General features: G+C 71.5%; 48 protein-coding genes and 3 pseudogenes (1 of these 51 cut by a window edge). 19 read left to right on the top strand and 32 right to left on the bottom strand.

Annotated features, from left to right (window positions below; all coding sequences use genetic code 11):
* Positions 1–257: 257 nt before the first annotated feature.
* Both GPA10_RS13905 and GPA10_RS13900 read left to right on the top strand, forming a co-directional pair.
* Positions 258–1,313 carry an acyl-CoA desaturase gene (locus GPA10_RS13905; protein WP_157165760.1) on the top strand — a complete coding sequence of 352 codons (1,056 nt, stop codon included), beginning with the start codon at positions 258–260 and terminating at the stop codon, positions 1,311–1,313.
* Between the two features lie 121 nt (positions 1,314–1,434).
* Positions 1,435–1,617 carry a hypothetical protein gene (locus tag GPA10_RS13900; protein WP_058850551.1) on the top strand — a complete coding sequence of 61 codons (183 nt, stop codon included), beginning with the start codon at positions 1,435–1,437 and terminating at the stop codon, positions 1,615–1,617.
* Positions 1,618–1,826: 209 nt separating this feature from the next.
* On the opposite strand, the gene GPA10_RS13895 is transcribed toward GPA10_RS13900, so the two are convergent.
* A complete protein-coding gene (locus GPA10_RS13895) occupies positions 1,827–2,666 on the bottom strand; it encodes a hypothetical protein (RefSeq protein ID WP_157165841.1) in 840 nt (279 codons plus the stop codon).
* A 479-nt stretch (positions 2,667–3,145) separates the two neighbouring features.
* Positions 3,146–3,445 (bottom strand): hypothetical protein, encoded by a 300-nt coding sequence (locus tag GPA10_RS13890; protein ID WP_058850553.1) that lies wholly within the window; start codon positions 3,443–3,445, stop codon positions 3,146–3,148.
* A gap of 94 nt (positions 3,446–3,539) precedes the next feature.
* Between GPA10_RS13890 and GPA10_RS13885 the strand changes: the two genes are divergently transcribed.
* A complete protein-coding gene (locus GPA10_RS13885; RefSeq protein WP_343040795.1) occupies positions 3,540–4,448 on the top strand; it encodes an oxygenase MpaB family protein in 909 nt (302 codons plus the stop codon).
* A 128-nt stretch (positions 4,449–4,576) separates the two neighbouring features.
* Here the strand turns inward: GPA10_RS13885 and GPA10_RS13880 are convergent, their stop codons facing one another.
* Entirely contained in the window at positions 4,577–5,098 is a 522-nt protein-coding gene (locus tag GPA10_RS13880; RefSeq protein ID WP_157165759.1) for a PadR family transcriptional regulator, read from the bottom strand.
* Positions 5,099–5,224: 126 nt separating this feature from the next.
* Between GPA10_RS13880 and GPA10_RS13875 the strand changes: the two genes are divergently transcribed.
* Positions 5,225–5,980 (top strand): alpha/beta fold hydrolase, encoded by a 756-nt coding sequence (locus tag GPA10_RS13875; RefSeq protein WP_343040806.1) that lies wholly within the window; start codon positions 5,225–5,227, stop codon positions 5,978–5,980.
* Between the two features lie 55 nt (positions 5,981–6,035).
* Here GPA10_RS13875 and GPA10_RS13870 read toward each other — a convergent pair whose 3' ends face one another.
* Positions 6,036–6,635, bottom strand: a complete 600-nt coding sequence (locus tag GPA10_RS13870) for a class I SAM-dependent methyltransferase (RefSeq protein ID WP_157165757.1) — start codon at positions 6,633–6,635, stop codon at positions 6,036–6,038.
* Between the two features lie 309 nt (positions 6,636–6,944).
* On the opposite strand from GPA10_RS13870, the gene GPA10_RS13865 reads away from it, so the two are divergent.
* A complete protein-coding gene (locus tag GPA10_RS13865) occupies positions 6,945–7,643 on the top strand; it encodes a GTP-binding protein (RefSeq protein WP_343040794.1) in 699 nt (232 codons plus the stop codon).
* A 67-nt stretch (positions 7,644–7,710) separates the two neighbouring features.
* On the opposite strand, the gene GPA10_RS13860 is transcribed toward GPA10_RS13865, so the two are convergent.
* A complete protein-coding gene (locus tag GPA10_RS13860) occupies positions 7,711–8,139 on the bottom strand; it encodes a PPOX class F420-dependent oxidoreductase (RefSeq protein WP_058850558.1) in 429 nt (142 codons plus the stop codon).
* A gap of 93 nt (positions 8,140–8,232) precedes the next feature.
* Between GPA10_RS13860 and GPA10_RS13855 the strand changes: the two genes are divergently transcribed.
* Positions 8,233–8,646, top strand: a complete 414-nt coding sequence (locus tag GPA10_RS13855; protein ID WP_058850559.1) for a roadblock/LC7 domain-containing protein — start codon at positions 8,233–8,235, stop codon at positions 8,644–8,646.
* A 101-nt stretch (positions 8,647–8,747) separates the two neighbouring features.
* Here the strand turns inward: GPA10_RS13855 and GPA10_RS13850 are convergent, their stop codons facing one another.
* Positions 8,748–8,912 carry a hypothetical protein gene (locus GPA10_RS13850; protein ID WP_157165755.1) on the bottom strand — a complete coding sequence of 55 codons (165 nt, stop codon included), beginning with the start codon at positions 8,910–8,912 and terminating at the stop codon, positions 8,748–8,750.
* Positions 8,913–9,003: 91 nt separating this feature from the next.
* Here GPA10_RS13850 and GPA10_RS13845 point away from each other — a divergent pair, with 91 nt between their 5' ends.
* A complete protein-coding gene (locus GPA10_RS13845; protein WP_246259067.1) occupies positions 9,004–10,074 on the top strand; it encodes a DUF6397 family protein in 1,071 nt (356 codons plus the stop codon).
* Positions 10,075–10,213: 139 nt separating this feature from the next.
* On the opposite strand, the gene GPA10_RS13840 is transcribed toward GPA10_RS13845, so the two are convergent.
* The 3 genes from GPA10_RS13840 to GPA10_RS13830 all read right to left on the bottom strand — a co-directional run bounded on the left by GPA10_RS13840 (position 10,214) and on the right by GPA10_RS13830 (position 14,504).
* Positions 10,214–10,813, bottom strand: a complete 600-nt coding sequence (locus tag GPA10_RS13840; protein WP_157165754.1) for a tetratricopeptide repeat protein — start codon at positions 10,811–10,813, stop codon at positions 10,214–10,216.
* A gap of 231 nt (positions 10,814–11,044) precedes the next feature.
* Positions 11,045–11,923, bottom strand: a complete 879-nt coding sequence (locus tag GPA10_RS13835) for an acyl-CoA thioesterase (protein ID WP_157165753.1) — start codon at positions 11,921–11,923, stop codon at positions 11,045–11,047.
* 37 nt (positions 11,924–11,960) lie between these two features.
* Positions 11,961–14,504 carry a DEAD/DEAH box helicase gene (locus tag GPA10_RS13830; RefSeq protein ID WP_425505739.1) on the bottom strand — a complete coding sequence of 848 codons (2,544 nt, stop codon included), beginning with the start codon at positions 14,502–14,504 and terminating at the stop codon, positions 11,961–11,963.
* Positions 14,505–14,595: 91 nt separating this feature from the next.
* On the opposite strand from GPA10_RS13830, the gene GPA10_RS13825 reads away from it, so the two are divergent.
* Entirely contained in the window at positions 14,596–15,390 is a 795-nt protein-coding gene (locus GPA10_RS13825) for a metal-dependent hydrolase (RefSeq protein WP_058850563.1), read from the top strand.
* A gap of 98 nt (positions 15,391–15,488) precedes the next feature.
* On the opposite strand, the pseudogene GPA10_RS44040 reads toward GPA10_RS13825, so the two are convergent.
* The 6 genes and pseudogenes from GPA10_RS44040 to GPA10_RS13800 form a co-directional block, all read right to left on the bottom strand.
* Positions 15,489–15,839: pseudogene (locus GPA10_RS44040) on the bottom strand (cation:dicarboxylate symporter family transporter); the annotation flags it as partial.
* A 15-nt stretch (positions 15,840–15,854) separates the two neighbouring features.
* Positions 15,855–16,091: pseudogene (locus GPA10_RS44035) on the bottom strand (cation:dicarboxylate symporter family transporter); the annotation flags it as partial.
* Between the two features lie 105 nt (positions 16,092–16,196).
* Positions 16,197–17,252 (bottom strand): annotated as a pseudogene (locus GPA10_RS13815) (tartrate dehydrogenase).
* 162 nt (positions 17,253–17,414) lie between these two features.
* On the bottom strand, positions 17,415–18,299 hold the full coding sequence (locus GPA10_RS13810; protein WP_157165751.1) for a LysR family transcriptional regulator: 885 nt from the start codon (positions 18,297–18,299) through the stop codon (positions 17,415–17,417).
* 165 nt (positions 18,300–18,464) lie between these two features.
* Entirely contained in the window at positions 18,465–20,246 is a 1,782-nt protein-coding gene (locus GPA10_RS13805; RefSeq protein WP_157165750.1) for an ABC transporter ATP-binding protein, read from the bottom strand.
* Complete coding sequence (locus GPA10_RS13800; protein ID WP_157165749.1) at positions 20,243–22,150, bottom strand: ABC transporter transmembrane domain-containing protein; 1,908 nt, start codon at positions 22,148–22,150, stop codon at positions 20,243–20,245. The genes GPA10_RS13805 and GPA10_RS13800 overlap by 4 nt, the downstream gene beginning before the upstream one ends.
* Positions 22,151–22,329: 179 nt before the next feature.
* On the opposite strand from GPA10_RS13800, the gene GPA10_RS13795 reads away from it, so the two are divergent.
* The gene (locus tag GPA10_RS13795; protein WP_157165748.1) at positions 22,330–23,124 is read left to right on the top strand and encodes a L,D-transpeptidase family protein; all 795 of its coding nucleotides are present in this window, start codon (positions 22,330–22,332) and stop codon (positions 23,122–23,124) included.
* Between the two features lie 125 nt (positions 23,125–23,249).
* Here the strand turns inward: GPA10_RS13795 and GPA10_RS13790 are convergent, their stop codons facing one another.
* The 3 genes from GPA10_RS13790 to GPA10_RS13775 form a co-directional block, all read right to left on the bottom strand.
* Entirely contained in the window at positions 23,250–24,710 is a 1,461-nt protein-coding gene (locus tag GPA10_RS13790; RefSeq protein WP_157165747.1) for a Gfo/Idh/MocA family protein, read from the bottom strand.
* Between the two features lie 103 nt (positions 24,711–24,813).
* Positions 24,814–28,035, bottom strand: a complete 3,222-nt coding sequence (locus tag GPA10_RS13785; protein WP_246259066.1) for an FAD-binding and (Fe-S)-binding domain-containing protein — start codon at positions 28,033–28,035, stop codon at positions 24,814–24,816.
* 148 nt (positions 28,036–28,183) lie between these two features.
* Complete coding sequence (locus GPA10_RS13775; RefSeq protein ID WP_058850570.1) at positions 28,184–28,627, bottom strand: MarR family winged helix-turn-helix transcriptional regulator; 444 nt, start codon at positions 28,625–28,627, stop codon at positions 28,184–28,186.
* A gap of 114 nt (positions 28,628–28,741) precedes the next feature.
* Between GPA10_RS13775 and GPA10_RS13770 the strand changes: the two genes are divergently transcribed.
* From GPA10_RS13770 to GPA10_RS13750, 5 genes are all read left to right on the top strand, one after another.
* Entirely contained in the window at positions 28,742–30,544 is a 1,803-nt protein-coding gene (locus tag GPA10_RS13770) for an ABC transporter ATP-binding protein (RefSeq protein WP_157165746.1), read from the top strand.
* 76 nt (positions 30,545–30,620) lie between these two features.
* The gene (mltG, locus tag GPA10_RS13765; RefSeq protein ID WP_058850572.1) at positions 30,621–31,463 is read left to right on the top strand and encodes an endolytic transglycosylase MltG; all 843 of its coding nucleotides are present in this window, start codon (positions 30,621–30,623) and stop codon (positions 31,461–31,463) included.
* 136 nt (positions 31,464–31,599) lie between these two features.
* A complete protein-coding gene (locus GPA10_RS13760) occupies positions 31,600–33,006 on the top strand; it encodes a S8 family peptidase (protein ID WP_157165745.1) in 1,407 nt (468 codons plus the stop codon).
* Between the two features lie 300 nt (positions 33,007–33,306).
* Positions 33,307–34,221, top strand: a complete 915-nt coding sequence (locus GPA10_RS13755) for a sigma factor-like helix-turn-helix DNA-binding protein (protein ID WP_343040792.1) — start codon at positions 33,307–33,309, stop codon at positions 34,219–34,221.
* Positions 34,205–35,338, top strand: coding sequence for a hypothetical protein (locus tag GPA10_RS13750; protein WP_157165744.1), 1,134 nt, complete (start codon positions 34,205–34,207; stop codon positions 35,336–35,338). Before GPA10_RS13755 ends, GPA10_RS13750 begins: the two co-directional genes overlap by 17 nt.
* Before the next feature lie 9 nt (positions 35,339–35,347).
* Here GPA10_RS13750 and GPA10_RS13745 read toward each other — a convergent pair whose 3' ends face one another.
* From GPA10_RS13745 to GPA10_RS44030, 6 genes are all read right to left on the bottom strand, one after another.
* Positions 35,348–36,445: an FAD-dependent oxidoreductase gene (locus GPA10_RS13745; protein WP_343040790.1), complete on the bottom strand. Its 1,098-nt coding sequence runs from the start codon at positions 36,443–36,445 to the stop codon at positions 35,348–35,350.
* A gap of 89 nt (positions 36,446–36,534) precedes the next feature.
* Positions 36,535–37,743: an LLM class flavin-dependent oxidoreductase gene (locus GPA10_RS13740; protein WP_058850577.1), complete on the bottom strand. Its 1,209-nt coding sequence runs from the start codon at positions 37,741–37,743 to the stop codon at positions 36,535–36,537.
* A gap of 2 nt (positions 37,744–37,745) precedes the next feature.
* Positions 37,746–38,798, bottom strand: a complete 1,053-nt coding sequence (locus GPA10_RS13735; RefSeq protein ID WP_157165743.1) for an ABC transporter substrate-binding protein — start codon at positions 38,796–38,798, stop codon at positions 37,746–37,748.
* Between the two features lie 91 nt (positions 38,799–38,889).
* Positions 38,890–39,696 carry an ABC transporter ATP-binding protein gene (locus GPA10_RS13730; RefSeq protein WP_157165742.1) on the bottom strand — a complete coding sequence of 269 codons (807 nt, stop codon included), beginning with the start codon at positions 39,694–39,696 and terminating at the stop codon, positions 38,890–38,892.
* Positions 39,669–40,556, bottom strand: coding sequence for an ABC transporter permease (locus GPA10_RS13725; RefSeq protein ID WP_157165741.1), 888 nt, complete (start codon positions 40,554–40,556; stop codon positions 39,669–39,671). Before GPA10_RS13725 ends, GPA10_RS13730 begins: the two co-directional genes overlap by 28 nt.
* 246 nt (positions 40,557–40,802) lie before the next feature.
* Positions 40,803–40,886 carry a putative leader peptide gene (locus tag GPA10_RS44030; protein ID WP_350892797.1) on the bottom strand — a complete coding sequence of 28 codons (84 nt, stop codon included), beginning with the start codon at positions 40,884–40,886 and terminating at the stop codon, positions 40,803–40,805.
* A 276-nt stretch (positions 40,887–41,162) separates the two neighbouring features.
* Here GPA10_RS44030 and GPA10_RS13720 point away from each other — a divergent pair, with 276 nt between their 5' ends.
* Positions 41,163–41,594 carry a YjbQ family protein gene (locus GPA10_RS13720; RefSeq protein ID WP_058850581.1) on the top strand — a complete coding sequence of 144 codons (432 nt, stop codon included), beginning with the start codon at positions 41,163–41,165 and terminating at the stop codon, positions 41,592–41,594.
* Here the strand turns inward: GPA10_RS13720 and GPA10_RS13715 are convergent.
* Positions 41,578–43,509 (bottom strand): FAD/NAD(P)-binding protein, encoded by a 1,932-nt coding sequence (locus tag GPA10_RS13715; protein WP_157165740.1) that lies wholly within the window; start codon positions 43,507–43,509, stop codon positions 41,578–41,580. The two genes, GPA10_RS13720 and GPA10_RS13715, sit on opposite strands and share 17 nt — an antisense overlap.
* A 204-nt stretch (positions 43,510–43,713) precedes the next feature.
* Here GPA10_RS13715 and GPA10_RS13710 point away from each other — a divergent pair, with 204 nt between their 5' ends.
* Both GPA10_RS13710 and GPA10_RS13705 read left to right on the top strand, forming a co-directional pair.
* A complete protein-coding gene (locus GPA10_RS13710) occupies positions 43,714–44,328 on the top strand; it encodes an LmbU family transcriptional regulator (protein ID WP_058850583.1) in 615 nt (204 codons plus the stop codon).
* 37 nt (positions 44,329–44,365) lie between these two features.
* Positions 44,366–45,592, top strand: coding sequence for a class I SAM-dependent methyltransferase (locus GPA10_RS13705; RefSeq protein WP_157165739.1), 1,227 nt, complete (start codon positions 44,366–44,368; stop codon positions 45,590–45,592).
* A gap of 41 nt (positions 45,593–45,633) precedes the next feature.
* On the opposite strand, the gene GPA10_RS13700 is transcribed toward GPA10_RS13705, so the two are convergent.
* The 5 genes from GPA10_RS13700 to rfbA all read right to left on the bottom strand — a co-directional run bounded on the left by GPA10_RS13700 (position 45,634) and on the right by rfbA (position 50,527).
* Positions 45,634–46,908: a beta-ketoacyl-ACP synthase II gene (locus GPA10_RS13700; RefSeq protein WP_198351592.1), complete on the bottom strand. Its 1,275-nt coding sequence runs from the start codon at positions 46,906–46,908 to the stop codon at positions 45,634–45,636.
* 98 nt (positions 46,909–47,006) lie between these two features.
* Entirely contained in the window at positions 47,007–48,326 is a 1,320-nt protein-coding gene (locus GPA10_RS13695) for an activator-dependent family glycosyltransferase (RefSeq protein ID WP_198351591.1), read from the bottom strand.
* Positions 48,323–48,574, bottom strand: a complete 252-nt coding sequence (locus tag GPA10_RS41705) for a hypothetical protein (protein ID WP_058850588.1) — start codon at positions 48,572–48,574, stop codon at positions 48,323–48,325. Before GPA10_RS41705 ends, GPA10_RS13695 begins: the two co-directional genes overlap by 4 nt.
* 45 nt (positions 48,575–48,619) lie before the next feature.
* A complete protein-coding gene (gene rfbB / locus GPA10_RS13690; protein WP_157165737.1) occupies positions 48,620–49,633 on the bottom strand; it encodes a dTDP-glucose 4,6-dehydratase in 1,014 nt (337 codons plus the stop codon).
* Positions 49,634–49,654: 21 nt separating this feature from the next.
* Complete coding sequence (gene rfbA, locus GPA10_RS13685; protein WP_343040787.1) at positions 49,655–50,527, bottom strand: glucose-1-phosphate thymidylyltransferase RfbA; 873 nt, start codon at positions 50,525–50,527, stop codon at positions 49,655–49,657.
* Positions 50,528–50,620: 93 nt separating this feature from the next.
* Here rfbA and GPA10_RS13680 point away from each other — a divergent pair, with 93 nt between their 5' ends.
* Positions 50,621–51,919: an activator-dependent family glycosyltransferase gene (locus GPA10_RS13680; RefSeq protein ID WP_157165736.1), complete on the top strand. Its 1,299-nt coding sequence runs from the start codon at positions 50,621–50,623 to the stop codon at positions 51,917–51,919.
* Positions 51,920–52,400: 481 nt separating this feature from the next.
* Here the strand turns inward: GPA10_RS13680 and lanKC are convergent, their stop codons facing one another.
* Both lanKC and GPA10_RS13670 read right to left on the bottom strand, forming a co-directional pair.
* Positions 52,401–55,238 carry a class III lanthionine synthetase LanKC gene (gene lanKC / locus GPA10_RS13675; protein WP_157165735.1) on the bottom strand — a complete coding sequence of 946 codons (2,838 nt, stop codon included), beginning with the start codon at positions 55,236–55,238 and terminating at the stop codon, positions 52,401–52,403.
* A 210-nt stretch (positions 55,239–55,448) separates the two neighbouring features.
* Positions 55,449–56,153 carry a GNAT family N-acetyltransferase gene (locus tag GPA10_RS13670; RefSeq protein ID WP_157165734.1) on the bottom strand — a complete coding sequence of 235 codons (705 nt, stop codon included), beginning with the start codon at positions 56,151–56,153 and terminating at the stop codon, positions 55,449–55,451.
* Positions 56,154–56,408: 255 nt separating this feature from the next.
* On the opposite strand from GPA10_RS13670, the gene GPA10_RS13665 reads away from it, so the two are divergent.
* Positions 56,409–56,727, top strand: the 5' portion of a protein-coding gene (locus tag GPA10_RS13665) for a TylF/MycF family methyltransferase (protein ID WP_343040786.1). 461 nt of this gene lie beyond the right edge of the window; only the first 319 of its 780 coding nucleotides appear in the window; it begins with the start codon at positions 56,409–56,411; the stop codon falls past the right edge of the window.

The raw sequence follows: 56,727 nt of genomic DNA, 5'->3' as shown, positions 1-56,727 counted from the left end.
GACGCATTCCTCAAACTTGACTAATGGAGTCGAGCGGCTGAGAGTACCTCATCAATAGCAAGAATGTGGCGTCAGTCGGCGCGTGATCCCCGTCACTTCCCCTACGGGTGTATTCAGCACCCCTATGACCGGGCGCTGGCACCCGGGGAAACGCGGGGGGTGGCGTCATGGTCGCCGAAGGTGGTCGATCCGTACGTTTCCTGAGGTCAGAGAACCCTCGAGGCCAGAGAACCCTCATGGAGACCGGAGACCCTGTCATGCCCCAGGCTGCCACAGCCGTCGCGGTACGCCCCACCGACGTCAGCGCACGGCATTCCTCCGGAAGCGACTTCGCCCCGCTTCTGCGCGCCGTCCGCGCGCGAGGGCTCCTGGAGCAGCGCACCGGCTGGTACGTGCGCAGCATCGCCGCCAACGCCGCCGCCCTCGCTGCCGTCGGCGCGGGACTCTTCGCCATCGGGCACTCCTGGTGGGTCCTGCTCCTCGCGCCGGTGCTCTCCGTGTTCTGTGCCCGCACCGCCTTCATCGGGCACGACGCCGGGCACTCCCAGATCACGAGCAACCGCACTGTCGCCCGCCTCATAGGCCTCTTCCACGGCAACCTGCTCCTGGGAATGAGCGTCGGCTGGTGGAACGACAAGCACAACCGCCACCACGCCAACCCCAACCACACCGGCAAGGATCCCGACGTCGCAGCCGACGTCCTGGTGTTCACGGCACGGCAGGCCAGGTTCCGCCTCGGCTTCCGGCGCTGGCTCACCCGCAATCAGGCATGGCTCTTCTTCCCGCTGACGCTGCTGCAGGGCATCGCCATGAAGGTCTACGGTTTCCGCGACCTGCGCCGCCAGAGCCGCCGCGAGCGAGCCGTCGAGGGGCCGCTGCTGGTGATCCACCTCTTGGGGTACGTGACGCTGCTGCTCACGGCGATGCCCCTCGGGCACGCCCTCGCCTTCGCCGCCCTGCACCAGGCACTCTTCGGGCTGCACCTGGGGATGGCCTTCGCCCCCAACCACAAGGGCATGGAGATGCCCGACCCGCACGGCGAGCGCTGGGGCCACCTGAAGCGACAGGTCCTCACCTCGCGGAACATCCGCGGCGGCGCTCTCACCGACTGGTTCCTCGGAGGTCTGAACTACCAGATCGAACACCATCTGTTCCCGAGCATGCCCCGCCCGCATCTGCGCCTTGCCCAGCCCATGGTCCGCGCGCACTGTCATGCTGTGGGCATGTCCTACGCACAGACCGGGCTCGTCGACTCCTACCGGCAAGTGCTGCGTCACATGTACGAGGTCGGCGAACCGCTCAGGGTCGAGTAGGGGGCGCACATCAGGGATCGGTCAGGGTCGCGCTCCGGAACCGGACGCGGTCCCGACCCGTTTTTCATAGCAGAGCGGCACAGCAGAGAGCGGCGGCGCAGCCGCGAAGGAGGCGACGGACATGTCGAAGAAGGCGAAGATCGCCGCGGGGGGCGTTGCGGCAGGGATCATCCTGCTGATCTGGCTGCCCTGGTGGGCAGCATTCCTGATCGTGCTCGGTGTCCCGGCGGCGGCCTACCTGACGCTCGACACCGAGCAGCGACGCAGGCTGCGCCGCGTCACACGCAAGGAGCTCGGCCGCTGAGCGGCTCGGACGACCGTCACGGCAGACCCCGAGAGCGTCAGGCCAGGCGGCGGAAACACCGGGCTTGTGACCACTTCGCCCCGTATCGCGGGCGGAACCGCTCCAGCACTGGCATCGACAGGTGGATCGTCCAGGCAGACAGCCGCGCATTTGACTGTCTGAATGCGGCTGGACGCTGTGAACCGCAGCGGGACGACACGGATCCGGTCTCAGACGGGGCGAACCGCCATCTTGTCGAGCGCGTCGAGCAGTTCGGGGAGTTCCGCTCCACGCCCGACGGGCAGCACTTCACCGGGCTCCTCGTCCATCAACACGAACGCGATGTCGTCGGTCCTGGCGACCATGGACCAGCCGGGGCCGTCGGCACGCAGCGTGCGTGCCTCACCGGAGGCGAAGGACGACCGCACCCGCCCGAGCGGCGGAGGCGTCTCCACGTAGGTGCGCGCCTCCGCGAGGACGCGCCGTACACCCGTCAGCGACTCGGACCGCGGACTCGCCGCACCGCCCGGCTCGGGGCCCTCCGCGTCATCCTCCGCGACGGTGAAGTCCGCGTCGTCGATCTGCTCACGCCACACGGCCCACTGGAGGGCTATCTCGTCGGCTCCGAGGCGACGCTGGGCGGGGCCCCACGTGTCCGTCGGGGGTGGAGCGAGGGGGAGCAGGTCCGGCTGGTCGGGGTCCGGTTCAGGATCGTGAGGGGCGGGCACTCCGGGGGCGGCCACCGCCACCGCGAGCGGCCAGCCGGGCAGCCCGGTGACCACGGTACGTTCGCCGGGCGACAGGTCGTACTCCATGCCGCAGTCCCAGGCGGCGATGGCGACGGCGACGAGCGACACGTCGTCCGTGACGACGGTCCAGCGCGCGCCGGCACCGTCCTGACCCAGGACCAAGCCGTACCCGGCGGCAAGAGGAGGCAGCCCCAGGGCCGCGCACGCCTCCGGGTAGTCGTCGCCCAGCACGCTGGGGAACTTCGCGGGCGTGAGCAGTACCGCCGTCAGCACGTACAGCGCGTCGTCGTCGGTGGCGGCAGCGTCGTCCGTCCCGGCCATGTCGGCCTCCCCATCACTGGCCACTTCATCCTCCGTCGGCGCACCCTAACCACTGGCCATCGGTGCCGTCGAGGGTGGATGACCGGGAAAATCCGCTCGTGCGTTGCTGGAGGCGCCACCTAGGGTGGCTGACATGCCCAGGGCCAGTTCACACTTCGTCTGCCTGCCGTGCCGTGCGTCCTTCAAGAAACCGGCGGACTACGCGCGCGTGCGCCGCGACGTCTGCCCGCAGTGCGGAGATCAGCTCCTCAACGCCGGCTCCGCCCTGGCGGTGCCCAAGCGCCGGGACACCGCCGCATGGCGTGCCCTCACGGTGCTCCTGAACGCCGGAGTGCGCTTCCGGCAGGACTGCTGCGGCTGGGGCCCCGGTTACCGCCCCCGGACGCCGCGTGAGGTACGTGAACGCCTCGCTCTCGCCGACGCCATGGGAATCCCGGCCGGTGCGGCACTCGTATGCCCCGACCCCACCCACACCGACGTCAGGCGGACGGCAGGCCGAGGAGTGTACGCGCCACGACGCGCGGCGACTCGTCGCGCTCCCGGGCCAGGGCGATGACGGCACGGCAGGCGAGCTCGTTGACTCCGAAGGACAGCGCCTCCGGCGACACCCAGCTCGCGGCCTCGTCGAGCCGGTCCTGATCGTCCTCGGCAGCCGCCGCCACGTAGACGGCGGCTGCCTCGAAGAGGTTGTGCGGGCGCGCCTTGTCACCGCTCGCCACCTCGGTCGAGGGAGCCGAAGGCTTGCGCCCGTGCCGGAGTCTGCGCAGTTTGTCGAACATGTGGACCACCTTACTCGCATGGATCTCGCCCATGAGCGGCTCAACTGTCGGTTTCCACCGTAGAGTTGGAGATCGGTGACGGAAGGGTGGTCCAGTGCAGAGGCGTTACGCGCGGCTGCGGCAGATCCGGAGCCTCGACCCGGAGAAGGACTTCCTGGCCATCTACCGGCTTTCCGCCGTGTACGAGTTCCCCTGGGACTTCACCCGGGCCCTCGAACTCGCCCTCTACCGCACGTACGCCGTGCCGAGCATCGGCCGACTCCTGTCACAGACGGCGGAGCTGACGGAACGTACACAGAAGCGGTACGACGACACGGCCCTGCTGCTGGACGCGATCGTCGAGCACGGCTTCGACAGCGACACCGGGCGCGCGGCCGTACGACGCATCAACCACATGCATCGCAGCTACGACATCAGCAACGACGACATGCGGTACGTGCTGTGCACGTTCGTGGTGACACCCAAGCGCTGGATCGACGCCTACGGGTGGCGCAGGTTCTCACGTCACGAGGCCGAGGCGTCGGCCGTGTACTACCGCACCCTGGGGCGGCATTTGGGCATCAGGGACATCCCCGGTTGCTACGAAGAGTTCGCCGAGTGCCTCGACTCCTACGAAGACGCTCACTTCGGATGGGACGAGGGCGCGCGCGCCGTTTCCGACGCGACCATCGACCTTATGGCCTCCTGGTACCCGCGCCCCCTGGCGCCGACCCTGCGCGCGGTCACCGTGGCCCTGCTCGACCCCGCACTCCTGAAAGCCTTCCGCTACGAAGAACCCCATCCCCTCTCCAAGGCCCTGGTCCGGCGCGCGGTGTGGCTGCGCGGCCGCGCCGTACGTCTGCTGCCGCCGCGCACCGCCCCGCACTACGCACGCCAGAACCCTGAGATCAAGGGCTATCCGGACGGCTACCGCGTGGACGAACTCGGCACGCACCCGGTCCCCGGTGTGCGTGGCTGCCCGGTGCGCCACATGGATCTGCCTGCGGCGCGACGACAGGACTGACGGGGGCGGCGGCCCGGTGGTCGAAACCGGCCCGGGGCGGCTGGTCTGGCCTGGTCTGGTCTGAGCTGGTTCAGTTCGGCCGGAACCCGTCTTAGTCGGTCTGACTGAGTCGTCCGGAGCGTTCGGCGTCAGCCCAGGGCCGCCAGTGTCCTGCGCAGCCAGGTGAGTTCGGCGCGGCTCGTGGCGCGGGCGATGGTCAGGATGCCCTGCCGAAAAGGATCCTTGAGCTCCTCGGCGCGCAACGGGCGGTCGCCTTCGTAGAAGAAGCTCGCCGGTTCCTGGAGGAAGTCGAGACGGCGCCGCAGCACAGCGGACTGGGCTGCCGGATCGTCCAGATGGCGCAGGAAGGCGAGCACGGTGAACCACCGGTTCTCGTCGGTGATGTCTGTCCGTGCGGGATCCGCCAGGCGACGGCGCAGTTCGCGTCTGCCTGTGGCGGTGAGGCTCAGCACGTGGCGCGGCGCGGCAACGGCACCGGGCTGGGTCTCACGGACGAGCAGGCCGGCCCTCTCCAGACGTTTGATGGCCGGATAGAGGGTGCTCTCCGCGACCGGGCGGACGTGACCGGTGAGAGCCGTGATGCGCTTGCGCAGCTCGTAGCCGTGCAGCGAGTGGTCGTACAGGAAGCCGAGGATGGCGAGCTCCAGCATGCCTGCATTCTGCCCCATCCCCGGTGTACATCGCCTCCGTAGTACTTCGTAGACGATGTATAGTCTCCGAGCCTGAACGCGGAAGCGCGTGAGTGCGGGAACGACGACTAGGAGACGGGCATGTCCATACGGGAAGCGCGCTTCGACAAGAAGGGGAGCTTGATCCGTTGGACCGAGAGCGCGGGCCACAGCCCCGCGCGGGTGTACGTTCACGGTCTGGGCGCGGCGTCGGCGCCCTATCACGCGCACATCGCCGCCAGGCCCGAACTGGCCGGGCGCAAGTCACTGTTCCTGGATCTGCCGGGCCACGGCCTGAGCGACCGGCCCGCCGACTTCGGCTATGCCCTCGAGGACCACGCGGATGCCGTGGCGGCCGCCCTGGACGCCGCCGCCGTACAGCAGGCAGACCTCGTCGCCCACAGCATGGGTGGCTCCGTCGCCATCGTCCTCGCCGACCGGCGCCCCGACCTGGTGGCACGCTTGGTCCTCACGGAGGCCAACCTGGACGCGCACCCGCCCGGGACGGCGGGCAGCAGCCGTATCGCTGCCTACGAAGAAGAGCATTTCGTAGGGGAGGGGCACGCGCGCGTGCTGGAGCAGGCGGGGCCACTGTGGGCCGCGACCATGCGGCTGGCCGACCCGGTGGCTCTCCACCGAAGTGCGACCGGGCTCGTCCGAGGCACCGACCCCACCCTGCGCGCGACCTTGATGCGGCTCCCGATGGACCGCGTCTATCTCCAGGGCGGGCTCAGTGGCGACCTGGCGGGACATGACGCATTGGTGGCGTCCGGGGTGCGGGTCGTCGTCGTACCCGAAGCGGGGCACAACGTCATGCTGGACAACCCGGCAGCCTTCGCCGAGGCGGTCGCCGGGAAGAGCTGACCGGAGGGTGCCGTGGGCTCGCGGCCGACCGTGACCGTCCGTCGCACCCCGGTCGTCAGTACTCCCGCACGGCGAGGGCGAGGAACCGGGCGTCCTCGTCCACGTACGACGTGAGACGCCAGCCCGAACCGGAGAGCAGTGGCCGGAGGTTGTTCTCCGCGCGCAGATCGTCCGGTGTGATCTGCCGCCCCTGCCGGGCGGCGAGCGCCGCCCGGCCGATGGGGTGGAACAGCGCGAGTTGCCCACCGGCGCGCACCACTCGCCTCAGTTCCCGGAGATTCACGGCCGGGTCGGGCAGATGCGCGATCAATCCCGCGGCGAACACGGCGTCCAGGGACCCCGTGCGCAGCGGCAGCCGGGCCACGTCGGCCAGCAGCAGCCGACCGTGCGCGGTCCTGCCTGCCCGCACCGCGGCCTCGAGCATCGCGGGGGTGAGATCGGCCGCCAGCACGGTGCCCCTCGGCCCCACGGCGTCCCGCAGCGCCGACAGCGCCCGCCCGGTGCCGCACCCTGCGTCGAGGACGCGATCACCCGGGCCCAGGCCGAGCTCGGCCACCGCCGCGCGATACGCCGGGCCGTCGTCGGAGAAGCGGCTGTCCCAGTCGGCGGCGCGCGCCGTGAAGAACTCCTGGACGCGCGTGTGGTCGTCGGTCATGCGCCTCATGATTCCGCATGCGCCGGGCAACGCCGTGATGCGCGTCCAGGGGAGGTCCGATCGTCCGAGGACAACGGAGGACGCATCTCGGCAACATTCGAAATTTCCGTACCAGCTTTCGCAATGCGCCTCCGTCGTGCGCCCCGCGCGGGACTAGCGTCCCTGGGCCATGGGACACCTGGACCACGCCGCCTTCGGTTGGCTCACCCTCGTGCTGTCGTACGCGCCGCAAGCGGCTTCTCACCGCTGCCTCTGCGTTCGGCATCGGCATTGGCATCCGGACGATGCTCCTCAGAGTGCGTGGTCGCAGTGACCGCCGCGTCCCACGAGCCTGGGGGCACCGTGACGGCGTTGAAAATCCTGGTCGCCGGGGGATGCGGCGTCGGCAAGACCACCCTGGTCGGTGCTGTCAGTGACATCCGGCCGTTGCGTACCGAGGAACACCTCAGTGAGGCTGGTCAGTCGACCGAACACCTCAGTGAGGTGGGGCAGCCGACCGAACACCTCAGTGAGGAGGGCCAGCCGATCGAACACCTCAGTGGGCAGGGTCAGCCGATCGACGGCGCCGGGCGAACCGAGAGAACCGAAGGAGCCGACAGGAAGGTGACCACGACGGTGGCCTTGGACTTCGGGCGCATCGCCATCAGGTCCCGTCTGTCGCTGTATCTCTTCGGAATGCCCGGCCAGGACCGGTTCTGGTTCCTGTGGGACGAACTGTCAAAGGGAGCCCTCGGCGCAGTCGTCCTTGCGGACCCCCGACGCCTTGAGGCCTGCTTCCCTGCCGTGGACTACTTCGAGCACCGCCGCATCCCGTTCGTCGTGGCCGTCAACTGCTTCTCGCTGGGGTGCACGGACGGCCACGACGTGTCCCGGTCGCTCGACCTCGGCCTGGTGACACCAGTGGTGCTGTGCGACGCACGCGACCGCGACTCGGGAAAGGAAGTGCTCATACGCCTCGTCGAGTACGCCGGGCGGATGCACACCGCCCGGCTGCTCGACTCGCTATGACGGCGTGACCGGCCCCGCGGAACGAGGTGCGGTCGAGAGGCGGCGCCCCGTCGACCGGGGCGGATCCTCAGTCCGCGACGGCGTCGTACGCGAGCACCTTGGAGATCCGGACGCGGACGAGCAGTTCGCCGGGCACGCCGTTGCGCGCGCCGAACTCCTCGGCCCGGTCCTCACCCATGTAGCGAGCACCGATGCGGGCGGCCCAATGCCGTACCTGCTCGAGGTCCTCGACCAGCTCGGCGTTCCCCTGCACGACGACGAAGGCGAACGGGGGCCGGTCGTCGTCCACGCACAGGGCCACGCGCCCGTCGCGCGCCAGATTGCGCCCCTTGACTGTGTCCTTTCCGGTGTTGAAGACCAGGTCGTCGCCGTCCAGGAGGAACCAGATCGGTGCCACGTGCGGGCTTCCGTCCGCTCGGACGGTCGACAGCTTGCCGGTGCGGGTTCCGTCAGAGAGGAAGCCTCGCCATTGTTCGTCGGTCATCTTCTGTGCCATGTCCCCATCATGCTTGCCGGGAGGCTGGAGGTGGGGAAGGCTGGCAGGTCGGATCCTCCAGCCAGGGGGAGCGACATACGGGGAGAAGGGACCATGGCGGAGAATACGGGGCTCGGCTGGCTGCTCGACGATCTGACGAGGCGTGTGGAGCACGTGCGGCACGCGCTGGTGCTGTCCAACGACGGCCTGGTGACGGCGGCGAGCGCGGAACTCCAGCGTGAGGACGCCGAACACCTGGCCGCGGTGTCGTCCGGCCTGCACAGCCTGGCCAAGGGATCGGGCCGGCACTTCCACGCGGGCAACGTCCGGCAGACCATGATCGAGTTCGACGACGCCGTCCTGTTCGTGACCGCGGCGGGCGAAGGCAGCTGTCTGTGCGTGCTCAGTTCGGCGCAGGCCGACATCGGACAGGTCGCATACGAGATGACGCTGCTGGTGAACCGCGTCGGCGAACACCTGGGCGTGGGCGCACGCCACCCGGAGCGGACCCAGGTCGTGGACCTCTGACCCACCGCTCTGGCCTGCTGGCCGTTTATCCGCTCCGACCTGCTGAAACGCGGCAAGATTCAGAGTTATCCACAGGCCCAGCGGGATGAGGGCCGGGCGGGCTACGGTTTTTCCACGAGCAATGACCACGCACGGGGGAGAACCGACATGACCGGCGAGATCAGGACCATCGCGCCCGCATCCGCATCCACATCCGCATCCGCATCCGTGGCGCCCGCATCCGCATCCATGACGCCTGCATCCACATTCATCGCGTCGGCACCCACGTCCGCAGCGGCATTCGTGACCCCGCCCGTGGCCGCCCGTGTCCCCCGGGCGGTTGCCGCCCCCGCGCCGGCGCCAACGACGCCGGACCCTTTGAACCGCCCTCCCACCTCATCGGGCAGTTGGCCGCCCTCCGTCGCCCGCAGTCGGGCAGCACGCGAACTGGGACTGAAGCGAGGCGAGTTCGACCTCGCCGTGATGCTGGGCCGGGTACGCACCGTGGCGGACCCCGAGGGCGGCAGGCGCCGGGTGCGGCTCGACGAGATCGACCGTGTGCGGGACACACCGGGCTACCCGGAGTCCTTGCGCAAGCACATCAAGACGGTGGGAACCGCAGCGGGCGCGGCGCTCATGGAAATCACTCCCGCACGCTTCTCACGCCTGGCCCGCGCCGGCGTTCTGACGCCCGTCAAGTGGTACGTCAATCGTTATCGGGCGGTCGTCTGGCTCTATCTCGCGGAGGAACTGGAACAGTTCGCGGCCTCGGCGGCGAACGCCGCACTGCTCACCGGCCGCGCGCCGCATACGGTGCGCGACCGGCTGGAGGACGGGGGCGACCTGCGGGCACGGAACTGGCGGGGCCGACACGCGGGGTTCCTGCTGCGGCAGTCGGAGGACCCGTGGGAACGCGCCGCCGCCAGCGCGTCCCTGCTCGACCCGGTGCAGCTTGCCGAGGTGGTGAGGGATCCCTACGAACGCGCCTATCTGAACCGGCTCGGCCCTGAGCCATTCACGCAGACAGCTGCGGAATCCCCCACGGGGCGCCTCGTCGAACGGATCACGACAGCCGACGATCCCGACGAGATCAGCTGGGTGCGGGCGAACCTGATCCTCACGCTGGAGGAGGCCCGCAGGCTGCGACCCGCACCCCGGCCAGGCAGGCCGCCCATCCTGGCCTCACCTCGTCGTCCACGCTTGGTGCCCGACGCGTCCCCGGCGCCCGACCCGCGCTCGATGCTCGCCCCGCACCTGGCCCCCGTCCATGAGCCGATGCCCGCCCCACCACCATGGCCCGCCCTGCCGCCGTGGTTTGCCACACCCGCTGACGGCGCCATCTCGACACAACGCACGCAGGACGACGTGGAGCCCCTGGGGCAGGTACGAGGCACGGATCCGGGCGAACCACGCGGGTTGCGGAAGTGGTTCCGCCGCTGGCGGAACTGAACCCGGCCGGAGGAACTCGACGCGGCACGCGGGCCTGCACGTGGCGGGGCACCACCACCGCCCCACCGCCGTCTACGGCGACCGCGACGGGCGACCGCGCCCGCGCTGAGACCGCGCCGCGCCCGCACAGGCTCGTCGCCTACACCGTCTCGTCGAGGTCCTTCGCATAGTGCTTGATGGCGGGGCTGTAGGCGGTGATGCCAGGGTCCTGGCTCGTCGTGGCGAGCAGGTGCAGCAAGATGCCCATCGCCTCGTGGGGTTGGCCCGTGTTGTAGAGCGCCATGGCCAGGAACGTCTTCAAGGCGCCGTCGTCCGGATATTCGGCGGACGCGTCGCGCAGGGAAGCGACGGCCTCTTCGTACCGGCCAAGGACGCGGTACGTGCTGCCGAGACCGAGGAGCGCGCCGCGACGGTCGTCGTCCGACAGACCGGGCTGCTGGATCGCGCGCAGGTAGTACGGCAGAGCCTCGGCTTCGAGGCCAAGGGTGTCATGTACCCACGCGGTCTGGTAGGCGACCTCGGCGTCGTCCGGGAAGCGTTCGCTGAGCGGTACGAGAAGGCCTCGTGCTTCCTCGCGGTCGCCGTTCTCACGCAGGCGTACGGCCTCCGCGAGTATCCGGCCGCACTCGTCCTCGGCGACCGTGACCGCATCCGCTGCCGCGGGCAAGTCCCTCTGTCCGCCCGAGTCCCTGTCCGAGTCCTTGCCCGAGCCCGAGCCCGTCGTGTCGCTGTCCTGCATGTGGCGCTCCCATCACCTCCGACCTCCCCGGATCGAGGAAGCCGCTCCCATACGTCCTGGGCACCGCGCCGGTCCCGGCTGGTGCACCCGTCCCGACCCCCGAGGCAGCCATGTCCTGTCGACCGAACCTTCCATTCAGCCCGCCCACACCGTCCGCCCCCTTCACTCCGTCGACTGCGGAAAGTCGCCCTCCGCTCGTGAGGCCGGCCGTGCGCTCGGAGCGGGAGTCTCCTAGGTGCGAGGAGTATGCGGGCGGAAGAGCCCCTCCTGGACGACCGAGACGAGGAGCTGTCCCTCGACGTCGTAGATGCGCCCTCGCGCGAGACCGCGGCCGCCCGTGGCGATCGGGGACTCCTGGTCGTACAGGAACCACTCGTCGGCGCGGAAGGGCCGGTGGAACCACATGGCGTGGTCCAGAGAGGCCATGTCGTAACCGCGAGGGCCCCACAGCGGCTCGACCGGGATGCGGACGGCGTCGAGGAGAGTCATGTCGCTGGCGTAGGTGAGCGCGCAGGTGTGCACCAGCGGATCGTCGCCGAGCGGGCCGACGGCGCGCATCCACACCGCGCTGCGCGGCTCGGCGTTCTCGACCTCCTCGGCTGTCCACCGCAGCCGGTCCACGTAGCGGATGTCGAACGGCTGCCGCCTGGCCATCCGCTCCCACTGCTCGGGGAGAGCGCCCAGGTGGTCCTTGATCTCCTCGGCGACCGTCGGCAGCGACTCCGGGTCGGGCGCGTCGATGCGCGGCGGCAGCTGGTGTTCGAAAGCGCCCTCTTCGGGCTGATGGAAGGAAGCGGTGAGGTTGAAGATGGTGCGACCCTGCTGGACCGCCGTGACACGGCGCGTGGTGAAGGAACGACCGTCGCGCACCCGCTCCACCTGGTACACGATGGGCACACCCGGCCGGCCGGGCCGCAAGAAATACGCGTGCAGCGAGTGGACCGGCCGGTCACCCTCCGTGGTGCGCCCGGCCGCGACCAGTGCCTGCCCGGCGACCTGCCCGCCGAAGACACGCTGGAGGGACTCCTGCGGGCTGCGGCCGCGGAAGATGTTGACCTCGATCTGTTCCAGGTCCAGCAGGTCGACCAAGCGGTCGGCGGGATTGTTCATGGCGGTCCTTCGACTCCTGTCCAGGGGATCGGCAAGCTCAGAGCTGGCCGACGTCCGTGACCCGGACGACGGCGCGGCCTTCTTCGTCCGAGGCCGCGAGGTCGACCTCGGCGCTGATGCCCCAGTCATGGTCGCCGTTCGGGTCGGCGAAAGTCTGCCGGACGCGCCACAGACCGTGCTCCGCGTCCTCCTCGATCCGCAGCAGCTTGGGGCCGCGCGCGTCGGGGCCGGTGCCCAGGTCCTCGTACTCGTCCCAGTACTTGTCCATGGCGGTACCCCAGGCGTCCGCGTCCCACCCGGACTCGGCGTCCAGCTCGCCGAGTTCCTCGACGTGGTCCAGGGCGGCGAGTTCGACGCGGCGGAAGAGCGCGTTGCGGACCAGGACGCGGAAGGCGCGGGCGTTTGCCGTGACCGGCTTGACCTGATCGGCCTTCTCCTGCGCTTCCTCGGCCGTCATGACCTCGGGGTTGGCAAGCTGCTCCCACTCGTCCAGAAGGCTGGAGTCGACCTGGCGGACCATCTCACCGAGCCAGGCGATGAGGTCCACGAGATCCTCGGACTTCAGGTCGTCCGGGATGGTGTGCTCCAGCGCCTTGTACGCGCTCGCGAGGTAGCGCAGGACGATGCCCTCGGTGCGGGCCAGCTCGTAGAACGACGTGAACTCCGTAAAGGACAGCGCTCGTTCGTACATGTCCCGGATCACGGACTTCGGGGACAGCGGGTGGTCGCCGACCCACGGGTGGCTGGTGCGGTAGGTGTTGTAGGCGTGGAAGAGGACCTCTTCCAGGGGCTTCGGGTACGTGATGTCCTGAAGTCGCTCCATCCGGTCCTCGTACTCGACGCCGTCGGCCTTCATCAGCGCCACGGCCTCGCCGCGCGCCTTGTTCTGTTGGGCTGCGAGGATCTGGCGCGGGTCGTCGAGGGTGGACTCGACGACGGAGACCATGTCGAGGGCGTACGAGGGCGACTCGGGGTCGAGCAGTTCGAACGCGGCGAGGGCGAAGGTCGACAGTGGCTGGTTGAGAGCGAAGTCCTGCTGGAGGTCGACGGTCAGGCGCACGATGCGGCCGGTGGCGTCCGGCTCGTCGAGCTTCTCGACGACGCCCCCGTCGAGCAGCGAGCGGTAGATCGCGATGGCGCGACGGATGTGGCGCAGTTGCTGCTTGCGCGGCTCGTGGTTGTCCTCAAGGAGGCGGCGCATCGCCTCGAAGGCGTTGCCGGGCCGGGCGATCACCGAGAGCAGCATCGTGTGCGTGACGCGGAAACGCGACGTGAGCGGCTCGGGATCGGAGGCGATGAGCTTCTCGAAGGTGGTCTCGGTCCAGCCCACGAAGCCTTCGGGAGCCTTCTTGCGCACCACCTTGCGGCGCTTCTTCGCGTCGTCGCCGGCCTTGGCCAGCGCCTTCTCGTTCTCGATGACGTGTTCGGGCGCCTGGGCGACGACGAAGCCAGCCGTGTCGAAGCCCGCGCGACCGGCGCGGCCGGCGATCTGGTGGAACTCACGCGCGCGCAGGGTGCGCACACGGTTGCCGTCGTATTTGGTGAGCGCCGTGAACAGCACCGTGCGGATGGGCACGTTCACGCCGACACCGAGGGTGTCCGTGCCGCAGATGACCTTCAGGAGGCCGGCCTGGGCGAGCTTCTCCACGAGACGGCGGTACTTGGGCAGCATGCCTGCGTGGTGCACGCCGATTCCGTGCCGGACGTAGCGCGAGAGGTTGCGGCCGAACTTGGTGGTGAAGCGGAAGTTTCCGATCAGCTCGGCGATCTGGTCCTTCTCGGCGCGCGTGCACATGTTGATACTCATGAGCGACTGCGCCCGCTCGACGGCCTGCGCCTGCGTGAAGTGCACGATGTAGACCGGCGCCTGCTTGGTCTCGAGCAGCTCGGTCAGGGTCTCGGTGATGGGGGTGAGGCGGTATTCGTACGAAAGAGGGACCGGGCGGGTCGCGGAGCGGACCACGGACGTGGGACGGCCGGTGCGGCGGGTGAGGTCCTTCTCGAACATCGAGACGTCGCCGAGCGTGGCCGACATCAGGATGAACTGTGCCTGCGGCAGCTCGAGCAGCGGGATCTGCCAGGCCCAGCCGCGGTCCGGTTCCGCGTAGAAGTGGAACTCGTCCATCACGACCTGGCCGATGTCGGCGTCCTTGCCGTCGCGCAGCGCGATGGAGGCGAGGACCTCGGCGGTGCAGCAGATCACGGGCGCGTCGGCGTTCACGGAGGCGTCGCCGGTGAGCATGCCGACGTTCTCGGTTCCGAAGAGCTTGCACAGATCGAAGAACTTCTCCGACACCAGTGCCTTGATGGGCGCGGTGTAGAAGGTGACCTTGTCGGCGGCCAGCGCGGAGAAGTGCGCTCCGGCGGCCACCAGGCTCTTGCCCGACCCGGTGGGTGTCGACAAGATCACATTTGCGCCGGAGACCACCTCGATCAGCGCCTCCTCCTGGGCCGGGTAGAGAGTGATGCCCTGCCCTTCGGCCCACGACGAGAAGGCTTCGAAGAGGGCATCGGGGTCGGCATCCTGCGGCAGCTGATCGATAAGGGTCACACCCCCATCTTGCCTCCCTTCCGACCCGATCAGGGAACCGGACGGCAGCACGAAGATCACGAACGATACGCTGGTCCGCCAACGGGGCTCAGGGACAACGGAAATGGGGCGGGCGGCAGCAATGATGGGACCGGCACACTCTCTGTCGGGGGCAGCGGCCTGGCTGGGAATCGGCGCCGCCGCGGCCGCCGCGGGGCACTCGATGCCCTGGCCGGTGCTCCTCGTGGGAGCGCTCATCTGCGCCGGGGCGGCGCTGGCACCGGACCTCGACCACAAGTCGGCGACCATCTCGCGCGCCTTCGGTCCGCTCTCGCGCGGCTTGTGCGAGATCGTCGACAAGCTCTCGTACGCCGTGTACCGGTCGACCCGCAAGCCGGGCGACCCGCGCCGTTCGGGCGGTCACCGCACGCTCACGCACACCTGGGTCTGGGCGGTGCTGATCGGTGCGGGCGCGTCGGTGCTCGCGGTGGTCGGGGGTCGCTGGGCGGTGCTCGCACTGCTCTTCGTACACATGGTGCTCGCCATCGAAGGGCTGCTGTGGCGGGCCGCGCGCGGGTCGAGCAGCGATGTGCTCGTCTGGCTCCTCGCCGCGACCAGCGCATGGATCATGGCGGGTGTGCTGGACAAGCCGGGCAACGGGTCGGACTGGCTGTTCACGGCGCCGGGGCAGGAGTACCTGTGGCTGGGGCTGCCGATCGTGCTCGGTGCGCTGGTGCACGACATCGGGGACGCGCTGACGGTCTCCGGCTGCCCGATCCTGTGGCCCATCCCGATCGGACGCCGTCGCTGGTACCCCATCGGGCCGCCGCGCATGATGCGGTTCCGGGCCGGGAGCTGGGTCGAGCTGAAGGTCCTGATGCCGGTGTTCATGCTGCTCGGCGGCGTGGGAGGCGCGGCGGCGCTCAACTTCATCTGAGGCGTCTGAGGCGTCTGGCGTGTCTGGGGTGTCTGGGGTGTCTGGGGTGGTGGGATCGGTCCGGGGACGCTCCGGGCCTACCCGGCGCAGCCGCTCCGTCATGTCTTGGCCAGGGCCGGCGCGGAGCCGGTGTCGTGGCCGCTGTGGCCCGGTGGTGGGGTGGGCTCCGGTTCGGGGTCCGCGGCTGGTTCGGGGACGCCGGTGCGCAGGACGCGGCTGACGCGGGCGGTGTCGAGGGCGCCTTCCCAGCGGGCCACGAGAAGGGTGGCGGCGCTGTTGCCGGCGAGGTTGGTCAGGGCGCGGCACTCGGACATGAACTTGTCGATGCCGAAGATCAGCATGATGCCGGCGGCGGGCACGGTGCCGACGCTGGAGAGCGTGGCGGCCAGGGCGATGAACCCGGCGCCGGTGACGCCGCCCGAGCCCTTGGACGTGAGGACCATGACGGCGCGGCGCAGGCTGTCGACACCTCCGATACCGCCGACGACGGTGAGAAACACGATCGGCGTGATGAGCATCCTGATGGCGGACACGAAGGTGGCGCCCACCGGCTCCAGGCCGACGCCGACGTCCGGCCGGAGCCAGCCGGTCAGGATGCCGCAGACGATCGCGGTGAGGACCCAGAAGTAGAGCTGCCGGTACCAGGGCCTGGACGGCGGGCGGACGGGGACGGAAGCCGGCGCGGGGGAGGGTCCGGGCATCGGGCCCGAGGCGGGGTCGGGGGTGGGGGACGTGGTCGCTGCCATGGCGTTTCTCCTCGTCTCTCCTCGTCGGGGAACGTGGACACAGCCGGGACGTGGGAACGGTCAGAGCAGTTCGAGGAGCTTGTCGGTGAATTCGGCGGTGGTCGCGGTGCCGCCGAGGTCGGGTGTGCGGACGTCGGTCTTGGCGAGGACCGCGGCGATCGCGTCGGTGACGTCCTTGGCCGCCGCCGGGTGTCCGAGATGGTCGAGCATCATGGCCGCGGACCAGACGGCGCCGAGGGGGTTGGCGATGCCGCGGCCCGCGATGTCGGGGGCGGAGCCGTGGACCGGTTCGAACATCGAGGGGTGGGTGCGCTCCGGGTTGAGGTTGGCGGCCGGCGCGATCCCGATGGAGCCGGCGACGGCGGCGGCGAGGTCGCTGAGGATGTCGCCGAACAGGTTCGAGGCGACGACGACATCGAAGCGGGCGGGGTCGAGGACGAACTTCGCCGCGAGCGCGTCGATGTGCTCCTGGTCCCAGGAGACCTGGGGATGGACGGTGGCGCGCTCGGCGACGAGTTCGTCCCAGAACGGCATGGTGTGCACGATGCCGTTGGACTTGGTCGCCGAGGTGAGGACTCCGCCGCGCCGCGCCGCGAGATCGAAGGCGAAGTCGAGGACGCGGGTCACTCCCGCGCGGGTGAAGACCGCTTCCTGAACGGCGATCTCCTCGGGGGTGCCACGGTTGAGCCGTCCGCCGATCTCGCTGTACTCGCCCTCGACGTTCTCCCGTACGACGACGAACTCCACCTCGTGGGCGGCGGCACCGCGCAGCGGGTTGTCGACTCCTTCGAAGACCCGGATCGGCCGCAGATTGACGTACTGGCGGAAGCCGCGCCGGATCGGGATCAGCAGCCCCCACAGGGAGACGTGGTCGGGCACGCCCGGGTAGCCGACGGCACCGAGGAGGATCGCGTCCTTCTCGCGCAGCTGGTCGAGGCCGTCCGGGGGCATCATCGCGCCCTCACGGAGGTATCGCTAGCAGGACCAGTCGTAGGAGGTGTAGGAGAAGGCGACGCCGTGACGGGCGCCGACGGTGTCGAGGACCTGCTGGGCGGGCGGCAGGACTTCGGTGCCGATGCCGTCGCCGGGGACGAGTGCGATGTGGTAGCGGGTCATGCGCCGATTGCAGCAATCGGGTCGCCGGACCGTCCAAGTCGCCGTCTCGATCTGCCTTATAAGGCAGGCTTATCAGCAGTCTGCCTGTCGCAGCTGTCACGCCTGCCACGACTGTCATGCCTGCCACGGCTGTCGTGTCTGTCGCGCCCGTCGGTTTCTCGTTCAGCTCTTGATGGCGTCCAGCGCGCGGGTCACGAACGTGCGGGCGGCAGGCGACAGCCCTGTGCGGCGGCTGACCAGTGCGATCCGCAAGGTCGTCCGCGGCTCGATGTCCACGACCAGCGCTCCCGCCTGCGCGGCCATCGTGCGCCAGGACTCGGTGACCACGGCGAGCCCGACCCCGGCAAGGACGAGGGGGAGGATCGCCACCCGGTGCTCGGTCTCCGCCGCGACGGTGATGTCGATTCCGCGTTCGCGCAGCCCTTCGACGTACGCGCGCATGCCGGTGCCCCGCTGACCGACGACCAGTCGCTGTCCGGCCAGTTCCTCGCAGCCGATCGACCGGACCCCGGGAAACGGGCCGTCGGGCGGGGTGACCAGGACGAAGCGCTGCTCGCCCGCGGCATGGGAGACGACCTCCTTGTCGGGAAGCGGCCCCGATGTGGCGAGCAGGCCCAGTTCGGCGGCTCCGGTGCGGACCATGTCGACGACGTCACGGCAGGTGAAGGCGGCCCGGACGTTGACCGTCACCCCGGGATGACGGTCGCTGAAGGCACGGATCATCGTGGTGAGCGGCTCGACAGCCTGGGAAGGCATCGCGGCGACATCGAGCCGGCCCTCGCGCAGTTCGTGCACGGCTGCGACGCAGGACCGGGCGGTCGCCAGACTGCGCACGGCGGCACGGGCCGGTTCGATCAACGCCGTGCCCGCCTCGGTGAGCACCGCCCTGCGGCCGATGCGGTGGAACAGGCTGTCGCCCAGGTCCCGCTCCAGGGCCCGCACGGCCTGGGAGAGCGCGGGCTGGGAGACGTACAGGGCGGTCGCCGCCCGGTTGAACCCACCGTGATCGACGATCGCGAGGAAGTACTCGAGCTGCCGGATGTCCATGACGGCCATCCTGCCCGTGGGGCACCCGGAACCCGGCGCCCCACCTCCGCCTTGCGCGGGCGCCCCGCCGGGACACTGCGTCGGTGCCCCGCCGGGATACCGCGTCGGGGCACCGCCGGGACACTGCGGCGGAGCCCCGCAGGGATACAGCGTCGGCGCCCCGCCTCACCCGTGCCAAGACCTCCACAATGCCGCGTACGCCCCGTCGGCCCTTACCAGTTCGTCGTGGCTGCCGAGTTCGCTGATGCGGCCGTTCTCGACGACGGCGATGACGTCGGCGTCGTGGGCGGTGTGCAGGCGGTGGGCGATGGCGACCACCGTGCGGCCGTCGAGGACGCGGGCCAGCGAGCGCTCCAGGTGGCGTGCCGCACGGGGGTCGAGGAGCGAGGTCGCCTCGTCGAGGACCAGGGTGTGCGGGTCGGCGAGCACCAGTCGGGCCAGGGCGATCTGCTGCGCCTGCGCCGGGGTGAGAGCCACACCGCCCGATCCGACCTCGGTGTCGAGCTCGTCCTCCAGGGCGCGCGCCCAGTCCCCGGCGTCGACCGCGCCGAGGGCGGCCCACAGCTCGGCGTCGTCCGCGCCGTTCCGGGCGAGCAGCAGGTTGTCGCGGAGGGAACCCACGAAGACGTGGTGTTCCTGGTTGACGAGCGCCACGTGCGCGCGGACGTCCTCCGCCGGCATCCGCGCCAGCTCGGCGCCGCCGAGTGTGACCCGGCCGGTGCGGGGTCCGTAGATGCCCGCGAGCAGCCGGCCAAGGGTGGACTTGCCCGCGCCGGACGGACCGACGAGTGCGACCCGCGACCCGGGCCGGACGGAGAGGGACACCTCACGCAGTACGTCGACGCCCTCGAGGTAGCCGAAGTGCACGTCGTCCGCGAGGACGTCACGCCCCTCGGGCCGCACGGAGTCGTCGCCCGCCTCGGGCTGGATGTCCCGCACGCCCACGAGGCGCGCCAGGGACACGTGCGCGACCTGCATCTCGTCGTACCAGCGCAGGATGATGTTCAGCGGGTCGACGAGCATCTGCGCGATGAGCGCGCCCGTCGTCAGCTGGCCGACGCCGATCCAGCCCCGCAGGACGAAGACGCCGCCGATCATCAGGACCGAGCAGAGCACGATGATGTGGGTGGCGTTGATGACGGGGAAGAGGACCGACCGCAGATAGAGCGTGTAGCGTTCCCAGGCCGTCCACTCCCTGATGCGCTGCTCCGACTGCTCGACGCGGAGCGCCCCGAGGCGGTGGGCCTCCACGGTCCGGCCCGCGTCGACGGTCTCGGCGAGGGCTCCGGCCACGGCGGCGTAGCCGGCGGCCTCGGAGCGGTATGCGGACGGCGCCCGCTTGAAGTACCAGCGGCAGCCGACGACCAGGAGCGGTACGGCGAGCAGCAGCGCGGGGGCGAGCGGTGGCGCGGTCACGGCGAGCCCGCCCACCAGCAGACCCGCCCACACCACGCCGATGGCCAGCTGCGGCACGGCCTCGCGCATCGCGTTGGCGAGCCGGTCGATGTCCGTGGTGATCCGGGACAGCAGGTCACCGGTGCCCGCGCGCTCCAGGACACCCGGCGGCAGCCCGACCGACCGGACCAGGAAGTCCTCCCGCAGGTCCGCCAGCATGCGCTCGCCAAGGACCGCCCCGCGCAGCCGTACCTGGTGCACGAAGAGAGCCTGCACGACGAGCGCCAGGGCGAACAGCGCGACGGTGCGTTCCAGGTGCAGCTCGCGGGAGCCGTCCGAGACGTTCTCGACGACGTCGCCGAGGAGGTAGGGGCCCACCATCGACGCGGTCACCGCGAGCGTGTTCACGCCGATGAGCAGCAGGAAGGCGCGCCGGTGGCGGCGGAACAGCTCACGTACGTAGGACCGCACGGTGGCGGGCCCTCCGACGGGCAGCGTCTCCGCGGCGGTGGGGGCGGCCGGATCGTACGCCGGTGGCGCCAGGCCGATCATGCGGACTCCTCGATGTCGATGTCGACGCCCATGTCGACGCCCGTGTCGACGCCCATGTCCACGCCTATGGCGGTGCCGAGGGCGGTGTCGATGATGCTGTCGACCGCGGTGGCTGCCGCGGCCGTCTCGTGGTCCGTCTCGCGCGTCACGACGGCCCGGTACCGGGGTTCGGTGACGATCAGGTCGCGGTGTTCGCCGACCGCGGTGACCTGGCCGTCGTGCAGGAACACCACGCGGTCGGCGCGGTCGAGGAGCAGCGGAGAGGAGGTGAGGACCACGGTGGTGCGGCCGGAGCGCAGTGCGCGCAGGCCGTCGGCGATGCGTGCCTCGGTGTGGGAGTCGACGGCGGACGTCGGCTCGTCGAGCACCAGGGCCTCGGGGTCGGTGACCAGCGACCGGGCGAGCGCGAGGCGCTGGCGCTGGCCGCCGGAGAGGGAACGCCCGCGCTCGGTGAGGTGCGCGTCCATGGGGTCGTCCCCGACCGAGCCCTGGACGAGTGCGTCGAGCACGTCGCCGCACTGCGCGGCGGCCAGGGCCTGCCGTGGACGCACGGCTCCGGACGCCGGTACGTCGAGCAGGGAGCGCAGGGTTCCGGACAGCAGGACCGGGTCCTTGTCCTGGACGAGGACGGCGGTGCGGGCGGTGTCGAGAGGCAGGCCGTCCAGCGGTACGCCGCCGAGACGGACGGACGGCAGACCCGTGGCCTCTTCGCATGCCGGGTGCCCGCCGAGCCGTTCGGCGAGCCGCCCGGCCGCGTCCGGGTCGCCGCACACCACGGCGGTCAGGCGTCCGGCCTGGGCGAGCAGACCCGTGGCGGGGTCCTGGAGATCACCGGAGGGCACGACGAGTCGACCGTCCCGCGCGCCGCCCGTCGACAGGTCGTCGGCCCGTGCAGGAGCCGGCTCCGCCACCCGCTCCAACGAAAGGACCCGTGCCGCGCGCTTCGCCGAGGGGCGGGAGAAGGAGTACGCCATCGCGATCTCCTCGAAGTGCCGCAGCGGGTAGTTGAGCAGCATCACGGCGCTGTAGACGGTGACGAGTTCGCCGACCGTGATGCGGCCCTCGCCGGCGAGGTGGACCCCGTACCAGACGAGAGCGACCAGGAGCAGTCCCGGGAGGAGTACTTGGGTGGCCGAGATCACCGCCCACATGCGGGCGCTGCGCACGGCGGCCGTGCGCACCTCCTGCGAGGCGCGCCGGTAGCGGTCGAGGAACAGGTCCTCGCCGCCGATGCCGCGCAGCACCCGTAGCCCGGCGACGGTGTCCGCCGCCAGTTCGGTGGCGCGCCCGGCCTTCTCGCGCTGGACGTCGGCGCGGCGCGTGGCGCGCGGAAGGAGCGGCAGGACGGCGAGGGCCAGGACCGGGATGCCGACGGCGACGACGACGCCGAGCGCGGGCTGGTACACCAGCAGGCCGACGCAGACCGCGAGCACGGTGAGGGCGGCCGCCGCGAACCGTGACAGCGCCTCCACGAACCAGCCGATCTTCTCGACGTCGCCCGTGGACACGGCCACGACCTCACCCGCGGCGACCCGCCGGGTGAGCGCGGCGCCGAGGACCGAGGTCTTGCGGGCGAGCAGTTGCTGGGTGCGGGCCGCCGCGGTGATCCAGTTGGTGACGGCGGTGCGGTGCAGCATGGTGTCGCCGAGCGTGACGGCGACACCGGCCAGCAGGATCACACCGCCGGAGACGGCGAGGCGGGTGCCGGAGCCGTCGACGACGGCCTGCACCGCGAGTCCCACCGTGTACGGCATTGCCGCGATGCCGAGGAAGTGCAGCAGTCCCCAGCACAGCGACCTGAGCTGGCCACCGAGCTGGTTGCGGCCGAGCCAGAGCAGGAATCGGGGGCCGGAGCGGGCATCGGGCTCGCCCGGGTCGGCGTACGGAAGGTCGCGAATGTGCATGATGTCCCAGCGGACGGAGCGGAAAGAGCGGACGGAGGTAACAAACCGTGAAAGGTTCGCCTCGTACGGTGGCCCGAAGCAAACGAATTTTCGGCACCGGGCAAAGAGTCGGCCATTACCCGGAGCGGCGCGCGGCACGGAGCACGGCGCACCCGTGCCCCGGTGCGACCATGGGGCCCATGCGAATAGCAGGAGTGGTGCGTATAGCAGGAGTGGTGCGTACGGCGGCAGCGACAGCGGTCTGCTCCGTCCTGCTGACATCCTTGGCCTCCTGTGGCTTCGGCGACGGCAGTGGCGTTCGCAAGGACGGCAGAGGAGGCAGGGAGGGGGCGGACGGCACCGACGCGCGCGCCACCGATCTCCGGCGCATCCCCGATGTGGGCGACCGGCTGCAGTCGCGGATCCCCCGCGACTCCCGTCAGGTGGTGGCCGTCTACGGCCGGAGCAGGAACCTGCCGGACGCGACGGTGGTGCTCTACACGAGGGCCGCCGCAGGTGCGGGCGGGAAGACCGCCACCTGGAAGAGGGAGCGCAGCTGGCCCGCACACAACGGCAAGAGGGGCTGGGCCCTCGACCACCGTGAGAACGACAAGCGCAGCCCCGTGGGCGTGTTCACGCTCAGCGACGCGGGCGGTGTCCTCGCCGACCCCGACCCCTCCCGCGGCTCCGGTCTGCCGTACACCGAGTCGTCGTCGTTCCAGGCCCCGCGCTACTGGCCGAAGACGCATTGGCACGATTTCGACCACGTCATCGCCATCGACTACAACCGCGTCAAGGGCACCCCGCCCAACGACCCCACGCGCCCGCAGGGCCAGGCCAAGGGCGGCAGCATCTGGCTGCACATGGACCACGGCGGCGGCACGTCGGGATGCGTGAGCCTGTCGAAGTCCGGCATGCGGTATCTGCTGCGCACGCTGGACCCGAAGCAGCACCCGGTCGTGGTGATGGGGGACAAGGCGGCCCTGCGGGACTGAAGGCTGCCCCGCGGTACTGCCCCGCGGGACTGAAGGCCGCCCCGCGATACGGCCCCGCGGTACTGCGCCGCGGGAGTGGGGCGCGGCCCCGGTGGCCGGACGGTCCGGGGCCCCACCCCGCCCGGTCAGGACTCCTTCGGCTTCTCCGAGTCCATGCCGGGCCGTGCCTTCCGCCACAGACCGCGGGTGAAGTCCGGGATCGCCTGCGGCGCGCCCTTGGCCTTGATCGAGGCGTGGCTGAGCGGGACCGGCGCCGTCCAGGTGGCAGCGTCGTACACGTCGAAGTCCGGTACGAGTCCGAGCCGCATGCACTGCATCAGGCGGAACACCATGAGGTAGTCCATGCCGCCGTGCCCGCCGGGCGGGTTGGCGTGCTCCTTCCACAGCCAGTGGTCGAACTCGGCGGCGTACTTGCCGAAGTCGCCCCATGCGTCGTCCGTGTGGTCGGGCTCGATGTAGATGCGTTCCGGGTAGTCCTCGAAGACGCCCCTGGTGCCTCCGAGGCTGTTGACGCGGCTGTAGGGGTGCGGTGTGGACACGTCGTGCTCCAGGCGGATCACGCGGCCCTTGGCGGTCTGGACGAGGCTGATGGTGCGGTCGCTCTCGATGTACGTCTCCTTCCAGCTCGGGTCGCCGGGCGGCATGTGTTCCTTGCGGTACTCGGCGAGACCGAGCGAGGGGGTGCCGAAGCTGGAGATGTGGGTGGCGCGGTCGCCGCGGTTGACGTCCATGTAGTTGGCGACGGGACCGAAGCCGTGGTTCGGGTAGAGGTCGCCGCGCAGGCGCGTGTGCCACAGCCGCCGCCACGGGCCCTCGTAGTACTTCGGGTCGAACATCAGGCCGCGCAGGTCGTGGTTGTAGGCGCCCGCGCCGTGCAGCAGGTCGCCGAACTTGCCCGCGTGCGCCATCCGCAGGACCCGCATCTCGTTCTTGCCGTAACAGCAGTTCTCCAGCTGCATACAGTGTCTGCGGGTGCGCTCGGACAGGTCGACGAGCTGCCACAGCTCGTCGAGGCGCAGCGCGGCGGGACACTCCACGCCGACGTGCTTGCCGTTCAGCATCGCCGTCCTCGCCATGGCGAAGTGCGTGTCCCAGGGCGTCGCCACGTACACGAAGTCGATGTCCCCGCGGCGGCACAGCTTCTCGTAGTCGTGGTCGCCGTTGGAGTACGTCGCGGGAGCGGGCTGCCCCGCGGCGACGACCTTCTTCGCGGCCTTGGCCGTCTTGTCCTTGACCGGGTCGCAGACCGCGACGACGCGCACGCCCGGCTGCGCGAGGAACAGATCGATCATGCTGCCGCCGCGGTTGCCGAGGCCGACGATGCCGACGCGCACGGTGGAGCGGGCCTGGAACGGTACGCCGATCATCGTCCTGCCCTGGGCTGCCGGGGCCTCGGCGGTGGTCGCCGCGGTCCCGGCCGGAACTCCGGCCGGGGCGTCCGCGTGGGCGGCGGTGGAGCCGAGGGCACCCAGGCCGAGGCCCGCCCCGGCGAGTCCGGCCGTGCGGAGGACCGTACGCCGTGAGTGACCGTCGGTGGACTCGTCGGTGGACTCTTCGGCTGCCGGTGTCGCGTTCTCGTCGTGCATCGGACCTCCGTCATCGCGGTGCCTACCAGTGGGCGGAAGCCACCCTGATGGCGGTACGAGCGGGGCGCAAGAGATCGAAGCGGCCGGAGAGTTGGACTTTTCGTCAGGTGGCGCGGTGCTGCTCGCCGGGCCGCGTGGCCCACTCCAGCTCCATCAGGACGGACCGGTAGCGCCGCCCCGTGGCATGGTCCATCCCCACCTCGCACATCCGGTTCGCCGACAGATGCGCGTCGTAGTGGCGGGACGTCACCTCCGCGGCCTCCTTGCGGGTCGCCGACCGGGTGAGTTCCTCGTGCAGCATCCCGCGGTCTCCTGCGAAGGCGCAGCAGCCGGTGTCGTCGGGCACCACGACCTCGTCCGCGCAGGCCTCGGCGACGGCGACGAGGTGGGGCTCGTCGCCCAAGTGGCGCATGGAGCAGGTGGGGTGGAGGACGGCGGAGCCGACGCGGCGGTGCGGCGTGAGGTGCGGCAGCAGCTCCTCGGCGGCCCACACCACCGAGTCGACGACCGTCAGCTCCTGGTGCAGTGCGCGGTTGTCGGCGGTGAGGTGGGGCACGACCTCGTGCGCGATGCCGAGCGTGCAGGACGAGGCGTCCACGACCAGGGGGAGGGTTCCGCCCGCGGTCCAGGCCCAGGCGGCCTCGACGATGCGATTGGCCATCACCGCGTTCCCCGCCTCGTACCCCTTGGAGTGCCAGATCGTGGCGCAGCACGTGCCCGTGACGTCGCCCGGGATCCACACGGGTTTCCCGGCGCGGGCCGAGACCGCGACGACGGCCTGGGCGAGGGAGACGTCGCCGGGGCCGGCGAAGATGCGGTTGACGCACGCCGGGTAGTAGACGGCGGACGCGCCTGCGCGCGCGGTGTGCGGGAGCGCGGCGGAGGCCGGCCCCGGGATCTCCGGCAGCCACTCCGGGACCAGATCGGGGCGCACCACTTTGCGGGCGGCGCGGGTGACGGCGGTCAGGACGCGGTCCCCGCGGTTGCCACGGGCGTCACGGTTGCCACGGGCCTCACGGGCCTCACGGGCCTCACGGGCCTCACGGGCCTCACGGGCCCCGCGGGCACCGCCGAGGACCGTGCCCAGCTTCTCCGCCGCGGCCACCGCGAGCCGCGCCGAGGTCTCGACCGCCTTGAAGTGCCGTGCGGTGAGCGCGGCCACCCGCTCCTCGCGCCGGGAGTGCCTGGCTCGCCGGAAGTCCTTCATCAGGGCGCCGGTGTCGATGCCTACGGGGCAGGCGAGCTTGCAGGTGGAGTCGCCCGCGCAGGTGTCCACGGCGTCGTACCCGTACGCGTCGACGAGCTCGTCCTCGACCGGTGAACCGGGTTCCTGGCGCATCATCTCGCGGCGCAGCACGATGCGTTGGCGCGGTGTGGTCGTCAGGTCCTCGCTGGGGCACGTCGGTTCGCAGAAGCCGCACTCGATGCACGGGTCCGCGATCGCCTCGACCTTCGGGATCGTCTTCAGGCCGCGCAGATGGGCCCGCGGGTCACGGTCGAGGACGATGCGGGGCGCGAGCACGCCGTCCGGGTCGATGACCTGCTTCGTGCGCCACATCAGCTCCGTCGCCCGCGGTCCCCATTCGAGTTCGAGGAACGGCGCGATGTTGCGGCCCGTCGCGTGCTCCGCCTTCAGTGAGCCGTCGAAGCGCTCGACGGTCAGCCGGCAGAACTCGTCCATGAACGCGGCGTACCGGTCCACGTCGGCGGGCAGGCCCGCGTCGAAGGCGAGCAGGAAGTGCAGGTTGCCGTGCGCGGCGTGGCCGGCCACGGCGGCGTCGAAGCCGTGCCGGGTCTGGAGTTCGAGGAGTGCCTCGCAGGCCTCGGCGAGGCGTGACGGAGGGACGGCGAAGTCCTCGGTGATCAGTGTCGTGCCCGCGGGGCGGGTGCCGCCGACGGCCGTCACGAATGCCTTGCGGGCCGTCCAGTAGCCCGCGATCGTCCTCGGGTCGCGGGTGAACGCGTTGCTCACCGAGGCCACGGGCGCCACGAGGGCGAGTCCGTCGAGGGCCTCGGCGGCCGCCGCCTCGTAGGCCGTCTGCCGGGCCTCGTCCGGCGCGCGGAACTCCACCAGGAGCGCGGCCGTGTCCTTGGGCAGCCGCGCCCAGTCGGCCGGGACGCCCCGGACGCTGACCGACGCGCGCAGGGTGTTGCCGTCCATCAGCTCCACGGCGAGCGCGCCCGCGTCGTTGAACCGGGGCACGGCGGCCGCGGCGGCGGGCAGGGACGGGAAGAACAGCAGGGCCGTGGAGACCCGCCGGTCCAGTGGGAGGGTGTCGAAGACGACCTCGGAGATGAAGCCGAACGTACCCTCGGAGCCGACCATGAGGCCGCGCAAAATCTGTACGGGCGTCGCGCCGTCGAGGAACGCGTCCAGGCGGTAGCCGTTGGTGTTCTTGATCTCGTACTTCGCGCGGATGCGGGCGGTGAGGCGCGGGTCGGCCTCGATCTCGCGCTTGATCTCCAGAAGGCCCGCGCACAGGGCGGGTTCGGCGTGCGCGAGGAGCTCGTCGGCGTCGGGGTCCGCCGTGTCGACGACCGTGCCGGAGGGCAGCACGAAGGTCAGGGACGCGACCGTGCGGTAGGAATTGCGGGTGGTGCCCGCGGTCATGCCGGAGGCGTTGTTCGCGACGACGCCGCCGACGGTGCAGGCGATCGCGCTCGCCGGGTCGGGGCCGAGGACGCGGCCGTGCCGGGCGAGGGTGGCGTTGGCGCGCACGATCGTCGTGCCGGGGCCGATCCGCGCGCGGACTGTGCGCTCCGGCCCCTCGGCGCCTTCCGCACCGTCGACGCTCCCGGTGCGCTGCGGCTCCGCGGCGCCTTCCGCGCCGCCGATGCTCCTGGTGCGCTGCGGCTCCGCGGCGCCTTCCGCATCGTCGACGCTCCCGGTGCGCTCCAGCAGCCCGCCCCCGTCCCCGCTCCCGCCCCGTGAGCCGTCGAGCACCTCGACGCCCGCCCAGTGCTTCCGTACGTCCACGAGGATGTCCTCGCCCTGCGCCTGGCCGTTCAGGGAGGTCCCCGCGGCGCGGAAGACGACCTCGCGGCCGCGGCCATGTGCGTACGACAGGACCGCCGACACGTCGTCGATGTCCTCGGCGACGACCACGACCTGGGGCACGAAGCGGTAGGGGCTCGCGTCCGACGCGTACCGGACCAGGTCGGACACCTTGCTCAGGACCTTGCCGGGGCCGAGGAGCGCCGCCAGGTCGTCGCGCAGCGGTGCGGGGGTGCCGCCGGCCAGGGCGTCGGGGACCCGGTCGGAGGACGCCGCCCGGCCGTCGGGGGCGGGGCGCAGGGCTTCGGGGTCGGGCTCCAGCAGGGGCATGGCCTCTCCTCAACGGGTTCGGCGGGTTCCGGCGGGTTCAGCGGGTTCAGGCGGGTCCGGCGGGTTCGGGTGGGTCCGGCGGGTCCGGCGGGTCCGGGCGGGTTTGGCGAGTTCGGGCGGGTCCGGTGGGTCCGGCGGAGACCCCCGTTCAGCAGTGCGGCTGATCCGGCGCGTCGATCAGGGCGTCGAGCAGCCCGCCCAGCTGCTCGCGCTGAGCGGCGTCCAACGGAGCCAGGATGTCCTCCGCGGCGGCCCGGCGCGCGCCGCGCAGTCGGCCGAGGGCCTCGCGCCCGCCCTCCGTGAGCTCTATGCGGATGACGCGGCGGTTGGTGGGGTCGGGCACGCGGCGCACGAGGCCCGCCCCCTCCAGGCCGTCGACCAGGCTGGTCACGGCGCGCGGGACGACCTCCAGGCGCTGCGCGAGGTCCGCCATGCGCGGCGGTGTGTCGTAGGACGACAGGGTGCGCAGCAGGCGGGACTGCGCCGGCGTGACACCGACGGGCTCCAGATGGCGCTTCTGGATGCGGTGCAGCCGACGGGTGAGCCGCAGCAGCTGCTCGGCCAGCAGTCCGTCGGTGTCCGGTGTGCTCATGGGGGAACGGTATCAGGACCTCGTACATTGTGAGCATAGGTAACAATGAGCTATGCTCCTATAGTCATCGCCGGTCCGCCGCGCCCGGCCCCTCTCGCCTTCCCGTAGGAGCCCATGCGTCACGACGAACGCGCCACAGGTCCCGGCGCCACGGACGACCCCGAGCAGCCGCACCAGCTGCGTCGCATCCTCCGCCTCTTCCGTCCCTACCGCGGCCGCCTCGCCCTCGTGGGCCTGCTGGTCTGTGCCGCGTCCCTGGTCTCGGTGGCCACGCCCTTCCTCCTCAAGGAGATCCTCGACACCGCCATCCCCGAGGGCCGCACGGGGCTGCTGAGCCTGCTGGCCCTCGGCATGGTCCTCAGCGCGGTCGTCACCAGCGTCTTCGGCGTCCTTCAGACGCTGATCTCCACGACCGTCGGCCAGCAGGTCATGCACGATCTGCGCACCGCCGTGTTCGGACGCCTCCAGCACATGTCCCTCGCCTTCTTCACGCGCACCCGCACGGGCGAGGTCCAGTCCCGCATCGCCAACGACATCGGCGGCATGCAGGCGACCGTCACGTTTACGGCGACGTCCCTGGTGTCGAACCTGACGAGCGTGGTCGCCACGGTCGTCGCGATGCTCGCCCTCGACTGGCGTCTCACGGTCGTCTCGCTGCTGCTGCTCCCGGTGTTCGCGTGGATCAGCCGGCGGGTGGGCCGCGAGCGCAAGAAGATAGCCACCGAACGCCAGAAGCAGATGGCCGCGATGGCGGCCACGGTCACGGAGTCGCTGTCGGTCAGCGGCATCCTGCTCGGCCGCACGATGGGCCGCTCCGACTCCCTGACACGGTCCTTCGGGGAGGAGTCCGAGCGGCTCGTGGACCTGGAGGTCCGCTCCAACATGGCCGGGCGCTGGCGCATGGCCGTGATCAGCATCGTGATGGCGGCGATGCCCGCCGTCATCTACTGGAGCGCCGGTCTCGCCCTCCAGCTCGGCGGCCCCACCGTCTCCATCGGCACGCTCGTCGCCTTCGTCTCGCTCCAGCAGGGCCTGTTCCGGCCGACCGTGAGCCTGCTGTCCACCGGTGTGCAGATCCAGACGTCACTCGCCCTGTTCCAGCGCATCTTCGAGTACCTCGACCTGCCCATCGACATCACCGAACGCGACGGACCCGTCCGCCTGGAGACGGTCAAGGGCGAGGTGCGGTTCGAGAACGTGGACTTCCGGTACGACGAGCAGGGCGCCCCCGTGCTCGACGGCATCGACCTCACGGTGCCCGCGGGCAGCAGCCTCGCGGTCGTCGGGCCCACGGGATCCGGCAAGTCCACCCTCAGCCACCTGGTGCCCCGGCTGTACGACGTGAGCGGCGGCCGGGTCACGCTCGACGGCGTCGACGTGCGCGACCTGGACTTCGACACCCTCGCCCGCGCGGTCGGCGTCGTCTCCCAGGAGACCTACCTCTTCCACGCCTCGGTCGCGGACAACCTGCGCTTCGCCAAGCCGGACGCCACGGACGAGGAGATGCGGGCGGCGGCGCGCGCGGCCCAGATCCACGACCACATCGCGGCCCTGCCCGACGGCTACGACACGGTCGTCGGGGAGCGCGGCCACCGCTTCTCCGGCGGCGAGAAGCAGCGCCTCGCCATCGCCCGCACGATCCTGCGCGACCCGCCCGTCCTCATCCTCGACGAGGCGACCAGCGCGCTCGACACCCGCACGGAGCACGCCGTGCAGCAGGCCATCGACGCCCTGTCGGCCAACCGGACGACGCTCACCATCGCCCACCGCCTGTCGACGGTCCGCGACGCCGACCAGATCGTGGTCCTGGACTCCGGCCGGATGGCCGAGCGCGGCACCCACGCCGAGCTGCTCGCCCGAGGGGGCCGGTACGCCGCCCTGGTGCGCAGGGACGCGCAACTGGAGCCGGTGACGTAGGGCAGTGGGGCGAGCCGTACAGGACCCGGACCCATATGTACAGGAAATATGATGAATGTCGGGTTAGCGTGCCCGCATGCACACCACGACCCCGCCAGGGGGAACGAAACGGAGCGCGATCCGGCTGACGCGCCGGGGCTGGATCGCTGTGATCGCCATCGGTACCGCGGCGGCGGCCACCGCCGTGGCGGTGCCGCTGCTGCTGCCCGACGACGAGGCCCGGCCCAAGACGCTGACCGTCCCCGAGGGCTGGCGCTCCGGCCAGGTGTACGCGGCCGTCGACAAGGCCCTCAAGGTACGGCCCGGCACCACGAAGCAGACCGTCTCCAAGACCGACCTCAAGCTGCCGGGCGACGCGGGCGGCAACCCCGAGGGCTATCTCTTCCCCGCGACGTATCCCATCGGCTCCCAGTCGACGCCCGCCTCCGTCCTGTCGTACATGGTCAACACCGCGAACAAGAAGTTCAGCGGGGGACATGTCACCGCCGGGGCCGACCGGAACGCCGTGAACGTCTACCAGACGGTCACCATCGCCAGCATGGTCGAGGCCGAGGCGGACAGCGAGAAGGACATGGGCAAGGTCGCCCGCGTCATCTACAACCGCCTGGACCGGGGCATGCCGCTGCAGATGGACTCCACCATCAACTACGCGCTCAACCGCTCCACCTTGAAGACCACCAACCGCGATACGAAGATCAGCAGCCCCTACAACACCTATTCCCGCATGGGCCTGCCGCCGACGCCGATCAGCAACCCCGGCGAGGCCGCCATGCGCGCCGCGACCAGCCCCGCACCGGGGGACTGGCTGTACTTCGTGACGGTGAAGCGCGGGGACACGCGGTTCACCGCGCGGTACGAGGAACAGCAGCGGAACGTGGCGGAGTTCAACCGCAACGGACAGCGGGCCGCCGCCCACTGAGCGGCGGGCCTTGTGCCGCCCCGGTCCGCGCGAGACCCTGGCGTGCGCTGTGCCGAACCACAGGCAACGGACGCACCACGCACCGCACATGATCCCGACCCACCCACGGTCCAGGAAAGGTTCAGGTGCACCGCTGATGAGAAGGTCCTCCCGCCGCAGGACGGCAGGCGCGGCGCTGTCCGCCGCGCTGCTCGCCGCGGGTCTCCAGCTCGGCGTCGCTCCGGGCGCGGGCGCGCATGCCGGTACGGGTTCCGGCACCGGTTCCGGCACCGGTTCCGGTGGTGGTGACAAGGCCGGGGAGGCGGTGCCGGACGGCTGGATCGTCGTCCTGAAGGAGCCCGCGGGCGCCGCCCCCGCCGATGTGCCCGCGGTGGCGCGCGAACTCGTCGGGCGGGCCGAAGGCGCGCGGCTCGGACATGTGTACCGGGCCGCGCTGCACGGGTTCTCCGCCCGGATGACCCGCGCGCAGGCGGCCCGCACGGCTGCCGACCCGCGCGTGGCCCTCGTACGCCAGGACACCCGCGTGCGCCTCGACGCTCCGGGGGAGCGGGCCCGCACCTCCCCCGGGCACGCCCCCGCCCCGCAAGCAGCCGGGACGCAGCCGGTCGACGGGACGCAGCCGGTCGAGGGAACAGAGCCGGTCGACGGGACGCACCCGGTCGGCGAGACACACCCGGTCGACGGGACGCAGCCGAACGCCCCCTGGGGGCTCGACCGCATCGACCAGCGGCGGCTGCCGCTCTCCACGACGTACACGTACCGGACCACCGCGCCGGACGTCGGCGTGTACGTCATCGACACCGGACTGCGCACCTCGCACCGCGAGTTCGGCGTCCGGGCCTCCGTGGGCGTCGACACGGTCGGCGACGGACAGGACGGCGACGACTGCAACGGCCACGGCACCCACGTCGGCGGGGTCGCCGCGGGGACCACCTACGGGGTGGCGAAACAAGCCAGGCTGGTGGCGGTGCGGGTCCTCGGCTGCCAGGGGTCGGGAACCGTATCCGGAGTCGTCGCGGGCGTCGACTGGGTGACGGCGAACGCCGTGCGGCCCGCCGTGGCCAACATGAGTCTGGGCGGCGGAGCCAGCGACATCATCGACCGGGCCGTGCGCGGGTCCATCGCGTCGGGCGTCACGTACACCGTCTCGGCGGGCAGTTCGGGCCAGTCGGGTGGCGCCTGCGCCGGCTCCCCGGCGCGTGTGCCCGAAGCGGTGACCGTCGGCGGAAGCGACCGCTCCGACCGTGTGACGTCGTCCTCCAACCACGGCAAGTGCGTGTCGCTGTTCGCGCCGGGGGCCCAGATCACCTCGGCATGGAAGGACGGCGACGACGCCACGGCCACGCTCAGCGGTACGTCGATGGCGACCGCGCACGCCGCGGGCGCGGCGGCGCTCCACCTGGGCCTGCGCCCCGCGGACACACCGGCGCAGGTGAAGCGCGGCCTGGTCGACAACGCCACCACGGGCGTGCTCCAGGGCAACCAGCCGGTCGTGCCCGACAAGCTGCTCCACACCCTGTACCCGGACCCGGGGGGCTTCTGACCCGGGTCGGCCCGTACCGCCGCAACCGGTCCTGGCATGCCTCATTTTGAGTCAGCAAGCGCCGTTGATTGTTCCCCGATCGCCAGTTTCAGTCGCCGTGGGCGCGTGGAGGTTCCATGCTTGGCTCCCGGTTCCGAAACCAGGGCGTCCGCGGGCGTCCGGAGGGAACCGCTCCGGACGTAGACGGACGCGGACGCACATGAGGAGCCTGATGCACAGGCGAGACAGGAAACATCCACGCGGCGGGCAGGGCGGCGAGGAAGCCCCACCACCGGCCGGGCGAGGTGAGGGGAGCGCCGGGTGACCGGCAAGCCCATGTCGACGCCGTTCTCGGAGGGCTCCCCGCGCGGCAAGCGGGGCCGTAAGCTCGGACCGGTCACGGACGGAACCGGTCCGGCCCACCGCGCCTGGCTGGAACCGCTGCGCGCGTCCTATCTGGCCAGCGGTCTGACGATCGGCCATCTCGAGCGCGAGACGGGCTGGTCCCGGTCGAAGATATCCGAGCTCCTGCGCGCGGCGGGGCGCTATCCGCGCTGGGAGTTCACCCGCAGCCTGCTCACCGCGCTGCACTGGCCCGCCCCTTCGATGGCGTACATGCGCGCCCTGTGGGCCCTCGCCGCACGCGAGGCCAACAAGCGCACCATCTGGATCAACAGCTGCCTGCGGGGGGACGGCCTGTCCGCCGACGACCGCCTTCCCCTGCACTTCGCCGCGTTCCAGGACCTGTACCGCGACGCCTACACCGGGTACGCGCACACCTTCCTGCGCCGCCGCCCCGACGCACGGCGCGCCGTGAACGACGTCTTCATGCTGCTGCTGTTCCTCTGGGACGAGGCCCTCGCCGGTGACAACCCCGAGCGGTTCGCCTGGCAGATCCTGCGCCAGACCGTCATGGAGCGCACACCCCACCCCGACGGCAGTCCCGCCCTCCTCGAAGCCGCCTTCGACACGCTCGCCCTGCGCACGGCCGACGACCCCGTCGCACAGATCGAGGAGTCCATGCGTCTCTTCGACGCGCTGCGGCGGCTGCCCGCGGGTCAGCTCGACGTCATGGTGCTGCTGCATCTGCGCGGCATGGACGAGACCGCCGTCGCCGCGGTGCTCGGCGTGCCGCTCGCGACGGTGCGCTCCACGGCCCGGCACGCCCGGCGCCACCTCGACGGCCGCTTGCGCTCCGCCTTCCAGGAGGGACACCCCCGTGACCGGAACGATTGACGAACTGCTCGCCCGCGCCCGGCTCCAGGACGAGACCGACACCCCGGTCGACCCCGTCCGCATGCCCCGGCCCGGCACCGCTGCGGCCCCCGGGCGGCGCCCGTCCACCGTCGCGGGCCACGCCCACCGCGCCGCCGCCGTCCCCGCGCCCGCCACCGGACCCCTGGGACCGCCGGGCCCTTTGGGTGCCACGGCCGCGGCGGGCCGCAGCGGGGGAGCGGACAGTACCTCCCAGGACGCGGTGCGCGACCTGCGGAACCTGTGCGAGGCGGTCGTGACCGCCGGGTCCCTCGCCTCGCTGCGCGTCTTCCTCACCCGGGTGCTGCCCGAGCCGCCCGGGGCCCGGGTCATCGGCTGCATCCTGCAGTTGAACGGCGCGGAGGAGTCGGCCCGCTTCTGGTGGCAGTACGCGGCGGGCGCCGGTGACGCCGCCGCTTCGTACTGCCTCCATCTGCATCACGCCTCCCTCGGAGAGCGGGATGAGGCGGCGTGGTGGCGGGCACAGACCCCTGGCGCCTCGGAGGCGCCCGACACCTCGGGGCACTCCGGCGGCTCTGGGGCCCCCGACACCTCGGGGCACTCCGGCGGCTCTGGGGCCCCCGGCGCCCCGGGGCACTCCGGCGGTTCGCGGGCCACCGGCACCTCGGGGCACTCCGGCGGCTCCGGGCCGGACGCAGAACTGCCCGAGCCGGGCTTCCCGCGCGACCACCCGCCCGTGCGCACCGACCGGAGCGTGCCGACCATGCTGCGGGTGCTCGGCCGCCTCAAGGTCTCCGACCGGGTGGCCGGCCCGTACATCCGGTCGTCCGATCACTGCGCCCGGCCGTCCGATCCGTACGCAAGGCCGGCCGATTCGCACCACGGGCCGGCCGATCCGTACGCCCGCTCGTCCGATCCGTACGCCAGGCCGCCCGTCGTGCGCGTCGTCATGGACTATGTCGCGTCCGCCGTCGACTATGTGGACCCCGACCTCGAACTCCCGCTGCCCTGCGCCGACTTCACCAACCACATCCGGCTCCTCACCACCCCGGCGGCCCGCCCGGCGCCCCGCTCGACGGCGTCCCGGAGACCCCTCGCCGTCCGGGCCCGACCCGTACCGCACGCCGAAGCGGGGTGAGGGCCCGCGTCACACCCCGGCCGGCACCCCGTCGAGCAGCCGCACGATGTCCCGCACCGCCGCCCGCCCCGCCCGGTTGGCGCCGACGGTGCTCGCCGACGGGCCGTATCCGACCAGGTGCACCCGGGGGTCGGCCGCCGACCGGGTGCCGTCCATGCGGATGCCGCCGCCCGGCTCCCGCAGCCGCAGCGGGGCCAGATGCTCGACCGCCGCGCGGAAACCGGTCGCCCACAGGATGACGTCGGCCTCGACATGGCGTCCGTCGGCCCAGGTCACACCGTCGGGCGTGATCCGGTCGAACATCGGGAGCCGGTCGAGGACGCCGTCGGCGCGCGCCTTGCGCACCGCGTCGTTGAGCGGGAGGCCGGTCACCGACACCACGCTCAGCGGGGGCAGCCCCTGCCGCACCCGCTCCTCGACCATCGCGACGGCGGCCCGGCCGCGGTCCTCGTCGAAGGGGCCCTCGGCGAAGACGGGCGGGCGCCGCGTCACCCACCAGGTCTCGGCGGCGTAAGGCGCGATCTCCATCAGGTGCTGGGTGCCGGACGCGCCGCCGCCCACGACGATCACACGCTGCCCTCGGAACGCCTCGGGCCCCGGGTAGACCGCGGTGTGCAGCTGCCGGCCGCGGAAGGTCTCCTGCCCGGGGTAGCGCGGCCAGAAGGGCCGGTCCCAGGTGCCGGTCGCGTTGATCAGGGCCCGGGTCGACCAGGTGCCCGCGTCCGTCTCGACGAGGAGCCGCCCGCCCTCGCCCTCGACGACCCGGTGCACGTCGACGGGCCGCCGCACGCGCAGGTCGAAGCGCTGTTCGTAGGCGTCGAAGTACTCCCCGACGACCTCCGACGAGGGCCGCTCGGGGTCCGCGCCCGTCAGCTCCATGCCCGGCAGCGCGTGCATGCCGTGCACCTTGCCGTACGTCAGGGACGGCCACCGGAACTGCCACGCGCCCCCGGGGCGCGGCGCGTGGTCGAGGACGACGAAGTCCCGCTCCGGTTCGAAACCCCTGCGCCGCAGGTGGTAGGCGGCGGCCAGGCCCGCCTGACCGGCGCCGATCACCACCACGTCCACCTCGGTGGGGGCGGCGGCTCGTACCTCGATGTCGTTCACGCTTCTACTAACTACGGCAGGGGACGGGATCTTCCCGCCCTCCTCGGGGGAGACCGTTCCGCCCCCTGCCACAGGCGTACACCGCGGGCTCAGCGCCCCCCTGCCACCAGCAGCGGCGCGCCGCCGGGAGCCGACGCAGGGCGGCCGTTCGCCGCCGGGACACCGGTGAGCGGCGAGGCCGGGACGCGCGGCAGCAGCCCGCGCGCCGCGAGGTCGGGGATCACGCCCTCGCCGAACCAGTACGCCTCCTCCAGATGCGGATAGCCGGACAGCACGAAGTGGTCGATGCCGAGCGCGTGGTACTCCTCGATCCGGTCGGCGACCTCGGCGTGGCTGCCCACCAGGGCGGTGCCCGCGCCGCCGCGGACCAGGCCGACGCCCGCCCACAGGTTCGGCGCGATCACCAGGTCGTCGCGGGTGCCGCCATGCAGCGCGAGCATGCGCTGCTGGCCCACCGACTCGCTGCGGCCGAGTGCCTCCTGCGCGGCGGCGATGGTGGCCGGGTCGAGATCCGCGAGCAGCCGGTCGGCGGTGGCCCAGGCCTCGGCGGCGGAGTCGCGGGAGATGGTGTGCAGCCGGATGCCGAAGCGCACCGTGCGGCCCTCGGCCTCGGCGAGGCCCCGGATCCAGTCGATCTTCTTCTGCACCTGCTCGGGCGGCTCGCCCCAGGTGAGGTAGACGTCGCTGTGCCGGGCGGCGACCGGGCCCGCGGCGGGCGACGAGCCGCCGAAGAAGATCTCCGGCAGCGGTTCGGGAGGCAGCGCGGTCAGGCCGCCGTCGATCCGGTAGTGCTCGCCCTCGAAGTCGTACGGGCGTCCGCTCCACGCCCCGCGCACCACCGAGAGGAACTCGTCGGTGCGGGCGTAGCGGCGGTCGTGGTCCAAGTGGTCGCCGAAGCGCCGCTGTTCGGTGGAGTCGCCGCCGGTGACGACGTTGAGCAGCAGCCGCCCGCGGGTGATGCGCTGGTAGGTCGCCGCCATCTGGGCCGCGAGCACCGGTGAGATCACCCCGGGCCTGAACGCCACGAGGAACTTCAGCCGCTCGGTGTGCTGCGCGAGCGCCACGGTGGTCAGCCAGGCGTCCTCGCACCAGGTGCCGGTCGGGGTGAGCACCGCCTCGAAGCCCAACTGCTCGGCGGCCTTGGCGATCTGGGCCAGATACTCGATGTCGGGGGCGCGCACGCCGCTGACCGGTGTGACGCGGGAGCGCTTGATGCCGCCGTCGGTGTAGGCGTGCCGGTCCACGAGGGTGCGGCCGTCGCCGCCCGTCGGCAGGAACCAGTGGAGGTGGACGGTCATGCTCAGGACTCCTTGTAGGTGCGGGGAGCGGTGGTGGAGGGCGGCAGCGAGCCGTTGAACCGGGTGTCGGTGAACTCGGCGAAGTCGACGCGGCGCGGAATGAGCTTCAGGTCCGCGAAGGTGTCGACGATGCGCTGCTCGGAGGCGATGGCGGCGCGGTCCACGGCGACGGGGACGCGGGTGCCGTTGGTGCGCTTGACGGCGTCGAGCGCCACCTCGTACGGCAGCCCTGTGTCCTTCGCCCAGACCTTCGCCCACGCCTCGGGGTGCTCGAAGACCCAGTCCTGGGCCTTGCGCAGCCGCCGCAGATAGTCGTCGATCGCCTTCGACTTCTCCTTGTCCTGGAGCGCGCCGGGCGCGGCGACCTGGAAGCTGAGCCCGTTGACCAGGCCCTCGCCGTCGGTGAGCACCCGTGCCTTGCCGCCGCGCAGGACCTGGGAGGTGTACGGGTCCCACACCGCCCAGGCGTCCACCTTGCCGGCGCTGAAGGCCGCGAGCGCGTCAGCGGGCTGGAGGTACTTGACGTGTACGTCCTCGAGCGTCAGGCCGGCCTTCTTGAGGGACGCGATGAGCTGGTAGTGCGCGGACGAGCCCTGCGCCACCGCGACGGACCTGCCCTTGAGGTCGGCGGTGCCGCGCAGCTTCGAGTCCTTCGGTACGGCGATCACCTCGCCGTGCGCGGTGCCGTGGGTCGCCGCCACCACGGAGATCCTGGAGCCCGCGCCCGCGGCGAACACGGGAGGCGTGTTGCCGACCGCGCCGATGTCGACGGCCTTGGCGTTCACCGCTTCGAGGAGCGGCGGCCCGGACGTGAACGTGGACCACTTGATCTTGTACGTGAGGTCGTCGAGCTCTCCCGCGGCCCGCAGGACCGCCTCCGAACCGCCCTTCTGGTCGCCGATGTCGAGGGTGAGGGACCCCTTTCCGTCGGTGGTGCCACCGCCGAGGCCACCACTGGAGGAATGGGCGGAGGAGGTCCCCGCGCAAGCGGCGAGCGGCAGGGCCAGGGGGAGGAGCAGCAGGGGGACGAGGCGTCGGCGTGAGCGGCGAGGCATGGGCACGGATCCGTTCTCGGGGATGTCGGGTGCGGCTCTTGCGGAGTGCGGGGGTGGCGGGCGGTGGACGGTGGAGGGCGGGACGGCGGTGTCAGGCCGCGTGGGCCTCGGTGCCGGGGGAGGCGACGGCCGGTGCCTCCACCCCGAGGCGTTCGAGCAGTCCCGCACGGAGCGCGGCGAACCGCGGGTCGGCGATGTCACGGGGCCGCGGCAGGTCGATCCGCTGCTCGTGGGCGATGACCCCCTCGTCCATGACGAGGACGCGGTCGGCGAGCAGCACCGCCTCCTCCACGTCGTGCGTGACGAGCAGCACGGCGCAGCCGCGGCGCTGCCACAACTCGTCGACCAGGCGCTGGGCCTTGACCCGGGTCAGCGCGTCCAGGGCGCCGAACGGCTCGTCGAGGAGCAGCAGATCCGGTTCGCGCACCAGCGCGCGGGCCAGCGACGCACGCTGGGCCTCGCCCCCGGACAGGGTCTTGGGCCAGGCCTGCGCGCGGTGGCCGAGCCCGACCTCCGCGAGGGCCTGCTCCGCGCGGGCCCGCTCCGGCTTGCCGGGCAGCCCGAGCAGGACATTGCGCCACACCCGCTTCCAGGGCATGAGGCGGGGCGCCTGGAACGCCACGGCCTTGCGGCGCGGGACGAGGACGGTGCCCTCGATGTCGCGGTCGAGCCCGGCGAGGACGCGCAGCAGGGTGGACTTGCCGCAGCCGCTGCGGCCGAGCAGGGCGACGAACTCCCCGGCGCGCACGTCCAGGTGGAGGCGGTCGATGACCGGCCGGCCGTCGAAGGCGCGGGTGAGGCCGTCCACGCGTACGGCGGTGGCGGTCTCGCGGGGGTGTCCGGCGGCGTCGGGCCCCGAGGGGTTGCCGGTCACCGGCCGGTGAACGTCGGTCGCCATTGCAGGAGCAGCCTTTCGAGAGTGCGGACCACGAAGTCGGCGAGCAGGCCGAGGAAGGCGTAGACGATCAGGCAGACGACGATGACGTCGGTCCGCAGGAAGTCCCGTGCCTGGACCATCAGGAAGCCGATGCCGGAGTCGGCGTTGATCTGTTCGGCGAAGACGAGGGCGAGCCAGGCGATGCCCAGGGAGTACCGCAGTCCGGTCATGGCGCCGGGGAGCGCGCCGGGCAGGATCACCTGCCGGACCAGGCCCCACCGGGACAGACCGAGGGACTCCCCGGCCTCGATGAGCTGGGAGTCGACGCCGCGGATGCCCGCGTACACGTTCAGATAGAGCGGGAACGACACACCGAGCGTGATGACGGCGATCTTGGGTGTCTCGCCGATGCCGAACCAGAGGATGAACAGCGGGATGAGCCCCACGAACGGCACCGTCCGCAGCATCTGCACGCTGGCGTCGACCAGGTCCTCACCGACGCGGAAGAGACCGGAGACGAGCGCGAGCCCGGTGCCGACGAGGGTGCCGAGCAGCAGCCCGACGGCGACGCGCTGCAGCGACACGCCCATGGCGGTGGTCAGCGAACCGTCCTCGATCAGGTCCCCCGCGACACGGGCGATGGTCCCGGGCGGCGCGAGCACGTCGGGGGCGAGGACCCCGGTGGCGCTGAGGAGTTGCCACAGGCCGAGCAGCAGGACGGGTCCCGTGGTGCGGCGCAGCCAGCGGGGGACGCGGGTCCGGCGCGACGAGGACGCGACCAGGGCAACGAGGTCGGGGGCGGGCGGAGGCGCAGGCGAGGTGGTCTTTTCCAGTGATATGTCGGGTGTGGTGGATGGCGGTGGGGCATGACTGATGCTCATGGCGCTCCAGGGCAGGGCGGGGTGCGTGCGGTACGCGGTACGCGTTACGCGTTACGCGTTACGCGTTACGCGGAGAGTGACTCGGCGCCGCTCGGCGCACGCGGCGCGAGAGGGGTGCTCAGCGTGGGGGAAACGCTTCAGTGCCCGGCACGGCGTGACGGAGCACCGGGGCACGGCGGAAAACGGCCCGGAGGATGCACCGCCGAAGGAGGCACCGGAGGAAGCGGGGGAGGAGAAGGAGGCGCGTCAGCAGCCGCGGCGACACGCGGAGGAGGCCACCCGCAGCAGGTCGATGTGACCGCGCGAAGTGAGCAGAGCTGAACGCAACATGCGCCGAAACGTAGCGATCTCGTCCGCGTACGGTCAACGGTGTCTCGATCGGCGGACATCCCGTATCGCTGAATGGGACCACCGCTCCGCTGCGCGGAGTCGCCGGATCGCCGGACCGGATCGCTGGACCGGAGCAGCACCGGATCGCCGGACCGGTGCAGGACCGGATCGCCGGACCGGTGCAGGACCGGATCGCCGGAACGGGCAAGGACCGAACGCTGCGCACATGCAGGACCGAGCCGCCGGACCGGTGCAGGCTGGTGCAGGATGGGAGACATGAACGACACGTCAGGTGCCTTCACCACCCGGATCCTGAACGTCCAGAGCGGCTCCGCGGAGACGGTCGTGGACCTCACCCACGAGTGCGAGAGCTTTCTGCGCGACGCGGCCCGTGGACGCGACGGTCTGCTCAACGTCTTCGTCCCGCACGCCACAGCCGGCGTCGCCGTCCTGGAGACCGGCGCGGGCAGCGACTCCGACCTCCTCGCCGCGCTGCACACCCTGCTGCCCGCCGACGACCGCTGGCAGCACCGCCACGGCAGCCCCGGCCACGGCCGCGACCATGTGCTGCCCGCCCTGATCGCCCCGCACGCGACGCTGCCGGTGATCGGCGGCGCCCTGGAGCTAGGCACCTGGCAGTCGGTGTGCCTGGTCGACACGAACAAGGACAACCCGGACCGCCAGGTGCGCCTCAGCTTCCTCGGCTGACTCGCCGCGGCCCTCCGCCCGCCGCGTGCCGCAGGACCGCGCGGGCGATCTCGTCGTTGCGCCGGAAGAAGCCCGCGTCGGTGTCCGCGTGCGGGAACTGCTCGGGGCCCGCGAGGTACCAGGTGCCCTGGGCGCGCCCTGCCGCGTCGACGGGGTGCCCGTCACGCACGCGTACGGCCCCGGTGGCGCGGGGGCGGCCGGAGGCGTCGGGGGCCGTCTCCTCGCTGATGTGGCCGGCCGTGAGGAGCCGGCGCAGCAAGGGGTCGGCGGTGCGGGCGAGATCGGGGTCGGGCAGTCGGGCGTCGAGCAGGATCCGGGCCGTGTACGAGGCTCGCACGCGCGGGCTCGACGCGCGGAAGACGGCGCGGGCCGCTGCGGCGTGCGCCGCAGCGGTGCGGGCCTCCCCGGCCCGAGCGTCCACGTCGTGGGCCACCTCGGTGTGATCGTCCACGTCGTGGGCCACCCCCGCGTGTCCGGCCTCCGCGGTCACGGTCGTGCCGGGGCCGGTGAAGGTGACGACGCCCGCCTCGCTGAGCGCGATGAGCTGCTCCATCCGCAGTGGCGGCGGGCCGCTGCTCAGGAAGGCACCGACGGAGAAGCGGCGCAGCGCGGCGGCGGCGGCCGCGGGCGGGAGTTCGCCCCCGTTGTACAGCTCCCCGAGGACACCGCCGACCGTGCCGAGCGCGCGGACCACGGCCACGTGCGCGCTGTGCCGAGGATCGCGCCGCCGCCGCACGCTGTCGCGCAGGTGCGCGCGCACCCGCTGTTGCAGCGCGAGCGGACCCACGCGGCGGAGCCCCGCGAGCGGATCGGTGAGGTGGTCGGGGTCGAAGTGGTCGTCGGGGTCGGGGACGGCGGCGCGCACGAGCTTGGCGGCCCGGTCGTCGTGCCACGCGAAGTGCTCGTACTGCGCGGCGAACGCGGCCCGGTCCATGCGGGTGCGTTCGGGGTGGGCCGTGAACAGCTCGTGGTAGTACGCCCGGCACAGCTCCTGGAGGGCGAGGGGCCACACGTCGCGGTCGAAGTCGAATCCGGGCCGGCGCAGCAGCGCGCGGCAGGCCGCGGCGGTGAGGTGGCGCGGGGGCGGAGCGGGCGCGGTGAGGTCGTGGGCGGGTTTGGGGTACGGGGGGACGCCGCGGCGCGAGCCCGCGTACAGCAGGGGTTCCCGGCCCGAGGGGCGGTAGTGGAGACGGCCGTCGTGGCGGGAGCGCGCGAAGCGGCCGCCGCGGCCCTCGGTGAGCAGCAGCAGACAGTCGACGAAGACCAGGCCGAGGCCGCGGACGACGACGGGGGCGCCGTCGGGTATCCGGCCGAGTTCGGCCTCGTCGGCACGCGCGGGGCCGATGCGCACGAGGCCATGGGGGCGGTCGGTCTCGACGTCCGTGTGGCCCTGGGCGAGGACGAGTTGGGGCGCGGGCACCGCGAGGCCGCCGTCGAGGACCACGCACTGGTGGGCCGCGCCCGGGTGGCGCACGTCCACGGCGGTGGCGCGGTGCACGTGCAGACGCAGGTTCGGAGGCAGCCGGGCACGTACGAGATGGAAAAACTCCTGCAAATATCGGCCCTGCGCGGGGCGTGAGGCGTACCGGTCGTCGTGCAGCGGCCCGCGCCCGCTCTCCCGGAGCCAGCGTCCCGTGGTGGGCCCCGGACGGGCGGGCCCGGCGCAGCGTACGGAGGTGCCGGGGAACATCGTCACCTGCTCGGCGGCGGAGTTCATCCACAGCAGTTCGCTCTGCGTCGTCCGCCAGGTACGGCCGGAGCCCGGGGGAAACGGGTCCACGAGATGGATCGCGAATTCCCGGTCGCCAAGGATCTCCGGCGCATTGGCCGCGATGCGTTCCAGGACCGATGTGCCGCGCGGGCCCGCCCCGATGATGCACACGGCTGCCCGCGGAACGCTGCGATCCTCGTTCATGACCTCTCCCACCGGAGCGACGATCTGACGGCACGACGGGGCACGGCCGAGAACACGCCCTTCCTCTTGTGTCCCTCGCGACCGCTCATTACTGTTTCTTTACTGACCGCTCGAATCGCATCATGATGAGCCGTCGCCGGGGGAGACAGCACGATGCCGAATACGCGACATCCCACTTCCGACACCCATGGTCCGCAAGAGAAGTTGACCGTCGACGACCGGGCCCGCACCCGAAGGTCCTCGCTTTCCCTGCCCGAGTATCTGCCATTGGAACACTGGAAAACCATCGGTGAGCAGATCTTCGCGATTAACGACTCGTCCGCGTGGTGGCTGGGAGACTGGCTCGTGTTCGGCCAGCAGAGCTATCCGAATCGCTATCGCGACGCGATCGAGCAGACCTCGCTCGACTATCAGACCTTGCGCAACTACGCCTGGATCGCCCGTAAGTTCCCGCCGTCCCGCCGGCGGGACGGACTGAGTCTGCAACACCACGCCGAGGTCGCCGCGCTGCCCGCGGAGGAGCAGGACCGCTGGCTGGAGCGGGCCGAGATGCTCGCCTGGTCCCGCAATGAGCTGCGACGACACCTGCGGGTCGCGCGCGGCGGGCGGGCCGTCGCGGTGGCCACGGAGGACGTACAGGTGACCGCGTCCGCCGAACAGTGCGACCGCTGGGAGAAGGCCGCGCAGCACATGGCGAGCGACCTCAACGACTGGATGATCAGAAAAGTCGACGAGGCCGCCGCCACCGCGCTCGGCCCCGAAGCCGTCGACGACGCGGACCGTTCCGCTCTTCCCGATCCGTCCGTAGCCTCTGAGTGATTCAGCTCGCCCGGCCGTTTTCACGGAGGAGAGGGACATGCCGGAGTCTGCCGTGTGCCGCATCTGCGGCGGTGAGGTCACCGCTTTCATGGACTTCGGCGAACAGCCGGTGTCGGACTGTTTCCTGCCGCCCGGATCGACGGCACCGGAACATTTCTACCGGCTGGTCGTCGGTGCTTGTTCCGCGTGCACGATGGTCCAACTCCTGCACGAGGTGGCGCGTGCGCGCATGTTCCACGAGGATTACCCCTACCATTCCTCGGGCTCCGCCCATATGCGGGAACACTTCCGGCGGGTCGCCGAACACTTCCTCGCGACGGAACTCACCGCGGACGACGCGTTCATCGTCGAACTCGGCTGCAATGACGGCGTCATGCTGAGGACGATCGCGGAAGCCGGTGTCCGGCATCTGGGCGTGGAACCGTCGGGTTCGGTCGCCGACATCACCGCGGCACGCGGAATCCGGGTGCGGAAGGACTTCTTCGAGGAGGCCACCGCGCGGTCGATCCTCGCCGAGGACGGCAGGGCCGCGGTGATCTACGCCGCCAACACCCTGTGCCACATCCCGTACATGGGCTCCGTGCTCGACGGCGTACGGGAACTCCTCGCCCCGGACGGGGTGTTCGTCTTCGAGGACCCGTACTTCGCCGACATCGTGCGGCAGACGTCGTTCGACCAGATCTATGACGAGCACTTCTACTACTTCACCGCCCGCTCGGTGGCGGCGATGGCGCGCGGCCACGGACTCGAACTCGTCGACGTCGAGCGCCTGCCCGTGCACGGCGGCGAAGTGCGCTACACCCTCGTCCGTGAGGGCGTCCGCGAGCGCTCCGCGGCCGTGGGCGACCTGCTGGCCGCCGAGGAGGCCGCCGAGCTGACCGCCCGCCCCACCCTGGAGGCGTTCGCCGACCGTGTCCGCACGGCACGCGCCGACCTGACCGGGCTCCTGCGCGACCTGAGGGCCCGGGGCGAGGAGGTCGTCGGCTACGGAGCCACCGCCAAGAGCGCCACCGTGCTCAACTACTGCGGCATCGGCCCCGACCTGATCGCGTACGTCACCGACAGCACGCCCGCCAAGCAGGGGCGGCTCACCCCCGGATCCCACATCCCCGTCGTGCCGCCCCAGCGCTTCGCCGACGCCCGTCCGCGCTACGCGGTGCTGTTCGCGTGGAACCACGCGGAGGAGATCATGGCGAAGGAGGAGGCGTTCCGCGCGGCGGGCGGACGCTGGATCCGGTATGTGCCCGGGGTACGGGTGGACTGAGCACGCCCCGCGGGCGGGGCGGGCCCGGCACCGTGCAGGGCTCAGCCCCGCAGGCGGCGCAGGACCAGTACCGCGTTGTGGCCGCCGAAGCCGAACGAGTGGCTGACACCGAGGTCCACGTCGTGTTCCTGGGCGGTGTGCGCGACGAAGTTCAGCGCCGGATCCTCCGGGTCGTCGCAGTTGAGGGTGGGCGGCACGGCACCCGTGCGCAGGACCTCCGTGACGACGGCGGCCTCGACCGCGCCGCCCGCCGCCAGCATGTGCCCGGTCATGCTCTTCGTCGAGCTCACCGGGACGCGCGGGGCGTGGTCGCCGTACACCTGGCGGATCGCGGTGAGTTCCGTGTCGTCGTTGAGGCGGGTGCCGGTGCCGTGCGCGTTGATGTAGCCGACGTCCGCCGGTGCGGCGCGGGCGGCCGCGAGGGCGGCCCGCATCGCGCGTGCAGCCTGGCCCGCGTCGGGCGCGGGGGCCGTGAGGTGGTGGGCGTCGGTGGTGGACGCGTAGCCCGCCACCTCGGCGAGGGCGGTGGCGCCGCGGCGGCGGGCGTGCGCGGCGCTCTCCAGGACCAGGACCCCGGCGCCCGCGCCCATGACGAAGCCGTCCCTGCCCCGGTCGAAGGGGCGGCTCGCGGCCGCCGGGTCCCCGGTCCTGCGCGAGAGCACCCGGGCCCGCGCGGCGGCCGCGAGTTCGAGGCGGTCGAAGGCGTCCATGCCGCCTGCCACCGCCACGTCGGCGCGGCCCTCGCGGATCCAGGCCGCGGCCTCCCCGACGCACACCGTCCCGGTGGCGCAGGCGGCGACCAGTTCGGCGGACGGGCCGCGGCAGCCGAGTTCCAGGCAGACCTCCGCCGCCGAGCTGATGCCCATCGTGGGGAACACCTGCGGGCCGACCGCGGCGTAGCCCTCGTCGCGCATGGCCATGGCGTTGCGGGACGCCACACGCGTGGAGCCGATGATGGAGCCCACGGCGACACCCACCCGCGGTGCGAGGACCTCGTCGATCTCGATGTCCGCCTCCCGCAGCGCCATGCGGGCCGCGGCGACGACGGCCTGGACGGTCCAGTCGGTGCGCCGGACGACGTGCCGGGCGATGTGGTCCTCCGGTACGAAGCCGGGGACCTCGCCGCCGATGCGGACCGGCAGGTCCTGGACGTCGAAGCCGGTGATGTCGCCGATGCCGCTCCTGCCCGCGAGCAGGGCCGCCCAGGTGTCGGGCCAGTTCGGTGCGAGCGGTGAGACCACGCCGCGGCCGGTGACGACGACGCGCCGGTCCGGTGCGCTCCCGTCCTCCGCGGTGGCTGCTTCCGTGGTCGGCACTTCCGCGTTCGCAGCTTCCGCGTTCGGCACTGCTGCGTTCGGCACTGCTGCGTTCGCTGCTTGCGCGTACGTGTCTTCCCGGTGTCGGGGTGCGGTGGTCATGAGGCCTGCCTTCGGTCGTTCTTCGTCCGGTGGCGGTCGGCGAGACGGATGAGGTGCGGTACGGCTTCGGCGGGGCTCGGCATGGCGTGCAGGTCGGCACGCAGGCGCCGGGCGCCCTCGGTGAAGGAGGCATCCGTGAGCATCCGCAGGACCTCGCGGGCGACCCGTTCGCCGGTCGCCTCAGCCACCGGCAGGTCCACCCCGGCCCCGTACCGGGACACCCCGCGGGCGAGCCAGATCGCGTCGAGCTGTTCCGCGACGGCGAGTTGGGGCACCGCGTGCAGCGAGGTCGTCCCGATCGTGCCGAAGCCGCCGTGGTGGACCATCACCGCGCACGTCGGCGCCAACGCCGCGAGCGGCACGAACTCCTCCACCCGCACCCGCCCCGCCACCGCCCCCAACTCCCCACGGATCCCGTCCGCCCCCGCCACCGCCGCCACGACCTCCACATCCAGTTCCGCCAGCGCCCTGAGGATCTCCACCACCGACACCGCGTACCCGGCCAGCCGCTCCATCGCACTGAGCCCCAGCGTGAACCCCACCCGGGGCCGCACCGGCGCCTCCCACAACCATCGCGGCACCACCGACACACCGTTGTAGACGCCGTAGCGGACCGGTACGTAGTTGATCGACGTGTCGAGCCGGAAGGGCGCGGGCAGCAGGTCCGCCGTGAACTGCCCGGTCGTCAGCTCCTCGTCGAAACCCACTCCGAACCGCCCCGCACACGCCTCCAGCCACTCACCCAACGGGTCGTCACCGGGCCGGGCAGCAACCGCCGTTCCAGCACCCTCCTCGGCCAGCAGCCGCACGAACTGCTCCCGCACCCGCCCGAAGAAATCCACCCCCCACGTCAACCGGCCGTGCGCCGCACCACACGCCCGCGCCGCCACCGCCCCCGCGAAAGTCCCCGGCTCCCACACCACCAGATCAGGCCGCCACCACCGGCACAGACCCACCAGATCATCCACCATCGGCTCATTCACCAACCGGAACCACCACGGCACCACATCCGCGTAACCCGACCGCAGATACGACAACGACAACGACTCACCCGCCACGTCCGCCACATCGAACGGCGGCAGATCGCTGCCGCCGAAGCGGCTGCGGAACTCCGGGCGCAGGGTGAGCAGCCGCCCCATGGCGTGGTCGCGGCCGACGGGCACGGCGGTCAGCCCGGCCCGGGTGATCTCCGGGACCAGCTCCGGCTGACTCGCCACCCGCACCTCGTGACCGGCCGCCGCGAAGGCCCTTGCCAGCGGGACCTGGATGAAGAGGTGGGTCTTCTCCGCGTAGAGGACGAAAAGGATCCGGCTCACGCCGCATCGTTCTCCCGGCCGCTGGTGGCGACGAACGCGGCGAAGGCGTCGAAGTCGCCGCCCGCGAAGTCGTGCAGCTCCTCCAGGATCACCACGTCGAACTTGTCCTCCAGGTACAGCACGAGCTGCACCATCGTGAAGGAGTCGATGTCGTACATCTCCGCGCCCTCCGTGGCGCCCTCCTCGCGCGCGTAGTACTGATCCATGAAGGTCTGGATCTCCTGCCTGACGGCTGCTGCCCGGTCCATCTCCGTGGGCCCCTTCTGTGTCGGGTCGTGCTCGAACGGGTGGGTTCAGTGGGATTTCGCGGCCAGGGCGGCCGCTACCGGGCTGCCGCCGTGCTTGAGCGGCTGCCACCAGTCGCGGTGGTCCGTGTACCAGCGCACGGTGTCGAGCAGCCCCTCGCGGAAGGCGACGCGCGGTCGGTGGCCGAGCTCCTCGCGGATCTTCCGGCAGTCGATCGAGTAGCGCTGGTCGTGGCCCTTGCGGTCCTCGGTGAAACGCACCCGGGACCAGTCGGCGCCGAGGGACTCCAGGAGCAGTCCGGTGAGGGCGGCGTTGGAGATCTCCGTGCCGCCGCCCACGTTGTACGACTCGCCGGGCCGGCCCGCGTCGGCGATCAGGGCGATGCCCCGGCAGTGGTCGTCGACGTGGATCCACTCGCGCACCTGTGAGCCGTCGCCGTACAGCGGCACGGTCAGACCGTCCAGGAGGTTGGTGACGAAGAGCGGGATCAGCTTCTCGGGAAACTGGCGGGGGCCGTAGGTGTTGGAGGCGCGGGCGGTGCAGACCGGCAGGCCGTACGTCCGGTGGAAGGACCGGGCGATCAGTTCCGCCGACGCCTTCGACGCCGCGTAGGGCGAGTTGGGGCGCAGCGGGAAGTCCTCGGCCCAGGAGGCCGTCTCGGTCTCGCCGTACACCTCGTCCGTGGAGACGAGCACGAAGCGGCCGACGCGGGCGTCCCGCGCGGCACGCAGCAGTTCGTAGGTGCCGACGATGTTGCTGGAGACGAACGCGTCCCCGTCGAGGAGCGAGCGGTCCACGTGGGACTCCGCGGCGAAGTGGACCACGGTCGCCGTGCCCGCCACCGCCCGCTCCACGGCGTCACGGTCGCAGATGTCGGCCCGTACGAAGCGCAGCCGCGGATGGTCGAGGACCCCGGCGAGACTGCTCAGGTTGCCCGCGTACGTCAGCTTGTCCAGGACCGTGATCTCGGCGTCCTCGAAGCCCGCGTACGCGCCCGCGAGCATGCGCCGTACGAAGGTCGACCCGATGAATCCGGCGCCGCCGGTCACCAGTACCCGCATGTGCAGCCTCCCCCTCGCCGGTCACGCCATGGATGCCGCGACATCGCAGACGTACCGTCCGTAACCCGAATGGCCCATGGCCAGGCCCAGTTCGTGGCACTGCGCGGCGCTGATGAACCCCATCCGCAGCGCGATCTCCTCGACGCAGGCCACCCGTACGCCCTGGCGGTCCATCAGGACCTGGACGTACTGGCTGGCGTCGAGCAGGGACCGGAACGTGCCTGCGTCGAGCCAGGTGAAGCCCCGCCCCAAAGGCACGAGACGGGCGCGGTGGGCCTCCAGATAGAGCTTGTTGACATCCGTGATCTCCAGTTCGCCGCGGTGTGACGGCCGCAGCCCGCGGGCCAGCTCCACGACGTCGCTGTCATAGAAATAGAGTCCCGTGATGGCATTGTTGGACACCGGGCGGGACGGCTTCTCCTCGATTCCGATCAGATTTCCCTGGGCATCGGTCTCGGCGACCGCGTAGCGTTCGGGATCGGCCACCGGATAACCGAAGAGCGTACATCCTCCGGTCTTCTCCCGGGCCTCACGCAAAAGATCCTGAAAACCTGCCCCGTGGAACAGGTTGTCGCCGAGTATAAGCGCGGAGCGCTCGTTCCCGACATGCTTCGCGCCCATGATGTAGGCATCCGCGATACCGCGCGGCTCGGGCTGTTCCGCATAGCTGAGATTCATTCCGAGCCGTGCTCCGTCGCCCAGCAGCCCGCGCATGGCGGGCATGGACGCGGGTGCGGCGATGATCAGTACGTCCCGGATCCCGGCCAGCATCAGAACGGAAAGAGGGTAGAAGATCATGGGCTTGTCGTAGATCGGAAGCAGTTGTTTCGAGGTGCCGGCCGTTATCGGCAGCAGGCGACTGCCCGTGCCTCCCGCGAGCACTATCCCTTTCACCTTTCCTCCCGTTGGGTCATGCTGTGCATCGGATTATGGCGGCCGCCTTGCAGAACCGCGGCGCACCCTGCGCGATATTCGGAGGACGGGCACATGCGGATCCTTTTCACTGCCTATGCCGTGCGCACGCATTTCTTCAGCATGGTCTCGCTGGCACACGCCCTGGACACGGCCGGTCACGAGGTGCGGGTGGCGAGTCAGCCGGAGCTGGTCCCGGAGATCACCCGGGCCGGGCTGACCGCCGTGGCGGTCGGCCGCGACCACCAGTTGTGGCGGGTCCTGAGGTCCCGCCACGGCGACGCGCGCTGGTCGGCGCTGCCGCCGTTCGATGTGGCGGACGTGGCGGGTGAGTCGTTGTCGTTGTCGTATCTGCGGTCGGGTTACGCGGATGTGGTGCCGTGGTGGTTCCGGTTGGTGAACGAGCCGATGGTGGATGATCTGGTGGGTCTGTGCCGGTGGTGGCGGCCTGATCTGGTGGTGTGGGAGCCGGGGACTTTCGCGGGGGCGGTGGCGGCGCGGGCTTGTGGTGCGGCGCACGGCCGGTTGACGTGGGGGGTGGATTTCTTCGGGCGGGTGCGGGAGCAGTTCGTGCGGCTGCTGGCCGAGGAGGGTGTCTCAACAGCTGTTGCTGCCGGGTCCGGTGGCGATCCGTTGGGTGAGTGGCTGGAGGCGTGTGCGGGGCGCTTCGGAGTGGGCTTCGACGAGGAGCTGACGACCGGGCAGTTCACGGTCGACCAACTGCCCGAGGCGTTCCGGCTGCGGACCGAAGTCGCCTGCATGCCGATGCGGTTCGGTGTGTACAACGGTGTGTCGGTGGTGCCGCGGTGGTTGTGGGAGGCGCCGGTGCGGCCCCGGGTGGGGTTCACGCTGGGGCTCAGTGCGATGGAGCGGCTGGCCGGGTACGCGGTGTCGGTGGTGGAAATCCTCAGGGCGCTGGCGGAGCTGGATGTGGAGGTCGTGGCGGCGGTGGCGGGGGCGGACGGGATCCGTGGGGAGTTGGGGGCGGTGGCGGGGCGGGTGCGGGTGGAGGAGTTCGTGCCGCTCGCGGCGTTGGCGCCGACGTGCGCGGTGATGGTCCACCACGGCGGCTTCGGCACGATCGGGACGACCTCGCTGCACGCGGTGCCCCAACTCGCCGTCGCCGAGGAGATCGACGCCCCGATCCTGGCGAGGGGCCTGGCCGCGTACGGGGCCGGGGTGGACGTGCCGGTGGCTGAGGCGACCGGCGAACGGGTCGCCCGCGAGGTCCTGCGGATGCTCACGGATGCCTCCTTCACCGAGGGCGCCCGGCGCCTGCGTGCCGACATGCACGCCATGCCGAGCGCCGCCGATGTCGTCCCCGCGCTCGTCCGGCTGACCGAACGGCACGGGGGCGGCATGGGAAGGGAGTGAGTACGGTGCGGTGAGTGGGGGGTTCCCGGACCCGGGAACCCCCCACCGGCGCCGGGTCAGTCGGCCCGGCTGGTGGCCGCGGTGGACTGCCGCTGCGGCCCTCTCGGTCCGGGTGCGGTGTCCCGACGGGTCAGCAGTTCACGCTGCCCGTGCTGCCGAGCAGCTCGTCGTCGAGGGTCGACGTCTCCAGCTCCTGGAGCTCCAGAACGTTCATGCGGTGTCACCTCCTTCCTGACGGTCGTGGGGACCGGCGGTGGACGTCCGCCGGAAGTGTCGTCTCCGTCGTGGCGTACGGCAGCTGCGGCGCCGCCCCACGGCGTCCTGGTGGGTCCCGTCGGCGCTCGGGTCGGTGACCGCGCTCGCATCAGTGGCCGCGCTCGGGTCGCCGCCCCGTGACCGGGTCAGCAACCCACGCTGCCGGTGCTGCCGAGCAGCTCGTCGTCGAGGGTCGACGTCTCCAGCTCCTGGAGCTCCAGAACGTTCATGCGGTGTCACCCCCCTCCGGGCCATCGCCGCGGAACCGGCGGCGGTCGTCCGCCGGAAGCGTGGGCGCCGCCGCACGGCGCAGGAACGGCAGCGGGGGCGGCCCGTCGGCCGTGACGTACGCCAGGGCCGCGAGCACTCCCGCGTTGCCGGTCGCCAGATCCATGGAGAGCCGCAGCCCGCCCTGCCCGGGGAACGCCACGTGCCCGCGGTGGGCCAGGGCGTGCCAGTCGAGGGCGCGCAGATGCTCGGCCACGGCGTCGGCCGCGGGCTCGTTGACAGCGGGCTCGCCGGCCGCGTCGGCCGCTGACTCGTCGGACGCGTCGGCCGCGGGCAGGTGCCGCCGCAGCGCGTGCGCCGCCGCCAGCAGTCCGGCCCGCCCGTTGAACAGCTGGCTCTCGACGGTGAGCGGCGCGCGCGTCGCGAGGGCGAGGCCCGGCAGCGCGTCCCGGAGCCGGGCGTCGTCCGTGTGGTCGCACAGCAGGTCGGCCACGATGCCGATGCCCACCGACCCGACGTCGAGATAGGGCAGCGAGCGGAAGCCGCCGTCGACGTGCAGCGCGCCCTCCTCGCGCGGGACGCACAGATCCAGGTCGCGGTGCACGGCGCGCAGCGCGTGCCGCAGGTACGCGTCCTCGCCCGTGGCCTCGTACATCCGCAGCAGGAACAGGCCCACGCCGGACCACCCGCGCAGCAGGCCGCCCTGGGTGCCGGGCGTGGTACGGGCCCGGTCGACGCCGTGCGGCCCGCCGTCGTCGAGGGCGGCGGTGACGCGCGTCGCCAGCTCGTGGGCGTCCTTGAGCCAGGGGTGCTCCGGGTCGCCCGCCGCGAAGTGCAGCAGGTTGAGGCCGACGCCCGCGAGGCCGCCGTACAGCGACACGTCGGTCGCCTGCTCGACACCGGGGCGGGCGCGGTCGACCAGATCCAAAGCCGCGTCGTGGTGCCCGAGGTGGTGGAGCACATGGGCGACGCCGTGGGCGCCGTCGTGGAAGCCGGGCCGGACGTGGTCGGCGCGGGCCGCCCGCAGCAGCCACTCCTCGTACGCGGTGTCGCGTTCGCCGCCCGCCACGGACAGGGCCCACAGCACGCCCGCCGCGCCGTGGGCGAAGGCGCCGGGCGCCTCGGTGAACTGGCTCGGGTCGCCGGGGAAGAGCCGGTCGTCGCGGTCGGGCGTGGCGGCGGCGTGGACGGCGCGCGCCATGGACGCACGGACGGCCGCCCAGGCGGCGGAGTCGTCGGGGTGGTTGTCGAGCGGGACGTCGGCGACCGCGGCCACGCGGCTCGGTGTCACCGGTGTGTCCGGGCGGCCGTCGCGCGACTTCCTTCCGCCACCCGGTCCCGGCACCTCGCCCGGTTCCGGCGCCCCGCCCGGCTCCGGCTCGCCCGGCTCTGCCAGTGACGCCGTGACCGACGCGGCGAAGCCGACAGGCAGCGGGAATCGGTGTGCCGCCACGGCGGCGAAGTGCCCCGCCTTGTCGGGGCACATGCCGAGCGACGTCACGAGGGGCAGGTACAGCCACAGGCGCAGCACCGCCAGGGCGTGTTCGTCGACGGCAGTGCCGGTCTTGCGGCGCGCGGTGAACCCCGGGTAGCCGAGCGTGGGGCGGGTGTCCTCGCCGACGGGGAAGGCCATCTCGAAGTCGACGAGCCGCACCCTCGGGGCGACGTCGACCGCGTCGTCCCGCTCGCCGGAGTCCTCCTCCTCGCCGGAGTCCCCCTCCTCCACCAGCACGTTGCCCGGGTGCACATCGCCGTACACGAACCCCGCGGCGTGCACGCGCCGCACCAGCGCGGCGACTTCGGCGTGCAGGGCCTCCGCGCGCCGGACGTAGTCGCGCAGGCCTTCGGGGGAGTGCGCGGCCCAGTTGATCAGCGGATGGTGCCGCACCATCCAGCGCTGGAGCGGGATGCCGTCCAGGTGCTCCATCGCCAGCATGCCGTGGCCGCCGAAGTCGAACAGCTCGTGGGCGCGCGGGACACCGGGGACGGCGGCGAGCCGGTCGAGCACGTCCTTCTCGTGCGCGAGGCGCGCCGTGGCGTCGCGGCCCGCGCCGTCCCGGCCGGTGTGCGGCCGCGCCTCCTTGAGGACCACGCGGCGGCCGTCGTCGCGGCGCACCGCCGCGTACACGCCACCGGCGTGGGAGAAGTGCAGCGCCTGCCGCACCTCGTAGCCGAACTCACCGCTCGGGGCCGAACGCCGGTCGATGTGCGGACGCAGGAACTCCGGCACCGGCACGCCCTCGGGCAGCTCGAACACGGGCCGCCTGCGGTCCGGCACCAGGCGTCCGCCGGCTCCGGCGCGGGCGAGCACGAGCCCGCCGTCGTCCGTCCAGCACCAGCGCTCACGGAAGGCGCCGTACCTGAAGTGGACGGGTCCCTCCCCCCAGCGGCAGTCGGTGAGGACGTACGGTCCCGCGCTGCCCGCGAGGCTCCGGTCGAGGGCGCGTGCGCAGCTCTCGAAGGCGTCCTCGTCACGCGGGTAGACGGCGATGAACTTGCCGCCCGCGGGACGCGGGGCGTACTTGGAGTTCATGGCGTCGAGCAGGGCCCGGCCGCGCAGGTGCTTGAAGGCCACGCGGTCCCGCAGGCAGTGCTCGGCGACGGTGTCCAGGACCTGAGCGGCGTTGTCGTACGTCGCCGAGACATGGATCTTCCAGCCCTGGTCGGGCTCGGCGGACCGCTCGTGGCGGTACATGTCCCAGACGCGGGCGGCCGTGTGCCGCCAGCCGTCGGGAAGCGGTGCGAAGGCGGCAGGCACCAGGTGCTCGGCGGCTACGGACCGCGCCGGGGTCTCGAAGAACACCGGGTCCGTCAGGGTGTAGATGGACCAGTCCACGGACACGGAACACCTCCGGCGGAATTCCTGGGATCGGCGGGCCGCCGCGGTCGTGCGGCCGTCGTGGTGATCGCCTCGTGGAGGTTTCGATCAGAACTGGTTCGTTGGGAACTGGTTCGCTCCGAGATGGTTCGCGCAGAGCTGGTTCGATCAGGAAAGGTCGATCAGGAAAGGTCGATCAAGGAAGAACGAGGGGAGCGAACTCCCAGTTCATTCCGCGAAGGGCGTGAGTGCCGTTGCCGGAGCCCGCCTGAGATATTCCGCGAGCGACTTCCGGGCCGTGCTCTTCGATTCGCTGGCCGTGTCGAACCAGGCTTGCGGTCCGGGACCGCCCTCCCATTCGCCGCGGACGAACAACGCCTCGTACTCATGGCGTAGCATGGACCACATGGCCACGTCGTGATATTCGCCGTCGAAGAACTTGCGTTCCCTGAGGACGCCTTCGAGGACGAAGAACCGCGTGCGCATCACCATCCGCAGCATCGGTTCGTTGAAGAGGCCCACCCAGAACTGCAGCCGGTGCGCGCCCAGATCCTCGAAGAGGTGTTCCACGACGAGGCCGAAGCCCTCGGCGCCATAGCCGCGCGCCCAGCGGCCGCTGCTCCCGATGGCGCCGCTGAGCTCGAACGTCGTGTCCCTGGCGGCCCCGACGCGGTGGAACTTGACCATGCCGAGACGCTCGCCGTCCAGGGCACGGATCGTGCAGAAGCGCGCCCCTGACGCGGCGTCGGCCCGCAGTCCGTCCACGGTGACCCGCTCGGCGACGTCGCCGGTCAGTGCGGCGACATCACCGTCGGGGCGCAGCCATTCGGTGAATTGCTCGTAATCGGCGGCGGTCGCCGCCGCGAGCTCCACACGGCGACCGACGCGAAGGGGATTGCTCGTCCCCGGCGTCTCGGGCGTCTCGATGGTCATGAATTCCTGCTTTCCCGGTGAGTGCTGCCATCGTTGCCCCGGGTCCGACGGCCGTCAACCATCCGCACGGATTCCGTTTCGCCGGCCGCCTCTCCGGGTGCCTCCGGGTGCGGTTGCGTGTTTGCGGGTGCCTCCGTATGCCGGGGGCCCCGCGCTTTGTCTCGCCGGCGGGACGCGCCGGTGTCACACTGCTGTCGATTCTCCGTACGGAATCCAGGGGATCGACGGAATCGAAGGAATCGACGAGGGGGCGCTGTGCTCACACATTCCCGCGATCTGTATCTGGACCTCATGAAGAAGGTCGTCGCCAACACCATCTACCAGGACAACGCGCACGGCTGGGTGCGCGACAAGGATTTCGACGCCGGACTGCCCGGCATCGAGTACAGCGCGGAACTCAGGTCCGGCGGCCGGGACATACCCCGTGTGGCGCACACGATGATCGGCGGGAAGCGCCTCGACAACGTGCACGCCTGCGTAGAGCGGGTCCTCATGGACGACGTCCCCGGCGACCTCATCGAGACGGGGGTCTGGCGGGGCGGGGCCACCATCTTCATGCGGGCGATCCTCAAGG

The sequence above is a fragment of the Streptomyces typhae genome (genome assembly GCF_009755605.1).
GTDB lineage: Bacteria > Actinomycetota > Actinomycetes > Streptomycetales > Streptomycetaceae > Streptomyces > Streptomyces typhae.
This window is presented reverse-complemented; position numbering and strand designations above follow the sequence as displayed.

Bases quoted from the DNA above. Each gene is read 5' to 3' on its own strand.
- GPA10_RS13905 (WP_157165760.1), top strand. From the start codon at position 258: ATGCCCCAGGCTGCCACAGCCGTCGCGGTACGCCCCACCGACGTCAGC.
- GPA10_RS13900 (WP_058850551.1), top strand. From the start codon at position 1,435: ATGTCGAAGAAGGCGAAGATCGCCGCGGGGGGCGTTGCGGCAGGGATC.
- GPA10_RS13895 (WP_157165841.1), bottom strand. From the start codon at position 2,666: ATGGCCGGGACGGACGACGCTGCCGCCACCGACGACGACGCGCTGTAC.
- GPA10_RS13890 (WP_058850553.1), bottom strand. From the start codon at position 3,445: ATGTTCGACAAACTGCGCAGACTCCGGCACGGGCGCAAGCCTTCGGCT.
- GPA10_RS13880 (WP_157165759.1), bottom strand. From the start codon at position 5,098: ATGCTGGAGCTCGCCATCCTCGGCTTCCTGTACGACCACTCGCTGCAC.
- GPA10_RS13870 (WP_157165757.1), bottom strand. From the start codon at position 6,635: ATGACCGACGACCACACGCGCGTCCAGGAGTTCTTCACGGCGCGCGCC.
- GPA10_RS13860 (WP_058850558.1), bottom strand. From the start codon at position 8,139: ATGGCACAGAAGATGACCGACGAACAATGGCGAGGCTTCCTCTCTGAC.
- GPA10_RS13855 (WP_058850559.1), top strand. From the start codon at position 8,233: ATGGCGGAGAATACGGGGCTCGGCTGGCTGCTCGACGATCTGACGAGG.
- GPA10_RS13840 (WP_157165754.1), bottom strand. From the start codon at position 10,813: ATGCAGGACAGCGACACGACGGGCTCGGGCTCGGGCAAGGACTCGGAC.
- GPA10_RS13835 (WP_157165753.1), bottom strand. From the start codon at position 11,923: ATGAACAATCCCGCCGACCGCTTGGTCGACCTGCTGGACCTGGAACAG.
- GPA10_RS13825 (WP_058850563.1), top strand. From the start codon at position 14,596: ATGATGGGACCGGCACACTCTCTGTCGGGGGCAGCGGCCTGGCTGGGA.
- GPA10_RS13810 (WP_157165751.1), bottom strand. From the start codon at position 18,299: ATGGACATCCGGCAGCTCGAGTACTTCCTCGCGATCGTCGATCACGGT.
- GPA10_RS13805 (WP_157165750.1), bottom strand. From the start codon at position 20,246: ATGATCGGCCTGGCGCCACCGGCGTACGATCCGGCCGCCCCCACCGCC.
- GPA10_RS13800 (WP_157165749.1), bottom strand. From the start codon at position 22,150: ATGCACATTCGCGACCTTCCGTACGCCGACCCGGGCGAGCCCGATGCC.
- GPA10_RS13795 (WP_157165748.1), top strand. From the start codon at position 22,330: ATGCGAATAGCAGGAGTGGTGCGTATAGCAGGAGTGGTGCGTACGGCG.
- GPA10_RS13790 (WP_157165747.1), bottom strand. From the start codon at position 24,710: ATGCACGACGAGAACGCGACACCGGCAGCCGAAGAGTCCACCGACGAG.
- GPA10_RS13785 (WP_246259066.1), bottom strand. From the start codon at position 28,035: ATGCCCCTGCTGGAGCCCGACCCCGAAGCCCTGCGCCCCGCCCCCGAC.
- GPA10_RS13775 (WP_058850570.1), bottom strand. From the start codon at position 28,627: ATGAGCACACCGGACACCGACGGACTGCTGGCCGAGCAGCTGCTGCGG.
- GPA10_RS13770 (WP_157165746.1), top strand. From the start codon at position 28,742: ATGCGTCACGACGAACGCGCCACAGGTCCCGGCGCCACGGACGACCCC.
- mltG (WP_058850572.1), top strand. From the start codon at position 30,621: ATGCACACCACGACCCCGCCAGGGGGAACGAAACGGAGCGCGATCCGG.
- GPA10_RS13760 (WP_157165745.1), top strand. From the start codon at position 31,600: ATGAGAAGGTCCTCCCGCCGCAGGACGGCAGGCGCGGCGCTGTCCGCC.
- GPA10_RS13740 (WP_058850577.1), bottom strand. From the start codon at position 37,743: ATGACCGTCCACCTCCACTGGTTCCTGCCGACGGGCGGCGACGGCCGC.
- GPA10_RS13735 (WP_157165743.1), bottom strand. From the start codon at position 38,798: ATGCCTCGCCGCTCACGCCGACGCCTCGTCCCCCTGCTGCTCCTCCCC.
- GPA10_RS13730 (WP_157165742.1), bottom strand. From the start codon at position 39,696: ATGGCGACCGACGTTCACCGGCCGGTGACCGGCAACCCCTCGGGGCCC.
- GPA10_RS13725 (WP_157165741.1), bottom strand. From the start codon at position 40,556: ATGAGCATCAGTCATGCCCCACCGCCATCCACCACACCCGACATATCA.
- GPA10_RS44030 (WP_350892797.1), bottom strand. From the start codon at position 40,886: ATGTTGCGTTCAGCTCTGCTCACTTCGCGCGGTCACATCGACCTGCTG.
- GPA10_RS13720 (WP_058850581.1), top strand. From the start codon at position 41,163: ATGAACGACACGTCAGGTGCCTTCACCACCCGGATCCTGAACGTCCAG.
- GPA10_RS13715 (WP_157165740.1), bottom strand. From the start codon at position 43,509: ATGAACGAGGATCGCAGCGTTCCGCGGGCAGCCGTGTGCATCATCGGG.
- GPA10_RS13705 (WP_157165739.1), top strand. From the start codon at position 44,366: ATGCCGGAGTCTGCCGTGTGCCGCATCTGCGGCGGTGAGGTCACCGCT.
- GPA10_RS41705 (WP_058850588.1), bottom strand. From the start codon at position 48,574: ATGGACCGGGCAGCAGCCGTCAGGCAGGAGATCCAGACCTTCATGGAT.
- rfbB (WP_157165737.1), bottom strand. From the start codon at position 49,633: ATGCGGGTACTGGTGACCGGCGGCGCCGGATTCATCGGGTCGACCTTC.
- GPA10_RS13680 (WP_157165736.1), top strand. From the start codon at position 50,621: ATGCGGATCCTTTTCACTGCCTATGCCGTGCGCACGCATTTCTTCAGC.
- GPA10_RS13670 (WP_157165734.1), bottom strand. From the start codon at position 56,153: ATGACCATCGAGACGCCCGAGACGCCGGGGACGAGCAATCCCCTTCGC.